Below are 55,973 nucleotides of genomic sequence, written 5' to 3'. Positions count from 1 at the left end.
TCTGTTCTATACCCAGCCGGTGGGGGATTGCGGCAGTCGCGGCACCGGACTTGGCCTCGCCATTTCCCGCGCTATGATAGAGGCTCACGGTGGTCGCATCTGGGCATTTGCCGGCCCCAACGGCAACGGCACCTGCATGCGTATCTCCCTGCCACTCTCCCTCAACTCACCTGAGGTATGATGCATACATTTCGGGTTTCTGACCCTTCAACACTCGCCTCTGGAGGTTAGATGGCTCATATCCTGGTCATAGATGATGAAGCGGCCATTCGCCGCTTTCTGCGGATCAGCCTGGTCGCCGAGGGGCACCAGGTGAGCGAGGCGGTGGGCGTCAACGAAGGGCTGGCGCAGTACCGCCACCTCAACCCCGATCTGGTGATCCTGGATCTCGGCCTGCCGGACGGGGACGGCATCCAGATCTTGCAGGCCATCCGCGAGCACCACCCCAACCCGGTGCTGGTGCTGTCGGCACGGGATTCGGAGCAGGAGAAGGTGCGGCTGCTGGATGCCGGGGCCAACGACTACATGAGCAAGCCGTTCGGCATCGGCGAGATGATGGCCCGCATCCGGGTGCTGCTGCGCCAGCGCGCCGGGGTCAGCAGCGGCGAATGCCGCCACTTTCCCCAATGCGGCCTGAGCCTGGATACCGGCAGTCACAAGGTCACCATGGGAGATGAGGAGATCCCCCTCTCCCGCAAGGAGTTCGCCCTGCTGCAGGCCCTGGTGTGTCACCCCGGCAAGCTGGTGCTGCAGACCCAGCTGCTCAACGACATCTGGGGGCCAAGCCACAAAGAGGATACCCACTACCTGCGCATCGTCATCGCCAGCCTGCGCAAGAAGCTGGGAGACAATCCCCAGAACCCCAGCCTGATCGAGACCGAATCCGGCATCGGCTACCGCTTCATCGGCAGTTGAAACAGTCACAGGCAGCCTACCCCGTTCGAAACACCATACCCGGTATCGGCAACTGACGTTTCACGTGGAACGACGCCCGCTGCAAATCAGCGCCAACAGACCGCAACCACAGAGCAACAGGCCGAGATCCTGCAATCCGGCCGCCACCGCCAATCCCAGACTGAGCAGCAGGTAGTAGCCGAGCCCGAACAGGGCGCCAGCACTGCCTGCCACCTCGCGATAGGCCAGCAGCGCCTGACTCAGCACATTGGGGATCGCCACCCCATAGGCCACCACTATCCCCATCATGGGCAGCAGGAACCAGAGCGAGGCCTGACTCGCCCAGACCAGCAGCCCGGCAACCAGTGCCAGACTGCAGGCCAGCCTGATCAGGGATGACGGCTGCCACCCCCTCCCCAGCAGATGCTTGTTGAACAGGCTGCCGAGCAGGGTCGCCAGCGCCAGCAAGATCCCCGAGTAACCAAACTCGCCGGTGCTCAATCCCAGCCCGGCAAACAGGAAAGGCGCCAGGCTGTAGTAGCCAAACAGCATGGTGTTGAACAGGGCGACCAGCAGGGCACTGCGCCAGAGCCCACCATCTTTCACCATCCGGCACGCCAGCGGCCAAAGCGCAACCCGCTGAGTCATGGCCGGACGGGTTTCCGGCAGCCACCGACCGGCCACCAGCAGCAACACTGCCGCCAGCACCAGCAGACCGCTGAAGACCCCGAGATAGCCAAGCCGCTCGGCCAGCAAGCCGCCGCTCACCAACCCCAGCACGGGGCTGAGGGAGAGCGCCATGCCCATCACCGAAAACACCCGCGCCAGATCGCTGCCCTGATAGCTGTCGCGCAGCATGGTCTGGGTCACCACGGATCCCACGGCGGCGCCGAAGGCCGAGATGACCCGGGCCAGCAGCAACACCTCGAACTCATTGGCCAACAACGCCAGCAGGGTGCCGATGCCATAGGTGAGCAGACCTGCCAGCATGGCGGGACGCCGCCCGATCAGATCGCAGAGCCTGCCCCAGCAGACCACACCCACCGCAAACGCCAGAAAATAGACCGACAGGGTCTGGGATGCCTGCCCCTCGCTCACCCGGAACTGGGTGGCGATCTGGGTCAGCACCGGGCTGTAGATGGTCTCCACTATCTGGGGAAACATCATCAATCCCACCACCAGCCAGCGCGGTGGCAACTTGTTGTTCATGACACACCTCCTTCACAAGAGGTCGTCATTCTAGAGAGATGCCGATTGTCTGATTACAATAAGCAGGACTATATACATCAAGAATCGGACACATGGCCTTTATTCTTCCCGATCACCCTTTCGACCCCGACCAGCTGGCGGGCAGCGTGATCGGCATCGCCTCCGCGCTCGGCTGGCACGACTCCGGCCTGCATCGGCATCAGCGCCACCAGCTGCTGTTCGCCCAATCAGGCTGCATGACCATGGAGCTGGCAGACAGGGTCTGCCTGCTCCCGCCGACGCGAGCGGCCTGGCTGCCGGCGGGCACGCCCCACAGGGTCCTGATGCGCGGTGTGGTGGCCTATCGGTCCCTCTACTTCACCCCGCACCCCGAGTTGCCGACCAGCATGGCGGTGCTGGCCGTCAATCCCCTGTTGCACGCCCTGATCGAACGGATGGCGCTCTGGCCGTGGGACCAGCCGCAAGAGGAGCAGCAGCGGACGCTGGCACTGTTCATGGAGGAGTTGGGGCAGGCACCCCGAGAGTCCTGGCAGCTGCCGTTGCCGTCAGACCCGCGTCTGGCGACCTGGCTGCAGGAGATAAAGCGGGGCGACACCCTGCCCCCTCGGCTCAACCGGCTGGCCGAGGAGGTGGGTGCCAGTGACAAGACCATAGGCCGCATCTTCATGAGAGAGACCGGCATGAACTACCAGGCCTGGCGCCAGCAGTGGCGACTGCTGCGAACCATGGAGTTGCTGGCCGAAGGCGAACCCATCAGCCGGATTGCCGCTTCTCTGGAGTTTTCCAGCGACAGCGCCTTCATCAGCTTCTTCAAACAGCACTCGGGGCAGACGCCCCTGCGTCACCTCAACTCTCGGGGTGAGTCGTCACGGCGGGGCTGACCTCCACCACCAGGGTATCCAGTGCCAATGGCTGGAGGTTGTGGATGGCATCCAGTACCACCTCCCGGGATGCCTGCTGCTGCTGGGCAAGCATCTCCTGCGCCAGCTTGGCGCTATCCAGCTCGGGCCTGGGGTTGTCGTTGGCCATGGCGTTCAGGCTCAGGCTCAGGCTCAGGCTGCTCAGTATCAGGGTCGCGATCAGGGTCTTCATCTGGCTTGCTCCGGTGTGGTTGAGATGACCAGAGAGTTATTCCAATAGTCGTGCCAACTATATAAACATTTGATTTTGTTTAAATAAAATCAAAACAGATACCATTTGAGGCATCCCTTCCCATCTTGTTGGTTATTTTGAAACCCATTAGTGGTTATTTTTACCACATCCATTTTCCTGGGCCCGTTCCACGTGGAACGTCCCATGATTTTGATCGACACCCGCTTTTAAACTGAGCTATGGTGCTAGCTCCCCCGTAACTGAATCTGGATCTGTCACCGAATGGAATTCTCCTTGTTCGGCGAGAAGTTCACTCGCCACGCCGGTATTACCCAACTCATGGATGACCTCAATCAGGGGCTGCTCAATCCGGACGCCATCATGCTGGGAGGCGGCAATCCGGCCCCCATCCCCGCCATGCTGGAACGCTTTCAGACCGAGGCCAAGCAGCTGCTCGACAATGGCGAGCTGATCAAGGCCATGGCCAACTACGATGGCCCGCAAGGCAAGGACAGGTTCACCAAGGCGCTGGCCGCCCTGCTCAAGAGAGAGCTGGGCTGGGACATCTCGGCCCGCAACATAGCCCTGACCAACGGCAGCCAGAATGCCTTCTTCTATCTGTTCAACCTGCTGGCCGGCGAGTTCGCCGATGGCCGCAAGAAGAAGGTGCTCTTCCCCCTGGCCCCCGAATACATCGGCTATGCGGACTCGGCCCTGGCGGAGGATCACTTCGTCGCCTACAAGCCCACCATAGAGAAGCTGGCCGACGGCCAGTTCAAATACCATGTGGATTTCGAGAGCCTGGAGGTGGGTGACGACATAGGGGTGATCTGCGTCTCCCGCCCGACCAACCCCACAGGCAACGTGCTGACCGATGAAGAGATAGAGCATCTGGATCAGATCGCCCGCGACAAGGGGATCCCGCTGCTGCTCGACAACGCCTACGGCGTGCCCTTCCCCGGCATCATCTTCAGCGAGGCCAAGCCGTTCTGGAATACCAACACCATACTCTGCATGAGTCTCTCCAAGCTGGGCCTGCCGGGCACCCGCTGCGGCATCGTCATCGCAGACGAGAAGATCATCCAGGCCATCACCAACCTGAGCGGCATCATCAACCTGGCACCGGGCAGCCTGGGGCCCGCCATCACCATCCCCATGATAGAGAGCGGCGAGATCATCGCCCTGAGCGAGCAGGTGGTGAAACCCTTCTACAAGCAGAAGGCCGACTTCGCGGTCCAGCTACTGCGAGAAGCCATTCCCGATCCGCGCTTCCACATCCACAAGCCGGAAGGCGCCCTCTTCCTCTGGCTCTGGTTCGAAGGCCTGCCGATCCACTGCCAGGCGCTCTACGAGCGGCTGAAGGCGAAGAACCTGCTGATAGTGCCGGGTCACTACTTCTTCCCCGGCATCGACGACCCCGAGTGGCGCCACAGTCAGGAGTGCATCCGCCTCAACTACTCCCAGAGCGAGGAGCTGGTGCGGCGCGGCATCGCCATACTGGCGGACGAGATCAACGCCATTTACCGCGGCAGCTGACTCGCCTGCGGATAAAAGAAAGGCCTGCGATCGCAGGCCTTTCTCGTCTCTGGTGTCAGGCTCCCCGGCTTAACTCGGCAGCGCCAGCTGATCGGGTTTGCCGATGGGGATGGCGCGGGGCTTGAGTGCCTCCGGCAATTCGCGGGCGAGATCTATGGTCAGCAGACCATGCTCCAGTCTGGCCCCCTTCACCTCCACGTGCTGGCTCAGCTTGAAGGCGAGCTCGAAGTCACGCTCGGCAATCCCCTGATGGAGGAACTGACGCTCACCGGCCGCAGCGGCCTTGCGCCCCTTCACCTTGAGGGTGCCGTTTTCGGTCTCCAGCTCCAGCTCGTCGCGCTCGAAGCCAGCCACGGCAACCGTGATGCGGTAGCCGTCATGCTCCCGCTTTTCGATGTTGTAAGGGGGATAGGCCGCCGCCTTCTGGTCGAACAGGCCTTCCAGCTCGCGGGCCATCCGCTCGAAGCCGACGGCATTGGAAGAGAGGTGAGAAAAATCGAGGTTACGCATAATCCTATCCTTCTAGTAAGCAACAGGTTTGACTCTCCACAGGCCCGTCATCGGCACCCGGGAAGCAGGTAAAAACACTGAGAGTTCAGGCTGTCAGCCGTTGATCTCGATCTTGCGGGGCTTCATCGCCTCGGGCACTTCACGGGCCAGATCGATGTGCAGCAGACCATTCTTGAGATCGGCCCCCTTCACCCGCACATAGTCGGCCAGCTGGAAGCGACGCTCGAAGCCGCGCTCGGCTATGCCCTGATAGAGATAGTGGCGCTCGGAGTCAGCCTGCTTGTTGCCCTTCACCGTCAGCAGGTTTTCCTGGAAGCTCAGCTCCAGCTCTTCCTGGGTAAAGCCCGCCACCGCCATGCTGATGCGGTAGTCGTTGTCACCCAGCTGCTCGATGTTGTAGGGGGGATAACCGGCATTGCCATTGCTGGCCGCAGATTCGATGAGATTGGCCAGACGATCGAAACCAATGGCAGAACGATAGAGCGGAGAAAAGTCGATAGAACGCATAGTATTACCCTCTTGTGAGCGATAACGGATTGTTTGCCCTCCATATGGACGGGCGCCTGGTCGAAACCTCTGTCGAGCGTTCCGGCCTTGTTACCTATATAGGGGCTCACTTTTTCCTTTCAAGGGAAAAAATGAAAAGAAATTTTTGGTCGCCTGTCAGCGTCGAAAATGGCCCGATTGATATGATATTCGGCCCGCGGGCCACTCACTCCCCGATCCCCTCCGCGCCATACTGGTTGCGTCCCCCCACCAGAGACCGGAGCACACCATGCAAGTTACCCAGGTTCGCAATGCCACCCTGCTCATCCACTACGCCGGCACCCGCTTCCTGATCGATCCCATGCTGTCTGCCAAGGGCAGCCTCCCGGGGTTTGAGGGAACGGCCAACAACCAGCTGCGCAATCCGCTGGTCGAACTGCCCCTGCCCATGGTGGAGATCCTCGATGTGGATGCTGTGATAGTGACCCATGATCACCTCGACCACTGGGACCCTGCCGCTCAGCAGCAGATCCCCAAGCACCTCCCGCTGTTTGTGCAGCATCAGAAAGATGCCGACACCATAAGCGCCAGCGGCTTCAGGGATGTGCGCCTGCTGAGCGAGCAGGTCGAGTTTGCCGGGATCCGGTTGCAACAGACCGAGGGGCAACACGGCAACGATCAGGTCATGGCGGTGTTGGGCGAGCGGCTGGGTGAGGTATCCGGGGTGGTCTTCTCCCACCCCGCAGAGAAGACCCTCTATCTGGCGGGTGACACCGTCTGGAACGCCCAGGTTGAACAAGCGCTGCAACAGCACCAGCCCGAGGTCGTCATCCTCAACTGTGGCGATGCCCAGGTGCCGGGGCTGGGTTCCATCATCATGGGCAAGGAGGATGTCGCCGCCGTCTATCAGGCAGCGCCACAGGCCACCCTGATTGCCAGCCACATGGAGGCGGTCAATCATGCCCTGCTGACAAGGCGCGAGCTGCGCGACTACCTCGGCAAACAGGGGATGGCAACGCGGGTGCTGGTGCCCGAGGATGGCGAGTCCATCGTCCTCTGATCGAGCGGGCCATGTGACCACATGGCCCTTCGGCTTTCTGTTGCCGCCCCTTATCATGGGGATCCGAGTGCAAAGGAGTCTGCTACTATGCCCAATCCCATCGTCGTCGCCGTCATCACCTTCGATCACTTCAGCCCCTTTCACTGCGCCGTGCCCTGCCTCATCTTCGGCGACACCATGATGCCTGGCGCCTCCCTGTTCGAACTCAGGCTCTGCACCGGCGACACCACCCGCCAGCCCGGTTCCGCCCAGGGCTTTCGCATCGACGCCAGCCACGGGCTGGAGGGATTGATCGGGGCGGACATCGTCATCATCCCCTTCTGGCGCGATCCGGCCGAGCGACCGGCCCAGCCACTGCTCGATGCCCTGGTTGCCGCCCGAAGCAGGGGTGCCCAGATAGTGGGGCTCTGTCTGGGCACCTATGTGCTGGCCTATGCCGGTCTGCTGGAGGGACGCAGGGCCTCGACCCACTGGGAGTTCGAGCAGGACTTCATGGGCCGCTTTCCCGCCGTGCGGCTCGATACCAATGCCCTCTACGTGGACGATGAGGGCCTGATCACCTCGGCAGGCACCGCCGCCGGGCTGGACTGCTGCCTCTACCTGGTGCGCGAACACCATGGCAGCCGGATCGCCAACAAGCTGGCCAGGCGGCTGGTGGTGCCGCCCCATAGAGAGGGGGGCCAGGCCCAGTTCATCGAGCAGCCGGTGCCCTCCTCCACCCGGGACGCCAGGATCAACCAGCTGTTCGATCACCTGCGCATGCACCTGGCCGAGCCTCACAACCTGGACGCACTGGCAGAGCACTGCCTGATGAGCCGGCGCACCTTCACCCGTCGCTTCCAGCAGGCGACCGGCCTCTCCGTCGGGGAGTGGCTGCTGGCCGAGCGTCTCAGGCGCAGTCAGGAGTTGCTGGAGACGAGCGGCCACTCCATGGATCGCATCGCCGAGCTGGTGGGGCTGAAGACGGCCGCCATACTGCGCCAGCATTTTCGCGCCCGTTTCGGTGTCTCTCCGAGTGAATGGCGCCGCTCTTTTCGTGGCAACAAGGTCTGACACCAGCCCCGTCCTGACTCTTCCTCTCATGTTTCACGTGGAACGCGCCACTTTCCTCTCGCACAGAAAACAAAAAGCCGCTCACAAGGAGCGGCTTTTTACTGTCTGACTGCGTCGATCAGACGTCGAGGTTGGCGACCCGCAGGGCGTTGGTCTCGATAAAGTCACGACGGGGTTCGACCGCATCACCCATCAGGGTGGAGAAGAGCTGGTCGGCGCCGACGGCGTCGTCTATGGTGACGCGCAGCATGCGACGGGCTTCCGGATCCATGGTGGTTTCCCACAGCTGATCCGGGTTCATCTCACCCAGCCCTTTATAGCGCTGGATGTAGATGCCACGCTTGCCTTCGCCCATCAGCCAGTCGACCGCTTCCACGAAGTTGGCCACAGGTTTGACCTTCTCGCCACGCTTGATGAAACCACCTTCCTCGATCAGGTTGGCAATCTCCTTGCCCAGGGAGACCAGCTGACGGTACTCACCGGACTGCAGGAAGTCGTAGCTGAGCGGGTATTCGCGATCGACACCGTGCTGACGTACCACGGCGTGCGGCACGAACAAACTGCGCTCTTCGTCACGACGTACCTGGATCTGGTACTGGATGCCGTGGTTGCTCTCGTTGAGCACGGCTTCCATCCCCTGGCACCAGGCCAGCAGATCGCTCTCGCTGGCCAGCAGGGTTTCGTTCAACTCAGGCTGATAGATCAGCTGGGTCAGCACGGCATCCGGGGCGCGGCGGGACATACGGGTGATCAGGTGAGAGACGGCACGGTGCTGGTTGACCAGACGCTCCAGCGCCTCGCCACCGATAGCCGGGGCAGACTCGTTGACGTGCAGGGTAGCACCGTCCAGCGCCATGGAGGTCTGATACTGCAGCAGTGCATCTTCGTCTTTCAGATACTGCTCCTGCTTGCCCTTCTTGACCTTGTAGAGCGGCGGCTGGGCGATGAAGACGTAGCCACGCTCGATGATCTCCGGCATCTGACGGTAGAAGAAGGTCAGCAGCAGGGTACGGATGTGCGCACCATCGACGTCCGCATCCGTCATGATGATGATGTTGTGGTAGCGCAGCTTGTCCGGGTTGTACTCGTCGCGGCCTATGCCGCAGCCCAGCGCCGTGATCAGGGTACCCACCTCTTGCGAGGAGATCATCTTGTCGAAACGGGCCTTCTCCACGTTCAGGATCTTGCCCTTGAGCGGCAGTATGGCCTGGTTCTTGCGGTTGCGACCCTGCTTGGCGGAGCCGCCAGCAGAGTCCCCTTCCACTATGTAGAGTTCGGAGAGGGCCGGGTCTTTCTCCTGACAGTCCGCCAGCTTGCCGGGCAGACCGGCGATGTCCAGGGCGCCCTTGCGGCGAGTCAGTTCGCGGGCCTTGCGGGCCGCTTCACGGGCACGGGCCGCATCGATGATCTTGTTGACCACAATCTTGGCGTCGCCCGGGTTTTCCAGCAGGAAGTCCGCCAGCTTCTCGCCCATCGCCTGTTCAACGGCAGTCTTCACTTCAGAAGAGACCAGCTTGTCCTTGGTCTGGGAGGAGAACTTGGGATCCGGCACCTTGACGGAGATGACCGCAATCAGACCTTCACGGACGTCGTCGCCACTGGCGGCAGACTTGGCCTTCTTGCTGTAGTCCTCTTTGTCCATGTAGGAGTTGAGGGTACGGGTCAGCGCGGTACGGAAGCCCACCAGGTGGGTGCCCCCATCCCGCTGCGGGATGTTGTTGGTGAAGCAGTAGACCCCTTCCTGATAGGCGTCGTTCCACTGCATCGCCACTTCGACGCCGATGCCATCCTGCTCGGTGGTGAAGTGGAACACCTTGGGATGGATCGGGGTCTTGTTCTGGTTCAGGTATTCGACGAAGGCCTTGATGCCGCCCTCGTAACAGAAGTGAGCCTCGCGGCCATCCCGCTCGTCCATCAGGCGGATGGAGACACCGGAGTTCAGGAAAGAGAGCTCACGCAGACGCTTGGCCAGGATCTCGTAGTGATACAGGGTATCGGTAAAGATGGTCGGGCTCGGCCAGAAGCGCACTTCGGTACCTGTGCCGGTGCTGTCGCCAATCTGCTTGAGCGGCGCCTGCGGCTCACCCAGGTGATAGGTCTGCTCGTAGACGTGGCCGTTGCGACGTATGGTCAGCAGCAGCTTGTCAGAGAGGGCGTTCACAACCGAGACACCCACGCCGTGCAGGCCGCCGGATACCTTGTAGGAGTTGTCATCGAATTTGCCGCCGGCGTGCAGCACCGTCATGATGACTTCGGCGGCGGAGCGGCCCTCCTCCTCGTGCATGTCGACCGGAATACCCCGGCCGTTGTCACGGACGGAGACGGAACCGTCGGAATGGATCTTGACCTGAATATCGGAGCAGTAGCCAGCCAGAGCCTCGTCAATGGAGTTATCGACGACCTCGAACACCATGTGGTGCAGGCCCGAGCCATCATCCGTATCGCCGATATACATCCCCGGGCGCTTGCGGACCGCATCCAGGCCCTTCAGCACCTTGATATTCGAGGAGTCGTAAGTATTTTCACTCATAGCTTACTCTCTGCCTTCTCTAACGTTTCGGAGATCTTGCCTTGTTCCACGTGGAACAGCTTGCAGTCACTCGCATCCATCATGTCTGCGAGCTGACCGATATCGATGGCGGTGATAAACACCTGGGACGCGCACTGCTTCAGCCTTGCGGCCAGCAGGCGACGTTTGTCGACATCCAGTTCAGAGGCAAAATCGTCAATTAAAAAAATACAGCCACGGCTGCTATGTTGATTCAAATAGAGCCCTTGAGCCAGTCGCATGGCACAGACCAGCAACTTCAACTGACCCCTGGACAAAATATCCTGAGCGGGCACCCCGTTCGCCTTGAGCCGCACATCCGCCTTCTGCGGACCGACCCCAGTGTACCCCAGCGAACGATCCCGCTCGAACCCCGCCTCCAGCAAGTCGCCGAGGGGAGTCTCTCTCTCCCAGCCCCGATAGAAACCGAGGCTGATGTCGAATTCCGGCAGAAAATCCGCCGTCATCTCCTTGATCAGGGGGGTAATGGCCTGACAATAACTGGCGCGAAACTCCGCCAGCTCACCCCCTAGCCGCACCAGCTCCTGATCCCAGAACGCCAGCTGGCGATATTGGCTGCTCTGGCGCAGCAGCGCATTGCGCTGTTTCAGCAGACGCCGCACCCGCCCCCACAGGGAGAAGAAGGTCGGCTCCTGATGAAAGACACCCCAGTCCAGCCAGGCCCGGCGAGCCTGAGGCCCGCCGGTCAGCAGGTTGAAACCATCGGGGTGGATCAACTGCACCGGCAACAGCTCGGCCAGATCGGCCAATCGCTGGGCCTGGGCCCCGGCGATCTTGAGCTGGGTCTCGCCCCCCTTGTCCTTGGCAAGCCCGATGGGCACCTGACGCCCTTCCAGCTCGCACTGGGCAAACAGGGTAAACGCCCTCTCCCCCTGGCGGATGACCCGCCCGGTCAGGTGAGTACGAAAAGAACGACCGAGACCGAGGTAATGGATGGCTTCCAGCACGCTGGTCTTGCCGCTGCCATTGCACCCGACCAGGATATTGAGGCCGGGGGACAGCGCGAGACTGGCGTGCTGGATGTTGCGAAAGTCGCTGAGCTGGAGTTTGACCAGGGACACGACTAGATCCGCATCGGCATCACCACATACTGGGCATCTTGGCTGTCAAAATCCTCAATAATGGCACTGCTGATGGAATCGCTCAGGCTGATCCGGATTTGGTCACATTTTAACGTATTCAGCACGTCCAGCACATAGGAGACGTTGAAGCCGATCTCCATCTCGCCAGCGGCATATTGTACGTCAAGCAGCTCCTCGGCTTCTTCCTGTTCCGGGTTGTTGGCGGTGATGCGCAGCAGGTTTTCCTGCAGATTGAGACGCACCCCACGGAATTTCTCGTTGGAGAGGATGGCGGCGCGGGCGAAGGCCTGGCGCAGATCCTCACGACCGGCGATCAGGGCCTTGTCGCTCCCACGGGGAATGACGCGACGCCAGTCCGGGAAGCGGCCATCCACCAGCTTGGAGGTGAAGATGAAGCCATCCAGGGCGGCGCGCAGGTTGCTGCGACCGACCTGCAACCGCACCGGCTTGTCTTCTGCCTCCAGGAGGCGCACCAGCTCCAGCACGCCCTTGCGGGGCAGGATGACCTGATGATCGGGCAGCGATTCCCCGACCACTGCGCGGCGGCAGGTGGCCAGGCGGTGACCGTCGGTGGCGACGGTGCGCAGGCCATGGCCCTCGCTCTCGAACAGCATGCCGTTCAGGTAGTAACGCACATCCTGGCTGGCCATGGAGAACTGGGTCGCATCGATCAGCTTCTTCAGCTCAAGCTGGCTGATGTCGAACTCGAGCACGGATTCCCAGTCCTCGATGTTCGGGTACTCGGTCGCCGGCAGGGTCGAGAGATTGAAGCGGGAACGACCGGAGCGGATGATGAGGCGCTCCCCTTCGGTGTTGAGACGGATATCCGCCCCTTCCGGCAGGCCGCGGCAGATATCCAGCAACTTGCGCGCCGGCACTGTGGTGCGCCCATCCTGGCTGTCGCTGCTGAGATAGACCTGGCCTATCATCTCCACCTCGAGATCTGTCCCGGTCAGCGACAGCAGGCCATTGCTGACATCGAGCAGGACGTTGCCGAGGATGGGCAGGGTCGGCCGGCCACCCAGGGCACCGGACACCAGTTGCAGAGGACGTAACAGGGCCTCACGGCTAATTTCGAGCTGCATCTGTGCTCTCCGTTGTGATTAGGAGGAAAATTTTCGGATCAGGTTGGAATATTCAAGCCCCATCTGTCCACTCCGTTCCGTTATCAGGAAGAAAGGGTACGGATCAGGTTGGAATAGTCTTCCTTGATGTCGTGACTCTCCTCCTTCAGCTGCTCGATCTTGCGGCAGGCATGAAGAACGGTGGTGTGGTCACGGCCACCAAAGGCATCCCCTATCTCCGGCAAACTGTGGTTGGTCAGCTCCTTGGCCAGGGCCATCGCCAGCTGACGCGGGCGGGCAACGGAGCGGGAGCGACGCTTGGACAGCAGATCCGCCAGCTTGATCTTGTAGTACTCCGCCACCGTCTTCTGGATGTTGTCGATGGTGACCAGCTTCTCCTGCAAGGCCAGCAGGTCGCGCAGCGCCTCGCGCACGAAGTCGATGTTGATGGCACGGCCGGTGAAGTTGGCGTTGGCGATCACCCGGTTGAGGGCGCCTTCCAGTTCACGGACGTTGGAGCGCAGACGCTTGGCGATGAAGAAGGCCACTTCGTCCGGCAGATGGATCTGGTTCTCGTCCGCCTTGCGCATCAGGATGGCGACGCGGGTCTCCAGCTCGGGCGGTTCGATCGCCACCGTCAGACCCCAGCCGAAGCGGGACTTGAGGCGATCCTCGACACCGTTGATCTCCTTCGGATAACGATCCGAGGTCAGGATGATCTGCTGGTTGCCTTCGAGCAGGGCGTTGAAGGTGTGGAAGAACTCCTCCTGGGAGCGCTCCTTGTTGGCGAAGAACTGGATGTCATCGATGAGCAGGGCATCGACGCTACGGTAATAACGCTTGAACTCTTCAATGGCGTTATTCTGCAGCGCCTTCACCATGTCCTGCACGAACCGTTCGGAGTGCATGTAGATGACTTTGGCGTCTTTCTTGCGTTCCTTGATGGCGTTGCCAACGGCATGCAGCAGGTGGGTCTTGCCCAGACCGGTGCCGCCATAGAGGAACAGCGGGTTGTAGGCGCCACCCGGATTGTCGGCCACCTGACGGGCCGCCGCACGGGCCAACTGGTTGGACTTACCCTCGACGAAATTCTCGAAGGTGTAGTTCACGTTGGTGTTGCTCTTGTGGTTCGGTTCGGGCTTGGCTTCCGCCTTGCTTTCCCAGCTCTTGTGAGAGTTATTCACAGGATCGACACCGCGCGCCGGCGCTCTGGCGACCGCGACGGGATGGGGACGATTACCGATGTCAAAACGCAGGGTGGGAGCATCGGCTCCGCACAGCTCGTTGATGATGCCATTGACCCGGAGCAGGTACTTGTCGCGTACCCAGTCCAGAACGAAGCGATTCGGTGCATACAGGGTCAGAGTATTGTCACTCAACTCCGCTTGAAGCGGCCGGATCCACATGCTGAATTCTGCCGAGGGCAACTCATCTTGCAGCCGGTTAAGGCACTGCTGCCATAGCGAAGCAGTCACTCTAGACTCCCGTCAATTGATTAAGTAAAGACCGGCTATTCTACGTTTTTAGTGGCTGGATCTCCAGTTGCCGCCGCACGGATCCAGCAAATAAGATCCTTGACTTTCAAGGATCCAACGCCCCAGGATCTGATTTCATCCCCAAAGTTACCCACAGCCACCGACCGGTGATGTGGACAGAATGAGAGCCTGCTGCTGCGGTTATTTTATATAACCAAATATCATTTATTCTTTATATTTTATTCCAATAACATCAGCGCCAACCCGTGATTACAACTAAAAATACAGAACTACAGAGAGAGGAATCCCCATGAAGACCACCATCAAGCTGATTTCCGGCGCCGCCATTCTGCTGGCCAGCCTGTCCGGCCAGGCCATCGCCCAGGAAACCATCAAGGTCGGCATGTCCGGCAAGTATTTCCCGTTCACCTTCGTCAAGCAGGACAAGCTGCAGGGCTTCGAGGTGGACATGTGGAACCAGATCGGTGAGCGCACCGGTTACAAGGTCGAGTTCGTCACCGCCAGCTTCTCCGGCCTGTTCGGCATGCTGGAAACCGGTCGCGTCGATACCATCTCCAACCAGATCACCATCACCGACGAGCGCAAGGCCAAGTACGCCTTCTCCCAGCCCTACGTCTATGACGGCGCCCAGATAGTGGTGCGCAAGGGCAACAACACCATCCACGGTCTCAAGGATCTGGAAGGCAAGACAGTTGCGGTGAACCTGGGCTCCAACTTCGAAGAGCTGCTGCGCAAGAACGACCCGAACAAGAAGATCGACATCCGTACCTATGACTCCAGCTTCGAGCAGGACGTCGCCCTGGGTCGCATTGATGCCTTCGTGATGGACCGCGTCTCCACCGCCCAGCTGATCAAGGAATCCAAGCTGCCGCTGCAACAGGCAGGCGCACCGTTCGAGACGATCGAGAACGCCCTGCCCTTCCTGAAGACCCCGGAAAAACAGGCCGTGCTGAAGAAGGTCGACGAGGCGCTGACCGCCATGCGTAAAGACGGCTCCCTGACCAAAATCTCGGAAAAATGGTTCGCAGCGGACATCACCAGCAAATAAATGATGGAATTTGATCTCGAGTACACGCTAGGGCTGTTTCCCATCCTGCTCAAATACCTGGGCACCACGATGGAAATGGCCCTGTGGGGATTCGTATTGGCACTCGTACTGTCGCTGGCCCTGGCGATAGTACGGGTCTTTCGCGTTCCCGCAATTCACTGGCTGGCGATGCTGTATATCTCGTTCTTCCGGGGGACTCCCCTGCTCGTCCAGCTGTTCCTGCTCTACTACGGGCTGCCGCAACTGTTCCCTGTCTTCGTGGGGATGGATGCCTTTACCGCCGCCATCATAGGGCTGACCCTGCACTTCGCCGCCTACATGGCCGAATCGATCCGGGCCGCCATTCTCGGCATCCACAAGAGCCAGATGGAAGCTGCCCTCAGCATCGGCATGAGTCGATATCAGGCGATGCGGCGGATCATACTGCCGCAGGCGGCCCGCATCGCGACGCCGTCCCTGATGAACTACTTCATCGACATGATCAAGAGCACCTCCCTGGCGTTTACCCTGGGGGTGGCCGAGATCATGGGCAAGGCACAGATGGAGGCCTCCTCCTCCTTCAAGTTCTTCGAGAGCTTCATGGCGGTGGCCCTGGTCTACTGGGTGGTGGTCATCTTCTTCACCCGCTTGCAGCACCTGCTGGAAGTACGCCTCAATCGAGCTTACTAAGAGGATGCCAGCGATGATGAGCACGCCATTACCCACTTGCGGCACAGGCTGGAAGTACCTCTCAACAGCCGCGCCCATTGAAGGAGACCTGTCATGATCAAGTTAACGGGTCTTTCCAAGGCCTATGACGGCAATCAGGTATTGAACGGCATCGATCTGGAGGTGAAGAAGGGTGACATTGTCGTCATCATCGGTCCCTCCGGCACCGGCAAGTCGACCCTGCTGCGCTGTCTCAACCTGCTGGAGACCCCGGATGCAGGCACCCTTGCCATCGATGATCTGCAGCTGGATCTGGCCCGTGCCAGCGAGCAGCAGGCCATCGAGCTGCGCAAGCGCGCCTCCTTCGTGTTCCAGAACTACGCCCTGTTTGCCAACAAGACGGCGCTGGACAACATAGCCGAGGGGCTGATCACCGTCTGGAAACAGCCGAAGGCGGAGGCCCGTGCCACCGCCCTTGGCATCCTCAAGGACATAGGCCTCGCCGACAAGCAGGATGCCTACCCGGCGTCCCTCTCCGGTGGCCAGCAGCAGCGGGTCGGCATAGGCCGCGCCATGGCGGCTCACTCCAAGGTCATCCTGTTTGACGAGCCCACCTCGGCCCTGGATCCGGAATGGGTCGACGAGGTGCTGGGGCTGATGAAGGAGCTCGCCCGCCAGCACCAGACCATGGTGGTGGTGACCCACGAGATCGAGTTTGCCCGTGATGTCGCCGACCGGGTGATCTTCATGGAGGGGGGCCGGATCGTCGAACAGGGCCCGCCGGATCAGATATTGGTCGATCCGCAGGATCCCCGTACCCGGGAGTTCCTGCGCAAAGTCCTTAAATAGCTCTCTCTTTGGCGGCCTGGCCGCCTTTTTTCTTGGTGGATCCTTGTTTAACCCGGGGTTGCCAGTATAATTCGGGGCCCTTGATCCTCTGGATCCTGCCAGCTTCTCCTGCTTATTGTTGAGCCAGAAGAAGATGAGAGGGAACGGCGGATTGACGAGAAGCCGAACTCTGTTTAGAATTCGGCCTCTTTTGCTAGTCGTCACACGCTATAGCTGGCGCGTCGGCTAAGTGTGACAATCAAAACTGTACAGAAATACGGAATCGAATCATGAAACGTACTTTTCAACCATCCAACCTGAAGCGCAAGCGCTCTCACGGTTTCCGCGCTCGCATGGCTACTGCCAACGGCCGCAAAGTTCTGGCCGCTCGTCGTGCCAAGGGTCGTGCCCGCCTGGTAGTCTAATGCCTACCCAGCACACCTTCTCTCGGGAGTTACGTCTGTTAACTCCCGAACACTTCAAACGCGTTTTCGCCGAGCCTGTCCGGGCCGCTTCTCCGCAAATTACGCTTCTTGCTTGCCCCAATTCCCTCGAACACCCCCGTCTTGGCCTAGCTGTGCCCAAAAAAGCACTCAAGCGTGCCGTCTGGCGTAACCGTGTCAAACGAGTGGTACGGGAGAGCTTCCGTCTCAATCAGGCCAATCTGCCCGCTATCGACATCGTCGTCATAGCCAAGGGTGGCGTAAAGGAGATGGATAACGAAGAGCTGTTCAAGTTACTGGAAAAGCTATGGCGCACTCTGTCACGCCGTTGCAATGGGTAGCTATCAAACTGATACGCCTGTATCAGCTAATCATTAGTCCCCTGCTCGGGCCGCGCTGCCGTTTCACCCCGACTTGTTCCCAATTTGCGATAGAAGCAATCCGACTTCACGGTTTCATAAAAGGCGTTTGGTTAGCCAGCAAACGTCTATTAAAATGCCATCCCTTATCCGAGGGTGGTTATGACCCGGTTCCGCAACCAAAGCGAAGAAACTGAAGACTATGGAATCACAACGCAATTTACTCCTGATCGGTTTGCTGTTCGTGAGCTTCTTGCTCTGGCAACAGTGGGAGTCCGACAAGGCTCCGAAGCCGGCCCCGACTACCGTGGCCCAAACCGAACATTTCGTACCTGAAGCCGGTCAGACCGGTGATATTCCTCAGGTTTCCGAGCAAGCCAACGCCACTACCGCACGCAAGCTGATCACCGTCTCCTCCGACGTGCTCAAGCTGACCCTGGATACCCAGGGCGGTGACATCGTCTCTGCCGAACTGCTGGCCCACAAGCTGGAAGAAGGCAAGGAACAGCCGTTCACCCTGCTGACCAGCCAGCCTGCGCACCTCTATGTTGCCCAGAGTGGTCTGGTGGGTCGCAATGGTCCTGACAGCCAGCCCCAGGGTCGTCCCACCTACGAAGCCGCCCAGACCAGCTACCAGCTGGCCGACGGTCAGGATCAAGTCGTCGTGCCGATGACCTGGACCGACAGCAAGGGCGTTGTCTTCACCAAGGAGTTCGTGCTCAAGCGCGGTGACTACGCCATCGGCGTCGATTACAAGATCGACAACAAGTCTGCCGAGCCGGTTCAGGTGCAGTTCTACGGTCAGCTGAAACAGACCGTGACCACGCCGAAGGACCAGGAAGGCCATGCCATGGTGGCCAGCGCCTACCGTGGTGGTGCCTTCTCCAGCGAAGATACCCGCTACAAGAAGTACACCTTCGACGAGATGAAGGATGCCGACCTGAACAAGACCACCAAGGGTGGTTGGGTCGCCATGCTGCAACACTACTTCGTCTCCGCCTGGGCACCGAACGCCGAGGACACCAACAGCTTCTACAGCCGCGTGATCCCGGGTAAAGACCAGGCCATCATCGGCTACAAGGCGCCGCTGGTTGACGTGGCTGCCGGTCAGCAGGCCGAAGTAAGCGGCAAGCTGTGGGTCGGTCCCAAGCTGCAGGACCAGATGGCCAAGGTGGCAAACCACCTGGACCTGACCGTCGACTACGGCTGGCTCTGGTTCATCGCCCAGCCGCTTCACTGGCTGCTGACCGTGTTCCACGGTTTCGTCCAGAACTGGGGCCTGGCCATCATCATGCTGACCCTGCTGGTACGCGGCATCATGTTCCCGCTGACCAAGGCCCAGTACACCTCCATGGCCAAGATGCGCATGCTGCAACCCAAGCTGGCTGCGCTCAAGGAACGCTTCGGTGACGATCGCCAGAAGATGTCCCAGGGCATGATGGAGCTGTACAAGAAGGAGAAGGTCAACCCGCTCGGTGGCTGTCTGCCGATCCTGGTGCAGATGCCCATCTTCATCGCCCTCTACTGGGCACTGATGGAGTCTGTCGAGCTGCGTCACGCGCCGTTCGCCCTGTGGATCACCGACCTGTCGGTGAAGGACCCCTTCTTCGTGCTGCCGATCCTCATGGGTGCCTCCATGTGGTATCTGCAGAAGATGAGCCCGACCACCATCACGGACCCGATGCAGCAGAAGGTGATGCAGTTCATGCCGATCATCTTCACCTTCATGTTCCTCTGGTTCCCGGCAGGTCTGACCCTGTACTGGCTGGTGAGCAACGTCATCTCCATCATCCAGCAGACCATCATCTATCGTCAGCTGGAGAAGAAAGGTCTGCACTCACGCACTTGATGCGCAGCCCATCTTCCCTGATGACAAAAGAGGCGGCCTTCGGGCCGCCTTTTTTATTACAATGTCCCCCAATTACCGAACAGACGAGTCAAGCAAGATGACAACAGATACGATCGTGGCCCAGGCCACCGCCCCCGGCCGGGGTGGCGTCGGCATAGTCCGCGTCTCAGGCCCCGCCGCCGAACGAGTCGCCGAAATCGTGCTCGGTCGGCAGCCCAGGGTGCGCTATGCCGAATATCTGCCGTTCAATGACGAGCAGGGCCAGCCTCTGGATCAGGGCATAGCCCTGCTGTTCAAGGCCCCCAACAGCTTCACCGGCGAGGATGTGCTGGAGCTGCAGGGCCACGGCGGTCCCGTCATCCTGGACATGCTGATACGCCGCATCCTGCAAATCGAGGGCATCCGCCCCGCCCGTCCCGGCGAGTTCAGCGAGCGCGCCTTCCTCAACGACAAGCTGGATCTGGCCCAGGCCGAGGCCATCGCCGATCTGATCGAGGCCTCCAGCGAACAGGCCGCCCGCAGCGCCATGCACTCCCTGCAGGGGCAGTTCTCCGGCAAGATCCAGCAACTGGTGGAGAGTCTCACCCGATTGAGGATCTATGTGGAGGCCGCCATCGACTTCCCGGACGAGGAGATCGACTTCCTCTCAGACGGCAAGGTGGCGGGGGATCTTTACGCCATCATGGCAGAGCTCGATGACGTGCGCGGCGAGGCCAAGCAGGGGGCCCTGCTGCGGGAAGGGATGAAGGTGGTGATCGCCGGCCGTCCCAACGCCGGCAAGTCCAGCCTGCTCAACGCCCTGGCGGGCCGTGAATCCGCCATCGTCACCGAAATCGCCGGCACCACCCGCGACGTGCTGCGCGAGCACATCCACCTGGACGGCATGCCGCTGCACATCATCGACACCGCCGGCCTGCGCGATACCCAGGACAAGGTGGAGCAGATCGGCATCGAGCGTGCCTGGGCCGAAATAGAACAGGCCGATCGGGTGCTCTTCATGGTGGATGGCACCACCACGGATGCGGTCGACCCGCGGGAGATCTGGCCGGAATTTGTTGATCGGTTGCCAAAAAAGATCGGCCTCACCGTGGTGCGCAACAAGGCCGACCTGACCGGCGAGGATCTGGAACCTAGCCAGGAGCTGGGCCACGCCGTCTACCGCATCTCAGCCAAGACCGAGCTGGGGCTGCCCGCCCTGCGCGAGCACCTGAAGGCCTGCATGGGCTTCCAGGGCAACACCGAGGGGGGCTTCATGGCCCGCCGCCGCCATCTGGATGCCCTGGAGCGCGCCGCCGAGCGGCTGCTGGTGGCCAAAGAGCAGCTGGAAGTGTTCGTGGCTGGCGAGCTGGTGGCCGAAGAGCTGCGCCTGGCGCAGGAGTCCCTCTCCGAGATCACCGGCGAATTCAGCTCGGACGATCTGCTGGGCCGCATCTTCTCCAGCTTCTGCATCGGCAAGTAAACCTGCACGGCAGGCAATGAAAAGCCCGGGATGATCCCGGGCTTTTTTTTTTGTGCATTTTTCATCCGCAAACCTAGAGGCGGCGCAGGCACCACATGAAGTAAGCGCCCCCTAACAGGGTGGAGACCAGCCCGACCGGCACCTCCTGCGGGAACAGGATCTGCTGGCCGACCCAGTCCGCCAACACCATCAGCAGGGCCCCACATCCCGCCGCACCGAGCAGGTGCCAACGGGCCCGCACCAGCCCCATCAGCTTGGCCATGTGGGGGGCCAGCAAACCGGCGAAGGAGAGCGGGCCTATGACCATGGTCGCACTGGCGGTGAGCACTGCCACCAGCAGCAGTATGATGAGCTGGGCGCGGTTGAGGCGAATGCCGAGCGCCGTCGCCACCGCCGGCCCCATGGGCATCAGATCGAGCCAGCGGCTCACCAGCAGGCAGGCCGCCAGCATCAGCAGCGCCAGCCCCGTCAGGCCATAGGCCACCGGCAGGGTGACGTAATAGGTGGAGCCGGACATCCAGGAGAGCAGCTGCTGCACCCGCAGATCGCCGTTGGCCAGGGCGATGGCCTGCAGCGGCTCGAACAGTGCCGTGATGGCGATGCCGGAGAGCAGGATCCGCTCAGGCTGGAAGCCGTGCTTGCGGTTGACCAGCACCAGCAGCAGCAGGCAGCCAAAGGCACCGAGCAGGCCCCCCAGCAGCATCATGGGCAACGGCAAAGCGGGCAGCAGCAAGGCCGTCGCTATCACCCCCATAAAGGTGCCGCCGCTCACCCCCAGCAGCTCCGGGCTCGCCATGGGGTTGTTGCTGACCCGCTGCAACAGGGTGCCCGCCAGAGCCAGCAGCACACCGGCAGCACCGGCAGCCAGGGTACGCGGCAGGCGCCACTCCAGCTGGGCCTGCCACCTGAGCCAGCTCGGCCAGCTCCAGCCGTGCACCCCCTGCCCGACCAGCAGGGACGCAACCACCGCCAATAGCAGCCCCATCAACAGCAGGCCGATTAGGCGAGCGGGCGCCCCATGGCGTGCCACCGTCAGGCCGCTGGCGGCCTTGGGGGCGCCTGACTTGAAGGCAAGCCGAGGGATCAGCCAGAGCAGCAGAGGGGCACCCAGCAGCGCCGTCATGGCCCCGGTCGGGATCAGCACAGGCCAGAAGCGGCTCAGGGATTGCAGCAGCAGATCCGTTGCCGCCAGCAGCAAGGCGCCCAGTATGGGGGCCCACAGCAGGCGCTGGCCGAGCTGCCTCACCCCCAGCAGTCGCACCATGGCCGGCGCCGCCAGCCCGATGAAACCTATCAGCCCCACCACGCTCACCACGCAGGCGGTGACGAAGACCGCCAGACCGAGGCCGGCAAAGCGCAGCTGCTTGAGGGAGACCCCCAGGCTGCGGGCGCTGGCATCATCCAGCTCCAGCACACCCAGCGGGCGCACCAGCACAGCGGCCAGGACGCCGGCCAGCAGCAGGCGTGGCAGCAAGTAGCTCACGCCGCTCCAGCTGTTCTGGGCCAGGGAACCGCTGCCCCACACCAGCAGGCCCTTGAGCTCCTCCTGGAAGAAGAGCAGCAGCCCCATGCTGATGGCCGCCAGATAGAGGTTGATCACCAGCCCGGCGAATACGATGACCACAGGGTTGAGCTGGCGACGCCAGGCCAGGGCAAACACCAGCCCCATGGCGAGGCTCCCCCCCGCCATGGCGATCCACTCGCGCCCGATCAGCAGCCAGGAGGGGGCGAACAGGGTCACGATCATCAACGCCAGCTGGGCGCCGGAGGCCACCCCCAGAGTGGTGGGGGACGCGAGGGGATTACGCAGTACCTGCTGCATCAGGGTGCCGGCCAGCCCGAGGGCGGCACCGGCCAGCAGGCAGACCACCAGCCGCGGCAGCCAGCTGAAGTGAATGACCGCCTGGCGGGCATCGTCCAGCCTGGGGGAGAAGAGCGCCTGCCACCAGAGGGAGCCCGGCAACTGGCGCGCCAGCTCACCACAGGCCAGCACCAGGGTCAGGGCCAGCAGGCAGAGGCCCGGGCGCAGCAAGGGAGAGGAGACGAAACGATTCATTGGGCTTCCCCCTTGAGGGCCACGCCGCCCTGAGGCTGCAGGGCCTCACCGAGCAGGGTGGCGAAACGACGGGCGGCCAGCATGCCGCCGAAACTCCAGGTCGCGGGCAGATGCAGCACGGGCGTGTTCTGTACCAGCGGCAGGTGCTGCCAGAGCCCGGGTTCCTGCAGTTTTTCACTCACCCCCACGGGAATGGGATCCACCACCACCAGCCTGGCCTCGGGAATGGCCAAGAACTGCTCGAGACTGACCACCGAGAAGCCCCAGGCATTGGTCTCCCCCTGCCAGGCATTGCGCAGGCCGAGCCGCTCCATCACCGCCTCGAACAGGCTGTGGCGGCCAAACACCCGTACATGGCGCTCGTCGATGAACTGCACCACCAGCAAGGGGGGCAGATCGGCGGGCAGCGTCTCCTTCATCTGCGCCAGATCCCGCTCCAGCGCGGCGAGCTGGCGCTCGGCCTCGGCGGTTCTGTTCACCAGCGCGGCTATGGTCAGGGTCGCCTCGCGCAGCCGCGGCCACAGCTCGGTATCGGGTTCATAGAGGGCGATGGACTGCACCGGCGCGATGCGGGACAGGGTCGGCGCCAGGGGGGCCGCCAGCGGGGAGATGAGGATGAGATCGGGTTTGAGCTCAGCCAGCAGTTCCCGGTTGGGCTGGGCCCGCAGGCCGATGTCGATCACCCCGGCGGGGAGCCTGGGTTCGCCGACCCAGGCGCGATAGGAGTTCACATCCCCCATGGCCAGCGGGGTCACGCCGAGGGCCAGCAGGGTTTCGGCTATGGTCCAGTCCACGGTGGCGATGCGCGGAACAGTGCCATCGGCAGCAGGGGCTGAGGGCGGTGTCTCGGCCTGCGTCGCCAGCGGCAGCAGCAGGCTGACGAGGCAGGGGGCCATCTTCAATAAAAGGTTCAAGAGCTCCCCCGGTCAGACGATGGCGATGGCGTGGTCATGAGCCGGGTGGCGAATGACCTCCATCGGGATGCCATAGATGGCATGCAGGGTCTCGCTTGTCATGATGCGTGAAGGCTCACCGTGGGTCAGCAGACGACCGCCGTGCAGCGCCACCAGCCGATCGCAGAAGCGGGACGCCATGTTGATGTCGTGAATGACGATGATGACCCCGAGGTTGAGCTGGCGACTCAACTGTTTGACGAGGGTGAGCACCTCCACCTGATGAGCCACGTCCAGGGCAGCCAGCGGCTCGTCCAGCAGGATGAAGCGGCTCTCCTGGGCCAGCAGCATGGCCAGCCAGACCCGGCCCCGCTCGCCGCCGGAGAGGGTATCCACCAGCCTGTCGGCAAACCCCTCGGTATGGGTCAGTGCTATGGCCTTGTCGACCTGGCGGTGATCGGCCTCCCCCATGCGGCCCAGCAGACCGCGCCAGGGATAGCGCCCCATCTCCACCAGCTCCCGGCCGAGCAGGTTCTCGGCGCTCGGCAGATGCTGGGGCAGATAGGCCACCTGACGGGCGAAGTCCCGGTTGCCCCACTCCTGCAGCGGCTTGTCATCGAACAGTATCTCCCCATCGCTCAGGGGCTGCTGGCGTGCCAGCAGCTTGAGCAGGGTGGATTTGCCCGAGCCGTTGTGGCCGATGAGGCCGTAGACCTGACCCTGCTCGAAACGCAGGCTGGTGGGTTGCAGCAGGGTGCGGTCGTTGACCGCGAAGCTGGCTGCTTTCATCTCAAACATGATCTGCTCCCGTGCCGGCTCTGTGCTCGACGCTCGGGTCGGTGAGCGCCATGGCTCGGCGAGCGTTCACCATTAAACCGGCAGATTTCCTCTCAAACATGATTCATTCCTGTACTGAAAGGGGTTGGCGCTCGCCTCCCCCTTGCGGCCGGTATCAGACCGGCACCTCGCTATCGAGATGGGCGACCGCATCCCGGCTCACCTGCTCGCGCCGCTCGCCGGTCAGCTCGGTGAGCTGGCCCTGACGCATCTCCAGCAGGCGATCCGCCAGGGAGAAGTAGAGATCGTCGTGGCTGATGGCGATCACCGTCTTGCCCATCTCCTTGAGGCGCGGCAACAGCACCTGATAGAAGATGCGGCGGAACTGGGGATCCTGATCCGCCGCCCACTCGTCAAACAGCATCACCTCGCGCTGCTCCGCCAGTGCCAGCAGCAGGGCGACCCGCTTGCGCTGCCCCTGGGAGAGATCGATGTTGGCGATGAAGCCCTCCTCGATGGCCAGCTTGCTGCCCATCTGCAGCCGCTCCAGCCACTCGGCCACCAGGGCCTCTTTCGGCTCAGGCCCCAGCAGGTGCTGGAACAGGTGGTAGTCGGTGAAGATGGCGGAAAAGAGCGCCAAGTAGGCGTTGCGATCGGCAATGGGCTCACCATCCAGCAGGATCCGGCCAGAGACCGGCTGATAGAGCCCGGTCAGCAGCATGGCCAGGGTCGACTTGCCGGAGCCGTTGCCGCCAATGATAAAGATCTGCTCCCCCCGCTCAATGGTCAGATTGATGGGGCCCACGGCGAAGCCGCCCTCCCCCTGATAGTGAAAGCTCACCTGCTCCAGCTCGATGCGTTGCCAGGCACTGGGGGCCGGCGGCAGCGGGAACCTGGGCTCCGGCTCGGCCAGATTCAGGGTCGCTATCTTGTCAAACGCCACCTGGGCCGAGATCAGGGTCGGCAGGGCGCCTATCCCTTGCAACAAGGGGGTGCGCAGGAACAGCAGGGTCAGGGCGAAGGTGGCGGCCACATTGGTGTTGGCCCAGCCGAGGCCATTGGCCAGGAAGAAGACCAGGCCTATGGCCCCCAGCATCATGATGTTCGACCAGTTCACCGCGCTCAGGTGATAGGTATCGGCACGGATGATCTCCCGGCGGTAGTCCCGGGCGTTCTGCTCATAGAGCTGGTGGTAGACGAAGTGGGCCCGCTCGCGGTTGAGCGCCAGCTCCTTGCTGCCCGCGATGATGGACTGGTAGTTCTGGTAGAGCCGGTCTTCGGCCTGACGCATCCGGGCCAGGTGGCGATAGACCCGGTTCACCAGCAGCCAGCCCACCACCATGGTCACTGTGACCCAGAGGGCGGTGACACCGAGCAGGGCGGGAGAGAGCAAGCCGAGGTAGATGATGGAACCCAGGGTGAGCACCAGCCCCTGCACCAGCTCCGGCAGGCGCACGAAGGCGATGGTGATCTGGCCGATGTCGCTGGAGAGGGAGGCCAGCAGCGGCCCCTGCCCTATCTGGCGAATGCGGGCGACGTCGGTGTCCAGCAGTTGCTTGAGCAGGCGGCCGCGCAACCGGTAGACGAAATGATGACCGAGGGTGGTCAGGGCCAGCTGAGAGCCGAGCGTGATCACCAGCAGCAAAAAGATAAGGCCGACAAGTTGACCCAGGATCGGCAACGGATCGCCGACTGACTCGATAAGATATTGATTGATAAAGGCAATGACACCTATCCCGCTGACAGCGCTGAGCAGGCTGAGCAGGGTAATGGCGATGAAGGGCCAACGGTATTGGCGGTAAACCAGTGACAAGAGTTCCATGACAGGCCTGTGTACAAAAAGAAGGAGGGCGGGAGCTTGAGGCTCCCGCCCGGCCTGTATCTTACCAGCGGTAGTTGACGGAGCCGACTATGCTGCGCGGCTCACCGTAGTAGCAGTAGTAGTCACAGCTCGCTACATAGGTGTCGTTCAGCAGGTTGTTGACGTTGACCTGGGCACGCCAGTTCTTGGCGAAGTCATACCCGATCATCGCATCCCACACCGTCTGGGCCGGCACCTGGGCCGAACCGTAGATGGGGGTGTAGTCCGCATTCACGGCACCTATGCCGACGCTGGAGCCGATATAACGCACCCCGGTGCCCACTTCCAGCCCGGAGACCGGACCCTGCTGCACCTTGTAGTTGCCCCAGAAGGAGGCCTGGTGACGCGGGATCAGGCTGGCCTGGCGATCACCGTTGCCGGTGTCGTTGGTCTTGGCATCGGTGTAGGTATAAGCAGCGGTCAGGCGCAGCGCCTCTGTGGCCTGCACGCTCCCTTCCAGTTCGATCCCCTGGGAGGTCACTTCACCGGCCTGGGTCTGCTGGCCGGAGCCGGTAGAGACCAGCGAGTTGGTCTGTTCCAGATCGAACAGCGCCAGGTTGATGTAGCCATCGAGGAAGCTGGGGGCGTACTTGATGCCGGTCTCATACAGCTTGCCTTCCAGCGGCTTGTAGGAGTTCTTGGTGTTCGGGTCTATGCCAGGCAGCACTTCGAACGACTCCGCATAGGCGAAGTACGGGGAGAGGCCGTTGTCGGCCAGGTACATCAGGCTGCCGGAGAGCGAGAGGTTGTCGTCATACTGCTTCTCGTTCTTGCTGGTGGCTTCGCTGATGTTGTGGGTCTCCACATAGTCGAAGCGGCCACCTGCGGTCAGCAACCAGCGATCGTCCCAGCGGATCTGATGCTGGGCGTAGAGGCCGCTCTGACCCTTGGTGTTCTTCTGATAGGTGGCGGTGGACTCGTCAAAGCCAGGGAAGCCGCTGTAATCCGGGTTCATGGTGTCGATGGACCCCATTCCGTAGTTGTCGGCCTCGACCCCTTCGTTCACGTGACGCTGAAGATCTATCCCCATCAACAGGGTCTGCTCGGTGCGATCCGTGTTCCAGTAACCCACCAGTTGGTTGTCCATGGTGGCACTCTTGGTGTCGCCGTCACGGTAGACCAGGCCGCGGTAGGCGGTGGTGCCTTCATAGGTCGGGAAGATATAGGTCTGGCGCAGCAGCAGATCGTTGTAGTTGAAGCGGACGTTCTGCTTGAACTCCCAGGTCTGGTTGAACTGGTGGGCCAGCTCGTAACCGGTGGAGATCTGGGTGTTGCGGTTGCGATCGTAATCCGGCTGACTCAGGTTGGTAGCGGGATCGATCTGGCCGCCCTCGGTATTGAGGGTGCCATAGACGGGGAAGAAGCCGTTGGTGGGCACTCCTTCATCGTGCAGGAAGCTGGCCAGCAGGGTGAGGCTGGTACGATCCGAGATGTCCAGGGTCACGCTCGGCGCCAGGTAGGCGCGCTCGTTGTAGGTGCCATCCAGCACGCCGTCGCGCTCTTTATAGAGCGCAACCATGCGATAGCGGCTGTCGTCGGTCAGATCGTCGGAGAAATCGACCCCGACCTGGCGCAGATCCCGGTTGCCCAGTTGCAGATTGACCAGGCCTTGCGGGGTCGCGGTGGGGCGCTTGCTGATGGAGTTGATCACGCCGCCGGGAGGCGCCTCGCCGTAGAGGATGGAGGCCGGGCCCTTGAGCAGCTCCACGCTTTCCAGACCAAATGGCTCCGGTGTCCAGACATAGTAGCCGGTGCCGAACAGGCGGTTGCCATCGAGGTATTGAGCGGCATCGAAGCCACGCACCTTGAACCAGTCGGTGTTGTTGTCCGAGCCATAGAAACCGGTGAGCACGCCGGAGCGGTAGCGCACGGACTCGTCGAGCTGTTGCACGGCGTGCTGATCCAGCTCTTCACGGTTGACCACGGAGACGGCGCGGGGGGTCTCGGCCATGGGCACCTCGACCTTCATGGCGGTGCCGGTGACCACCATGGTTTCAGCCGCCTTGGGCAGCTCTTTATCCACCGGTTCCGCGGCCAGCACCGGCAGGCTCGCCAGCAGGCAGGAAAGCGGCAACAGCTGGGCCCCCTTCTTTCGCATCACTGCATCTTGGGTATTTTTTTGCGCAATCATATAAGTGTCTCAAATATCAATGAGTTATAAATTGGTTTCTTATTATGGGTGCCCAATGCGGCCGGTCTGCCCGACTCCTTAGGCGAATAAATCGGCACAATGCTACTACAGGAGCCATGATCGAATCGATTCAATAATTGCTAATCATTTGCATCTCTATTGTTACCTGTTGTATCAACGGGTGCCTTTTCCGGCAGAAAGACTCATTCAGGAGGGTGATCAAGAGAAGGGAACACAGAGGAAGATGAAAAAAGATGGCGAGAGCGGCCTCTGCCATAAAAATCGTGAAGGATCCTTATCCCCAAGCTTTATCCATATTTATCCACATCCTTTGGCGGTAGAATCCCGGCTCTCCGTTTCTTTCGATGAGATCAGGATCCATTCCATGGCCAAACTCAATCTTGTCGTCGGCTCCATGCTGGGCGCCGCCGAATATGTCGCAGATCATGTCGCCAGCCTGCTGGAACAGGCGGGCCACCAAACCCGGATCCACAACCCGGCCAGCCTGGCCGAGGTGCTGGCGGAGCCGGATGCGATCCTGCTGGTGATCACTTCCACCCACGGTGCCGGCGATGTGCCCGACAATCTTCAGCCCTTCGCCAAGGATCTTGCCGACCAGCATCCGGATCTCAACGCCTTGAAATATGGGGTGATCGGGCTTGGGGACCGCAGTTATGACACCTTCTGCCAGGGTGGCAAGACGCTGGATCGACTGCTGGCCGAGTGTGGCGCCAGCCGGATCGGGGATCGTCTGGAGATAGACGTGACCCAGCACGAGATCCCGGAAGATGCCGCCGAAGCCTGGATCCAGGACTGGATGCAGATGATCGCCTGATCAGGGCCTGGGAGATCCGGTAAAAACACCTTGATCTCCCCGCTTATCCCCAAATTCCTATCCACCAGGTTATTAACAGATAGATCCGGGAGAGTTGTTCTACAGGGTTACCCACAACGCCCAGGGGTAATGTGCATAACTACAGTGTTAAGCTCTGTAAAACCTATAGTTATCCATGTATGAGATCTAATCCAGTTCTGGTCTGTGTATAAAACCACTGGTTATCCCCCCGTTCACGGCCCTGGGATCCAAGCTTTTCCACAAGCTGGGATCGTCTTTAAACGGATGATCTTTATGATCAAAAAGGGCTTATCAACAGAAACCCCGGATCCTAATAAAAGATCCAGTAAAAGATCGATCTAAAGATCCTTAAGATCTACTAACGGATCCTGCATCCATACTGATCCTGAAGTAGACGTTCCCCTCAAGAGGCGAAACGGATAGAATGATCCGCCCTTCAGCCCAGGCAAATAAAGATCTTCAGGCGTGCAGATCAAGGTGATCCCCAATGCAATACCATGAACAATTTGATGTGATCGTCGTCGGTGGCGGTCATGCAGGAACCGAAGCAGCAACGGCGGCCGCCCGTATGGGCCTGAATACCCTGTTGCTGACCCATAACATCGATACGCTGGGACACATGTCCTGTAATCCGGCGATCGGCGGGATCGGCAAGGGACACCTGGTCAAGGAAGTGGATGCCCTGGGCGGGATCATGGCGCAGGCCATCGATCTTGGCGGGATCCAGTTCCGCACCCTCAACTCCTCCAAAGGGCCCGCGGTGCGTGCCACCCGTGCCCAGGCGGATCGCCTGCTCTACAAGGCCGTGGTGCGCCAGACCCTGGAAAATTACCCGAACCTGAAGATCTTCCAGCAAGCCTGCGACGATCTCGTCATGGACGGGGATCGCGTCGCCGGCGTGGTCACCCAGAGCGGGATCCGCATCAGCGGCAAGACGGTGGTGCTCACGGTCGGGACCTTCCTGAACGGTTTGATCCACATCGGGATGGAAAACTACAAGGGCGGCCGCGCCGGGGATCCACCCTCGATCGCCCTGGCCCAGCGTCTGCGTGAGCTGCCCCTGCGCATCGATCGGCTCAAGACTGGCACGCCGCCACGCATCGATGCCCGTACCGTCGATCTCTCCGTGATGCAGCAGCAGCACGGTGACGATCCTCGTCCCGTCTTCTCGTTCATCGGCAACGCCAGCCAGCACCCGCGTCAGGTGCCCTGCTACGTTACCCACACCAACGAGAAGACCCACGAGGTGATCCGCAACAACCTGGATCGCAGCCCCATGTACGCCGGGGTGATCGAGGGGATAGGCCCTCGTTACTGCCCGTCGATCGAGGACAAGATCACCCGTTTCGCCGACAAGACGGCGCACCAGATCTTCGTCGAGCCGGAAGGCCTGACCACCCACGAACTCTACCCGAACGGGATCTCCACCAGCCTGCCGTTCGACGTGCAGGTGCAGATCGTCCGTTCGATCCGTGGCTTCGAGAATGCCCACATCACCCGCCCCGGCTACGCCATCGAATACGACTTCTTCGATCCGCGGGATCTCAAGGCCAACATGGAGAGCAAGTGCATTCCAAACCTCTTCTTCGCCGGCCAGATCAACGGCACCACAGGCTATGAAGAGGCCGCCGCCCAGGGGCTGATGGCCGGTCTGAACGCCGGTCTGCGCGCCCAGGGCAAGGATGCCTGGCATCCGCGCCGGGATCAGGCCTACATGGGCGTGATGATGGACGATCTCTCCACCCTGGGTACTCGCGAGCCCTACCGCATGTTCACCAGCCGCGCCGAATACCGTCTGCTGCTGCGGGAAGACAACGCCGATCTGCGCCTGACCGCAATTGGTCGCGAGCTGGGCCTGGTGGATGACCATCGCTGGAGCCTGTTCAACACCAAGATGGAGCAGGTGGAGCAGGAGCGTCAGCGCATGCGTTCGACCTGGATCCACCCGCAACACCCGTCACTGGAGGCAGTCAACGCCCTGGTGAACACGCCCCTGACCCGGGAGCAGAGCCTGGAAGAGCTGTTGCGTCGCCCCGAGGTGACCTACGATGCCCTGATGGCCATCGAAGGGGTCGGCCCGGCGCTGGAAGACGCGGCCGCGGCGGATCAGGTGGAGATCCAGATCAAGTACGCCGGCTACATCGAGCGCCAGCACGACGAGGTGGAGAAGCAGCTGCGCAACGAGAACACCCTGTTGCCGCTGGACATGAACTACCGCGACGTGAACGGTCTCTCCAACGAGGTGATCGCCAAGCTGAACGATGCCAAGCCGCAGACCATAGGTCAGGCCTCCCGCATCTCCGGCATCACCCCGGCGGCCATCTCCATCCTGCTGGTTCACCTGAAGAAACACGGCCTGCTGCGTAAAACCGCCTGAGGAATCCCATGCTGGAAAGATTGAACGGCCTGCTCATGCAGGCCGGTATTGTTATCACCGACACCCAAAAGACCCAGTTGGTGCAGTTGGTTGAGTTGCTGCACAAGTGGAACAAGGCTTACAATCTCACCTCGGTGCGGGATCCGGACGCCATGCTGGTCAAGCACATCCTCGACAGCCTGGTGGTGAGTCCTCACCTGCACGGTGAGCGTTTCATCGATGTGGGCACAGGCCCGGGTCTGCCCGGTCTGCCGCTGGCCATCATCAATCCGGACAAGCAGTTCGTGCTGCTCGACAGCCTGGGCAAGCGGATCAACTTCATCCGCCAGGTGATCCAGGAGCTGGGGCTGACCAATGTGACGCCGGTCAAATCCCGGGTGGAGGAGTATCAACCCGAGGTGGGCTTCGATGGCGTTCTCAGCCGGGCCTTCGCCTCCCTGGAGGACATGTTGAACTGGTGTCACCATCTGCCGTCACCCGAGGGCAGCTTCCTGGCACTCAAGGGACAATACCCCGAGCAGGAACTGGCACAGTTGCCTGCCAGCATTCGTCTGGTTGCCACCCATCAGTTGGTGGTGCCCGAACTGGAAGGTGAGCGTCATCTGCTGGAGTTTAAAGCCATCCAGCCCGAATAGGGCCGCCGTATTCATTTAGGGGATAGTGTGGGAAAAGTCATTGCCATAGCCAACCAGAAGGGTGGAGTGGGTAAAACCACCACCTGTGTGAATCTGGCCGCCTCCATGGCCGCCACCCGGCGCAAGGTGCTGGTGATCGATCTGGATCCGCAGGGCAATGCCACCATGGGCAGTGGCGTCGACAAGTACGAAGTCGAACGCACCGCCTATGAACTGCTGATCGAAGACACCCCCATCAAGGAGGTGATCATCCCCGAGACCTCGGGTGGTTATCACCTCATCGCCGCCAATGCCGACGTGACGGCGGCGGAAATCCGTCTGATGGAGTTCTTCGCCCGCGAGATCCGCCTGCGCAACGCCCTGGCCTCGGTACGGGACAAGTACGACTACGTCTTCATCGACTGCCCGCCTTCTCTCAACATGCTGACCGTCAACGCCATGGCCGCCGCCGACTCCGTGCTGGTGCCCATGCAGTGCGAGTATTACGCGCTGGAAGGGCTCACCGCCCTGGTGGATACCATCAGCAAGCTGGCGGCCGTGGTCAACCCGGAGCTGAAGATCGAAGGGGTGCTGCGCACCATGTTCGATCACCGCAACCGGCTGGCCAATGATGTGTCCGATCAGCTGAAACAGCATTTCGGGGACAAGGTCTATCGCACCATCATCCCCCGCAACGTTAGACTGGCGGAGGCGCCGAGCTTCGGTGCCCCGGCCATGCACTATGACAAATCATCGGTGGGGGCCAAGGCCTATCTGGCCCTGGCTGGCGAGATCCTGCGTCGTCAGGAGCAGGAGTCTCAGCCGATCACCGCAGACCGAGAGAGCATATGACGCCGAAGAAACGTGGGCTGGGCAAGGGGTTGGATGCCCTGCTCAGCACCAGCACGGCCGCCCGCCAGAAACAGGTGATGAGCGACCAGCGTACCGAACAGGCCATGGCCCCCACCAACCAGGGCGAGTTGCGCAAGCTGCCGCTGGAGTGGCTGCAGTCCGGCAAGTACCAGCCGCGCAAGGACATGTCTCAGGATGCGCTGGAAGACCTGGCCAACTCGATACGGGCGCAAGGCGTGATTCAGCCGATAGTGGTACGCTCCATCGGCGAGAATCGCTTCGAGATCATCGCCGGTGAACGGCGCTGGCGCGCGTCCCAGCTGGCCAGGCTCGAGGTGGTGCCCTGCATCGTCAAGGACGTGCCCGACGAGGCGGCGGTGGCCATAGCGTTGATTGAGAATATCCAGCGCGAGGATCTCAACGCCATCGAAGAGGCGGTGGCCCTGCAGCGACTGCTGACCGAGTTCGAGCTGACCCACCAGCAGGTGGCCGAGGCGGTGGGCAAGTCCCGCACCACGGTCACCAACCTGCTGCGCCTGAACCAGCTCAACGAGGACGTGAAGCGGTTCGTCGAGCACGGGGATCTCGACATGGGCCATGCCCGTGCCCTGCTTGCCCTGAGCGGCCCGGCCCAGTCAGAGCTGGCCAAGCTGGTCGCCCAGAAGGGGCTGACGGTGCGAGATACCGAGAAACTGGTGCAAAAAACGCTGGAACCGGTAAAAACCAAGGTCGAGCCAGTCCGCGATCCACAGTTTGGTTACCTCGAGCGCCAGATTTCAGAAAAAATTGGCAATCAGGTACAGCTTCAGCCAGGCAAGAAGGATAGCGGCAAGTTAGTAATAAGTTACGATAACTTAGCGGATTTGGACCGGGTATTGGGCTATTTTGGTCTGTCAGAATCGTGATTTTTACGCTTTTTGTAGTAATAAAACATCCATTCCTTTCGATATGAACATAACCTTAATTTCGCGCGGAAAGCCGCAAAAATTAAGGATTTTTGCCATGTTGCAATAGCCGTCTTCACGGGTATAATTTGACCGGCTTTTCGAGCTGTGAACCTGGGGTCTTCGGATCCCGATTTTTTACAGTTCTGTAATGTTCAGGGGTAGGTTGGTGAAACAGAAAGTAGCCTTGGAAGGTTTGACGCTAGCCTTGGCTATGCTCGTTTGTCAGCTCATCCTGATCCTGGCGATCGGTTCCGTCTGGTTTTATCAGAGCGGGGCGCTTGCCGGACGTTCTTCCCTCTTCGGGGGGGGAATGTACTGGGTTCCTCAAGCCCTGTTCACGCTCTGGGTTCTGCGCCGCAAGGTGACGAAAGAGAGCGTGGGCCTGGTTTTGCGGGACTTTTATGGTGGGGCAGGGATTAAGCTCATTACTACAACAGGACTTTTCGCCCTGATGTTTGGCTCCGGGATCGAGGTCGACACCGTCTCGTTCTTCGCCACTTATATCCTCGCCCTCGTTGTACAGTGGATAGTTTCATTCACGCTTAACAACCACTATTAGGAAAACTCATGTCTGCAACCGGAGAAGTCCTGACTCCTCAGGGATATATCTCCCACCACCTGACCCACCTGCAAGTCGGGTCCGGGTTCTGGACGGTGAATATCGACTCAATGATATTTTCCGTCTTGCTAGGCGCCCTGTTTATCTGGTCGTTCCGCCGTGTAGCCGTCAAGGCCACCAGCGGTGTGCCCGGTAAACTGCAGTGCTTTGTGGAGATGCTGGTCGAGTTTGTGAATGGTAACGTCAAAGACATCTTCCATGGTCGGAACCCGGTCATCGCACCGCTGGGACTGACAGTGTTTGTCTGGATCTTCCTGATGAACTTCATGGATCTGATCCCCGTTGACTTTATCCCTCACGCTGCACAGTTGATGGGTGTTCCCTATCTGCGTGTGGTTCCCTCTGCTGACGTTAACATCACCATGTCCATGGCTTTGGGCGTGTTCTTCTTGATCCTGTACTACAGCATCAAGGTCAAGGGTATCAGCGGATTCGTGAAGGAGCTGACGCTTCAGCCTTTCAACCATCCCGCTGCCATCCCGGTTAACTTCATCCTTGAAACCGTCACGTTGATTTCCAAGCCTGTTTCATTGGGTCTGCGACTGTTCGGCAACATGTATGCTGGCGAACTGATCTTTATCCTGATTGCGGGTTTGTTACCCTGGTGGTCACAGTGGATCCTGTCCGTGCCTTGGGCAATTTTCCACATCCTGATCATCACTTTGCAGGCGTTTATCTTCATGGTTCTGACCATCGTCTATCTGTCGATGGCGCAAGAAGACCATGGTTGATGCAACTCAAATAATCCTTTTTATACAATCAATTACATCTAAATAAATGGAGATCCTCATGGAAAACTTGAACATGGACCTGCTGTACATCGCTGCTGCAATGATGATGGGTCTGGCGGCTATCGGCGCCTCCATCGGTATCGGTATCCTGGGTGGCAAGTTCCTGGAAGGTGCTGCTCGTCAACCGGACCTGATCCCTGTTCTGCGTACCCAGTTCTTCATCGTCATGGGTCTGGTGGATGCGATCCCGATGATCGCCGTTGGTCTGGGTCTGTATGTGATGTTTGCGGTTGCCTAAGTCGTCACGACTCACGCAGAACCCATTAACTAACTTAAGAGGACATCGGCTGTGAATATCAACGCCACCCTCCTCGGCCAAGCAGTTGCTTTTTTCATCTTCGTAGTGTTTTGCATGAAGTACGTATGGCCGCCGCTGATCGCTGCCATCGAAGCCCGTCAGAAAGAAATTGCTGATGGTCTCTCTTCTGCCGAACGTGCCAAGAAAGATCTGGATTTGGCCAAGGCCAACGCCACCGATCAGCTGAAAGAAGCCAAGCTTCAGGCTGCTGAAATCATCGATCAGGCCAACAAACGCAAGGCCCAGATCATTGATGAAGCCGCTGTCGGAGCTCAAGCAGAGCGGGAAAAAATCCTGGCTCAGGGCCGTGCAGAGATCGAAGCTGAACGTCATCGTGCCAAAGAAGAACTGCGCAAGCAGGTTGCTGCTCTTGCCATCGCGGGTGCAGAGAAGATCCTGGCACGCCAAATCGACCAGGCTGCCAACAGCGACATCGTCGACAAACTGGTAGCAGAACTGTAACGGGAACGGGGCTATGTCTGAACTGACTACAATCGCTCGCCCCTACGCCAAGGCTGCTTTCGAGTTTGCCGTTGAGCACAAGGCGGTTGACCAATGGCTGGAGATGCTCGGTTTCGCCGCACAAGTGGCAGAGAACGAGACCATCCATGACCTGGTAAACGGCTCCGTGGCCGCCGAAGAACTGGCAAATCTGTTTGTCGGTGTCTGCGGTGAGCAGCTCAACGAGCATGGTCAGAACCTGATCCGGGTGATGGCTGAGAATGGTCGCTTGGGTGTGCTGCCGGCTGTCGTTGCTGAATATGTCGCGCTCAAGGCTGAACTGGACAAAGAAGTTCAGGCTGACGTGATTTCGGCGATCGAACTGACCGACCAGCAGAAGGCCGCTATTCAGGCTTCTCTGGAACAACGTCTCGCGCGCAAAGTGAAGCTGAATTGCAGCACAGATGCGTCCTTGATGGCCGGGGTGCTCATCAAGGCCGGTGATCTGGTTATCGACGGCACGGTCCGCGGTAAGCTGGATCGCATGGCCGACGCGCTGCAATCTTGATTGGGGTATTAGAGCATGCAACTGAATTCCACTGAAATCGCCGAGCTGATCAAGCAGCGCATTGCGCAGTTTGATGTCAAAAGCGAAGCGCGTAACGAAGGTACCATCGTCTCTGTGAGTGACGGTATCATTCGTATCCACGGTCTGGCCGATGCCATGCAGGGTGAAATGATCGAGCTGCCGGGTAACCGCTTCGCTCTGGCATTGAACCTGGAGCGTGACTCCGTTGGTGCCGTTGTCATGGGGCCCTATGCCAACCTGGCTGAAGGGATGAAAGTAAAGGGTACCGGCCGTATTCTGGAAGTGCCGGTCGGTCGTGGTCTGTTGGGCCGGGTGGTCAACACCCTGGGTCAGCCGATCGACGGTAAGGGTCCGGTAGACAACGACGGCTACTCGCCGATCGAAGTCATTGCCCCGGGCGTTATCGAGCGTAAGTCTGTTGACCAGCCAGTCCAGACCGGTCTGAAAGCCATCGATGCCATGATCCCCATCGGTCGTGGCCAGCGTGAGCTGATCATCGGTGACCGTCAGGTTGGTAAGACCGCCATCGCGATCGACACCATCATCAACCAGAAAGACTCCGGCATTAAGTGCGTCTACGTTGCGATTGGCCAGAAGGCCTCCACCATCGCCAACGTGGTGCGCAAGCTGGAAGAGCACGGCGCCCTGGCCAACACCATAGTGGTCGTCGCCTCAGCCTCCGAAGCTGCTGCCCTGCAGTACCTGGCTCCCTATGCCGGTTGCTCCATGGGTGAGTACTTCCGTGACCGCGGTGAAGACGCGCTGATCATCTATGATGACCTGTCCAAGCAGGCCGTAGCCTATCGCCAGATCTCCCTGCTGCTGCGCCGTCCGCCAGGACGTGAAGCTTACCCGGGCGACGTCTTCTATCTGCACTCCCGTCTGCTGGAGCGTGCTTCCCGCGTCAACGTCGAGTACGTCGAGAAGTTCACCAAGGGTGCCGTGACTGGCCAGACCGGTTCTCTGACCGCGCTGCCGATCATCGAAACCCAGGCTGGCGACGTGTCTGCGTTCGTTCCGACCAACGTGATCTCCATCACCGATGGCCAGATCTTCCTGACCACTCAGCTGTTCAACTCCGGTATTCGTCCGGCGGTTGACCCGGGTATCTCCGTATCCCGTGTGGGCGGTGCCGCTCAGACCAAGATCGTCAAGAAGCTGTCCGGTGGTATCCGTACCGCGCTGGCCCAGTATCGTGAGCTGGCGGCTTTCGCCCAGTTCTCTTCCGATCTGGACGATGCGACTCGCAAGCAGCTGGATCATGGTCAGAAAGTGACCGAGCTGATGAAGCAGAAGCAGTACTCTCCGATGAGCGTGGCTCACCAGTCTCTGGTGCTGTTCGCCGCCGAGAAGGGCTACCTCGCCGATGTCGAACTGAGCAAGATCGTCGACTTCGAAGCCGCTCTGCTCTCTTACGCCAATACCCAGCATGCCGAGCTGATGGCTGAAATCAATGCCAAGGCCGACTACAACGACGCGATCGTTGGCAAGCTGACTGCGTTGCTGGATAGCTTCAAGGCAACCCAGACCTGGTAAGCGTGTGTGGCAGCGCAAGCTGCCACCTGATGGAGAGAAGAGATGGCCGGCGCAAAAGAGATACGTAACAAGATCGGGAGTGTGAAGAACACTCAGAAGATCACCAGCGCTATGGAAATGGTGGCAGCCAGCAAGATGCGCCGTGCGCAGGAACGCATGTCTGCCAGCCGTCCGTACGCTGAAACCATGCGCAAGGTGATCGGCCATATCGCTCAGGGGAACTTGGAATACAAGCACCCCTACCTCATCGAACGTGAGGTCAAGCGAGTGGGTTACATCGTCGTCTCCACCGACCGTGGCCTGTGTGGCGGCCTGAACATCAACCTGTTCAAAGCTGCCCTCAACGATATGAAGCAATGGAGCGCGAAAGGTGCCAAGGTTGACCTGGCACTGATCGGTAGCAAGGCCTCCAACTTCTTTGAACGGCACGGCGCCAAGGTGAAAGCCCATGTCTCCGGACTGGGTGACAACCCGAGCGTCAATGACCTGATTGGTTCAGTCAAGGTCATGCTGAAGGCTTACGACAACGGTGAGATTGACAGGCTGTATCTGGTGTACAACAAGTTCGTCAACACCATGGTTCAGCAACCAAAAGTCGATCAACTGCTGCCTTTGCCCGTAACAGAAGACAGCAAGCTCGCCAAGAAACACCACTGGGATTACCTCTATGAGCCGGATCCCAAGCAGCTGCTGGATACCCTGCTGATTCGCTACGTCGAATCCCAGGTGTACCAGGGCGTGGTAGAAAACTTGGCAAGTGAACAGGCAGCCCGAATGGTTGCCATGCAAGCCGCGACTGACAACGCCGGCAACCTGATTAACGATCTGCAACTGGTGTACAACAAGGCCCGTCAGGCCAGTATTACCCAGGAACTGACAGAGATCGTATCCGGTGCTGCTGCGGTGTAAGGCAAGGGTTATCAAAGGTTTAGAGGATTTGACATGAGTAACGGTTTCATCGTCCAAATCATCGGCGCTGTAGTGGACATCGAGTTCCCGCAGAATGCCGTGCCCCAGGTGTACGATGCACTGAAAGTCATCAGCGAAGGCCAAGGCCAGGGTCTGGTACTGGAAGTTCAGCAACAGATCGGCGGCGGCGTCGTTCGTTGCATCACCATGGGTTCCTCCGACGGTCTGCGTCGTGGGTTGGAAGTAGTTAACAGCGGCAAGGCCATCCAGGTACCGGTCGGTACCTCGACCCTGGGTCGTATCATGAACGTACTGGGCGAGCCCATCGACGAGAAGGGTCCGATCGGCGAAGAAGAGCGTTGGTCCATCCACCGCGAAGCCCCCAGCTACGAAGATCAGTCCAACAGCGCCGAGCTGCTGGAGACCGGCATCAAGGTTATCGACCTGGTTTGTCCGTTCGCCAAGGGTGGTAAGGTCGGTCTGTTCGGTGGTGCCGGTGTAGGCAAGACCGTCAACATGATGGAGCTGATCCGTAACATCGCGATCGAACACAGTGGTTACTCTGTATTCGCCGGTGTGGGTGAGCGTACCCGTGAGGGTAACGACTTCTACCACGAGATGATGGAGTCCAACGTACTGGACAAAGTATCCCTGGTATACGGTCAGATGAACGAGCCGCCCGGAAACCGTCTGCGCGTGGCGCTGACCGGTCTGACCATGGCCGAGAAGTTCCGTGACGAGGGTCGTGACGTGCTGTTCTTCGTGGACAACATCTACCGTTACACCCTGGCCGGTACCGAGGTATCCGCACTGCTGGGCCGTATGCCGTCCGCAGTAGGTTACCAGCCGACCCTGGCCGAGGAGATGGGTGTTCTGCAAGAACGTATCACCTCCACCAAGACCGGTTCCATCACCTCAGTCCAGGCCGTTTACGTGCCTGCGGATGACTTGACCGACCCGTCTCCGGCGACCACCTTCGCCCACCTGGATGCGACCATAGTTCTGTCCCGTCAAATCGCGGCACTGGGTATCTACCCGGCCGTTGACCCGCTGGACTCCACCTCCCGTCAGCTGGATCCGCTGGTGGTTGGCAAGGATCACTATGAGACCGCTCGTGGTGTGCAGATCGTGCTGCAGCGCTACAAGGAGCTGAAGGACATCATCGCCATCCTGGGTATGGATGAACTGTCAGAAGAAGACAAACTGACCGTATCCCGTGCCCGTAAGATCGAGCGTTTCCTGTCCCAGCCGTTCTTCGTGGCCGAAGTATTTACCGGTTCTTCCGGCAAGTACGTGCCGCTGAAAGAGACCATTCGCGGTTTCCAGGGCATCCTGAAAGGCGAGTATGACGATCTGCCCGAGCAGGCGTTCTACATGGTTGGCGGTATCGACGAAGTCGTCGAGAAAGCCAAGAAACTGTAAGCCTCGATAGGAGGGCCCATGGCTGAGATGATCTCATTTCACCTGGATGTAGTGAGCGCCGAAGGGAAACTGTTTTCCGGTCGCGTGCAATCTGCCCAGGTAACAGGCTCCGAGGGTGAGCTGGGTCTCCGCCACGGTCATGCTCCGTTGCTGACTGCCATCAAGCCGGGCCTGGTCCGCTTGATCAAGCAAAATGGTAGCGAAGAGGTGCTGTACATCTCCGGCGGCATGCTGGAAGTACAACCCGAAGCCGTGACCGTGCTGGCCGATACTGCCATTCGTGCCGATGACCTGGATGAGGCGAAAGCCCAGGAAGCCAAGCGTCGTGCCGAAGAGCGGATCAGCAGCTCCCATGGTGATATCGACTATGCTCAGGCGTCTGCCGAGCTGGCCAAAGCAATGGCCCAGCTGCGGGTTATCGATATCGTCAAAAAGAATTACCGCTAATCACGGTGATGCAAAAAGCGACCTTCGGGTCGCTTTTTTTTTGCCCGTTGGATAGACTCCGCCGAGCATTTCCTCATGTTTCAAAGGCTGGCTATGTCTCTCAACGTCGTGATCCTGGCTGCGGGTAAAGGTACTCGCATGCGTTCCGTTCTGCCCAAGGTGCTGCACCCCGTCGCCAACAAACCCATGGTGTCCCATGTGATCGACACCGCCCGCCAGATAGGTGCCGAGCAACTGCACCTGGTCTATGGCCACGGCGCCGAGCTGCTCAAGGAGCGGATCGCCGCCCCGGATCTCAACTGGGTGTTGCAGGCGCAGCAGCTGGGCACCGGCCATGCGGTCGCCCAGGCGATCCCGTTCTGGCAGGATGAGGATGACGTGCTGGTGCTCTACGGCGACACCCCGTTGATCCAGCCCGAGACCCTGCAACGGCTGCTGGCCGCCAAGGCCGATGACGGCATGGCGCTGCTGACCGTGGTGCTGGACAACCCCACCGGCTACGGTCGCATAGTGCGGGAAAACGGCCAGGTGGTCGGTATCGTCGAGCAGAAGGATGCCAGTGCCGAACAGCTCGCCATCCGCGAGGTGAATACCGGTGTGCTGGTGGCCAATGGCGCCCAGCTGAGCGGCTGGCTGTCGCGCCTGGACAACAAGAACGCCCAGGGGGAGTTCTATCTGACCGACGTGATCGCCATGGCCCATGGGGATGGCTGCCCCATCGCCGCCGTCCATCCGGACAGCGCCATGGAGGTGGAAGGGGCCAACAACCGGGTCCAGCTGGCTGCCCTCGAGCGCAGTTATCAGCAGATGCAGGCCGAGAAGCTGATGATCGCCGGGGTCACCCTGATCGATCCGGCCCGCTTCGATCTGCGCGGCACCCTGGAGATCGGGGAGGAGGTGGTGATCGACGTCAACGTCATCATCGAGGGCAAGGTCAAGCTCGGCAACCATGTGCGCATAGGTGCCGGTGCCGTGTTGAAGGATTGCGAGATTGGCGATCACAGCGAGGTGAAACCCTACTCCGTCATCGAGGGTGCCCTGGTGGCGGATCAATGTTCGGTCGGTCCCTTCGCCCGTCTGCGCCCGGGTGCCGTGCTGGAGCAGGATGCCCATGTCGGCAACTTCGTCGAGATGAAGAAATCCCGGCTCGGGGTCGGCTCCAAGTGTGGTCACCTGACCTATCTGGGGGATGCGGACATCGGCGCCAAGGTGAATATCGGTGCCGGCACCATCACCTGCAATTACGATGGGGTGAACAAGTTCCAGACCATCATAGAGGATGACGTCTTCGTCGGCTCCGATACCCAGCTGGTGGCGCCGGTGCGCATCGGCAAGGGGGCGACCCTGGGGGCTGGTTCCACCATCACCAAGGATGTGGCCGAGCACGAGCTGGTGATCACCCGGGTGCCCCAGCGCCACATCAAGAACTGGGCCCGCCCGGTCAAGAAGAAGTGATGCCCGATCAATGAAATGAAACCGGCGCCCTGAGGGCGCCGGTTTTGTTTTCAGCTCTCCTGGTCCGGGGCTGGAGAAGGGGGCGGGTTGCCCATCACTCCATACCAGTCCAGCTTGCGGGTCAGCACCATGATGAGCGCCAGGATGGCGAACAGCAGCAGGGCGCCGAGCAGCAGGGCTATCTCCTCGGCTTGCAGCAGCCCGAACAGGATGGCGTAGACCAGCCCGAGCAGGGCCGAGAAGCCGAGTCCCTGACGCGGCCCCCCCAGCACATGGCTGAGGTAGAAGCCGTTGAGCGACACACTGGCGAGGCTGGCAATCAGATAAGCCCAGCCAAAGCCGAGGTGCTCGGTCAGCGCCAACAGCACCAGATAGAAGATGGCCAGCCCCATGCCCACCAGGGCGTACTGGATCGGGTGTACCCGCAGCCCCCTGAGCAGCTCGAACATGAAGAAGCTGAGGAAGGTGAGGCCGATGAACAGCAGGGCGTACTTGGCGGCCCGCTCGTTCAGCTGGTAGTGATCCACCGGCTGCACCAGGCTGACGCTGAAGGTCGGCAACTCGCTCCCCGCCCCCTTCATCATGCGGGTGAAGCGCCGCTCCATGTCGGTGGCAAACCAGCTGGTCTGCCAGCTGGCGTCGAACCCTTGATCGTTCAGGGTGCGGTTGCCGGGCAGAAAATCGCCGATGAAGTTGGGATGGGGCCAGTTGCCACTCAGGTTGAACCTGCTGTCCTGGCCGATCGGCACCACCTCGAGTGCATTCATGCCCTGCAGGTTCAGCTCGATGTGAAAGCGGCCATCTTCCCCGGGCAGGCGCTCGAGCGGAGCATGGATGCCGGCCAGGCCGTCACCCAGCAAGGCACCGGGGGCGAACGGAATGCGCCGCTCCCCCAGCTGCAGCTCGGGCACGCTGCTGATGCCGCGAGCATCGGACAGCACCAGGCTGAGGTAGGGCTTGCCCGGGATCAGGGCGGGATCCGCGGCGTCGAAGCTCAGGTCCGGGTTGCCGGCCACCAGCACCTTGTCGGCCAGGCTGGCCGGCAAGCGGCCGGAGAGGGAGAGCCGGCTGTGATAGACCTGGGCCTGATAGATGCCGAGCTTGCGCGGGGTGACTTCCATGCTGGCCCGCACATCCAGCCTGTCCGGCAGCAGGTAGCGATAGACCCGCTCCTCGCGCACGAAGCGCTTGCCATCCTGCTCGACGGTGACGGCCCGGGTATAGGGTTGCACCAGCACAGGCCCCAGCAAGCGCTGCGGACCGCTGCTGCTGGCCATGATGCTGTGAATGGCCTGGCTGCGGTAGGCCTGGCGTTCCCGGTTCAGCTCCATGATGGAGTGAACCGGGATCATCAGCAGCAGGCTGAGCAACAGCAGCAGCGTTATCTTGTGGGTGAATATCTGTTTGACCATGACGCCTCTCCTTGTTGATGGGGTCGACTGTGCCCTGGTCGGGTGAAGCGGGGATGGGGCCCTGTGAAGTGGGAGTGAAGGGGGATAAAAAAACCGGCGCCAGGCGCCGGTTGGGGATCAGAGTTTCTTCAGCTCTGCTGGCAAGGCGGCAAACACCTCTTCCTTTGCCCTGAGGGACGCGAACTGCTTGCCGGGTTTTTGTACCACTGTGTGCACGAAGATGAGCTTCTTGTCCTGCTTGCTGGCCCAGCCGACGAACCAGCCGATCTGCTGATCCCGGTTGAGGCTGCCATCCAGCAGCTTGGGATAGCCCATGCCGGTCTTGCCGTGGATCTGCCAGCCATCGATGTCGGGTTGACGCAGCAGAGTGCTGGTGCGGCGCACCGCCTCGGCGGAGACCGGCAGCTTGCCGCTCACCAGCTTGCCGAGGAAGCGGGCCTGCTCCTGGGGGCTGATGGCGAGGCTGGAGCTGAGCCAGGCCTGGGTCAGACCGTCGTGCTTGCCTGGGTTGCCCGACAGCTCCCGGTTGCCGTAGTCGAAGCGGTCGACGTACTGCTGGAAGCGCGTCTCTCCCAGCCACTCGGTGAGGCGCTGGGAGTACCAGATCACCGAGAACTTCATCCAGTTGCTCGGGGTGGTGGTCTGCTTCCATTCCGGCAGGAAATCAGGGTCGCCGGCTTTGAATGGCAGGGCGGGCAGTTGTTCATCCACCAGGAAGCCGCTCTCATAGCCCATCAGCGCCAGCGGGATCTTGAAGGTGGAGGCGGGCGTCAGCTGGCTGGCGCAGTCACCCTGGGCGCTGAGGGGTTTGCCGCTGCCATCGGCGAACAGCAGACAGCCTGTGGTGGCGCTGGCGGGCAAGGCACAGAAGAGGCCGGCGGCAAGCAGGCCGGACAACAGAATGCGGGACATGAACATCTCCTTGATTCATCAGAACGCGGGTAGACGGGTCCGGGCGGGACCCTATCCTAGGAGGCGCAGCTTAGCCCGGCTCTGTGTGTTCAGTGTGAAGTTCCCTAGCCGGCAGGTAGCCAGAGTTCGGCCAGCACCCCGCCTTCCGGCTGGTTGCCCAGGGTCAGCCGGCCACCGTGCTGGCGCGCCACCTCGGCGGCAAAGCTGAGCCCGAGGCCGCTGCTCTTGCCCTTGTCGGGTCTGGGCAGGGAGTAGAAGCGCTCGAAGATCCGCGGCAGTGCATAGTCCGGGATGCCGGGCCCCTGATCCCGTACCCGGAAGCAGTAGCCCCCCTCCTCCATGGCGCCACTCAGCCGGATGTGACCCCCGGCGGGTGAGAAGTCGAGGGCGTTGTCCAGCAGGTTGCCCAGCGCCTGCTCCACCAGCAGGGGATCCCACTTCTGCCTGGGGGCGTCGGTGAGCTCTGCCGCCAGGGCCACCTGACGACGGGCTGCGACTATCTGGCGGGCATCCAGAGCCCGCCTGCCTAGCGTGGCGGGGGCTGTGGCCTGTCTGTCCAGCCCCTGCCCCGATTCGAGGCGTGCGAGCTGCAGCATGCGCTCGATCAGTTGCTGCATGCGGGCCGTCTCCAGGTTGATGTTGCCGATAAAGCGCCGCGCCACCTCGGGGGGCGGCGCCTCGGCGAGGATCTCCCCAGCCCCGCGAATGGCGGCCAGCGGGCTTTTGAGCTCGTGGGTCAGGCTGTGCACATAGGCTTCGATGTAGGATTTGCCGTCCAGCTGGCGGCGCATGGTCTCGAGGGAGTGGCCGAGCCGGTCCAGCTCCGGGCTGTGGAGCCTCGGCAGGCTGGCGGGCTGACCCTGGCTGACCGCATCGGCATAGTGCACCAGCTTGCCGATGGCGCGGGTGAGCCACCACACCAGCAGGGCGCCGATCAGCAGCGAGATGAACAGCAGCAGGGCCGCCCCCTGCAACAGCTGGTGCTCGCTGCGCTCTATCATGGGCAGCAGGGTGCGGTTGGGCTTGGCGACGGTGAGGGAACCCAGGATCTCGTCCCCCTCGCGCAGGGGGGCAGCCACGTGCATCACAGAGCTGGCGGGATCGTCGGGATCGCTGCGGGTGCTGCGGGCGCCATACTCCCCGCGCAGGGTGCGGTAGACGTCGTTCCAGCGGGAATAGTCCTTGCCCAGATCCACTCCGTCCGAGTCATAGACCACCTTGCCTTTAGCGTCGACCACATAGATGCGGTACTCCGCCTGCTGCTTGAGGTGACCGTCGATCAGGGCGTTGATGGGGCTCTGGTTGAGGCGGGCGAAGGCGCTGGCCAGCCGGCCATCCGCCATCTTCCCCTCCTGCAGATCGTCCAGGGCCAGGGGGGCCAGCAGCTGGGCCATATCCACCAGGGTATCCTCGGTGGCGCTGCGCACCCCGGGTTTGATCTCCTCGACGAAGATCTCCAGCACGAACCAGGCGGCCAGGGCGAAGATCAGCACCAGGCCGCACAGCAGTTGCAATCCGATTCTCATCTCATCCCCCGGCCGGTGCCCGGCACCCCTGAGTTCATGCCAGCTCCAGGCTGTAGCCCAGCCCGCGGTGGGTCAGGATCAGATTGGCCTCGGAGTCCCGCTCCCGCAGCTTGGCGCGCAGGGTCTTGATGTGGGTGTCGACGGTGCGATCCAGGCTCTCTTCGGCCCCGCTCCACACCAGGTCCATCAGCTGCTGGCGGGAGTAGACCCGGCCCGGCGCCTGCATGAGCGTCTTGAGCAGCAGATATTCGTAGCGGGTGAGGGTCAGGGGCTGACCGTGGAAGCAGATGCGGGCCCGCTCCTCGTCCAGTGCCAGCAGGGCGCTGGGCTGGGGAGCGCTCGGCTGGCTGCGGCGCAGTATCACCCTCACCCTGGCGCACACCTCCCGCGGCGAGAAGGGTTTGGCCACGTAGTCGTCGGCCCCTATCTCCAGCCCGATCAACCTGTCTATCTCCTCGCTGCGGGCGGTGAGAAACATCAGGGGAGTGTCGGTCAGGGCCCGCACCTGCTTGCACAGCTCGAAGCCGCTGATGTCAGGCAACCCCACATCCAGGATCAGAAAATCCGGGTGCGACTGTTCCAGTCGCGCCAGCAACGGCTGGCCGAGGGGGAACCACTCCACCTCGAAACCGTCGGTCTGCAGGGCATAGATCAGGGTGTCGGCAATGCTGGCCTCATCTTCCACCAGCCAGATGACTCGTTTTTGCATGGCGTCCTCGTCACAAATCGGCCTGACCATTCTGGCATCGAACCAAATCGGATCCTATTTGCCGTTTGATTTTTCCCAAAAAGGTATTAATATTTCGCCATCCTTTCGAATCGAAACTTTAAGATGACCAAACGCAACACTCAACAGCGCCGTCACACCATAGTGACCCTGGTGCAGGAACAGGGCGAAGTCAGCGTCGATGCCCTGGCCAAGCACTTCTCCACCTCGGAAGTGACCATCCGCAAGGATCTGGCAGTGCTGGAGACCGGCGGTCTGCTGCTGCGCCGTTACGGTGGTGCCGTGCCTCTGCCGAGCGAGATGGTGGTGGACAGCAACCCGGATCAAGTTTCGAAACGAAAGCTGGCCATCGCCCGTGCCGCCGCCGAGCGCATCCGCGATCACAACCGCGTCATCATCGACAGCGGCAGCACCACCAGCGCCATGATCCCCATGCTGGGCAGCAAGCGCGGCCTCATCGTGATGACCAACTCCCTCAACGTGGCCGGTGCCCTGCGCGAGCTGGAGAACGAGCCCACCTTGCTGATGACCGGCGGCACCTGGGATCCCCACTCCGAATCCTTCCAGGGACAGGTGGCGGAGCAGGTGTTGCGTTCCTATGACTTCGACCAGCTGTTCATCGGCGCCGACGGCATAGACCCGGAGCGGGGCACCACCACCTTCAACGAGCTGGTGGGCCTCTCCCGGGTAATGGCCGAGGTGTCCCGCGAGGTCATCGTCATGGTGGAGTCGGAGAAGATAGGCCGCAAGATCCCCAATCTCGAGCTGCCCTGGTCCAGCATCCATACCCTGGTGACCGACGAGGGGCTGGACGACGAGGCCAGAGCACAGATCCAGGCCAGGGGGATAGCACTGATCTGCGCCCCCGTGGCGGTTTGACCCAAACATCTATTATCCAATCGAATTAACGTCTTACATTTCAAGGAGAAGTCTATGTGTGGCATCGTCGGGGCAGTGGCCCAACGTGATGTGGCTGAAATCCTGGTAGAAGGCCTGCGCCGTCTGGAATACCGCGGCTATGACTCCGCCGGTGTGGCCGTGTTCAGCGCCAACCAGCCGCTGCAGCGGGTGCGTCGCCTCGGCAAGGTGGCCGAGCTGGCCAAGGCACTGGAGGAGCAGTCCGTCCATGGCGGTACCGGCATAGCCCACACCCGCTGGGCGACCCACGGCGAGCCGTCCGAGCGCAATGCCCACCCCCATGTCTCCGAGCATATCGTCGTGGTGCACAACGGCATCATAGAGAACCACGAAGAGCTGCGCAGCCAGCTGCAGGGCATGGGCTACGAGTTCACCTCGGACACCGACACCGAGGTGATCGCCCACCTGGTCCACCACGAGCTGAAATCCGCCCCCAGCCTGCTGGCGGCCATGCAGGTCACGGTGAAGCAGTTGCGCGGTGCCTACGGCACAGTGGTGATGGACAGCCGTGACGACAGCCGCGTGGTGGTGGCCCGCTCCGGCTCGCCCCTGGTGATTGGTCGCGGCATCGGCGAGAACTTCATCGCCTCCGATCAGATGGCCCTGCTGCCGGTGACCCGCCGTTTCATCTTCCTGGAAGAGGGTGACGTGGCCGAGGTGACCCGCCGCGACGTGCACATCTTCGACACCGACGGCAATGCCGTGGTGCGCGAGGAGCTGGAGTCCGAGCTCTCCCACGACGCCGGTGACAAGGGCGAGTACCGCCACTACATGCTCAAGGAGATCTACGAGCAGCCCAAGGCCATCACCAACACCCTGGAAGGCCGTCTGGGCACGGATCACGTGGTGGTCGAGTCCTTCGGCAATGGCGCCCGTGCCATCTTCGACAAGGTGGAGCACGTCCAGATCGTCGCCTGCGGCACCTCCTACAACTCCGGCATGGTGGCCCGCTACTGGTTCGAGGAAATCGCCGGCGTCTCCTGCGACGTGGAGATCGCCTCCGAGTTCCGCTATCGCAAGTCCGTGGTGCGCCCCAACAGCCTGCTGGTGACCCTCTCCCAGAGCGGCGAGACCGCCGACACCCTGGCCGCCCTGCGCCTGGCCAAGGAGTCCGGCTACATGAGCTCGCTCGCCATCTGCAACGTGCCGGGCTCCTCCCTGGTGCGCGAATCCGACCTGGCCTTTATGACCCGGGCCGGTGCCGAGATCGGCGTCGCCTCCACCAAGGCCTTCACCACCCAGCTGGCCGGCCTGCTGATGCTGGTGGCCTCGGTCGGTCACTGCCGTGGCAACCTGAGCGCCGAGGCCGAGGCCGAACTGGTCAAGGCGCTGCAGGCCCTGCCGCTGCGCATCAAGGAGAGCCTGGCGCTGGCCAAGCAGATCGAAACCCTGGCCGAAGAGTTTGCCGACAAGCATCACAGCCTCTTCCTCGGCCGTGGCAGCCAGTACCCCATCGCCATGGAGGGGGCGCTCAAGCTGAAAGAGATCTCCTACATCCACGCCGAGGCCTATGCCGCCGGTGAGCTCAAGCACGGCCCGCTGGCGCTGATCGATGCCGAGATGCCCATCATAGTCGTGGCGCCGAACAACGATCTGCTGGAGAAGCTGAAGTCCAACGTGGAAGAGGTGCGCGCCCGTGGCGGTATCCTCTATGTGTTCGCCGATGCGGACGCCGGCTTCAAGAGCGACGAGACCATGCGGGTGATGAGCCTGAATCACGTGGAAGAGATGATTGCCCCCATCGTCTATACGGTGCCGTTGCAGCTGCTCTCCTACCACGTCGCCCTCATCAAGGGCACCGACGTGGATCAGCCGCGCAACTTGGCGAAATCCGTGACCGTGGAATAAGTCGTTGTCAGACATGAAAAAAGAGCCGCTGTTGCGGCTCTTTTTGTTTGGCTGGCGGGGTTGCCGTTATGACAGCCGCAGGTTGGTGATGGTCACATCGTCCAGCGAGGGCACTATGATGCCGCTGGAGATGCTCTTGGCGATCGCCTGGTTGCGGTTCTTCGAATCCGTCTTGTTGGTGACCTGATTGAGGTGGAAGTTCACGGTACGCTCGCTGATGCCGAGTATGGTGGCTATCTCCCAGGAGGTCTTGCCCTCGCTGGCCCAGAACAGGCACTCCTTCTCCCGATCCGACAGCTCGGCCAGATGCTTCATCAGGTCCGGCCTGCTCTTTATCAGCTGCAGCGCCGCGTTGAAGATGTAGCTGGCACAAAATGAGAGCATGGGAACGTTTTCAAACATCAGGTCAGAGTTGGACCTTTCCTTGCTGATGAAGGAGAGGATGCCGTGTTCCCCCTGAGGGGTGTGCAGCGGGAAGGAGACACCGTTTCTCACGCCAAAGTCGGCGGCGAGGTTCATCACTTCCCGGCTGGCGCTGGGCAGCCAGGGGGAGTCGCAGTCGAGCTTGTTCCAGAAGATGGGCTGGGTCTGCTTCAGGCCCAGGAAGACCACAGGATCCTGGGTCAGGTAGTGCCGCTCCGTGTAGGCATCAAACCAGCTGGTCGGGCAGTTATTGAACAAGGCCACGTGTGATTTCTGCATGCTGATGGGGAAAATGATCAGCAACCTGAAGTAATCAAATCCCATCTGATGGCTGAAGCGCTCCAGTTGTTGCTGGATGTCGCTGGTTTTCTTGGCCTTGGTGAACCGATCTATGTGTTCCCAGATCGCATCGTTAAACATGTAAGTCTCCTTTTTCGACCACTTATCATCCTGATCGAAAAGACATTTTTTAGTTATTTAAAATGGTGTTGTGACTACCAACGCCAGTTGTTCCCGTGCTTGTCTAAAAAGTATCCTGTTTTTTCAGCCACAGGCCAAGAAAATCATCTGATTGCCACTGACCCCACTCTTTGAGACAATGAGAATAGTTATCATTGTTAAGATTGTGTACCATGAAAAAGATCTGGGGTCTGGCCTTGTTGCCATTGGCCGTTCATTTCGTCGCCTCGGCAGACGATCTGGTCGCGCCCGCACTGAAAAACAGCATCGCGGATGGGAAAGCCTCCCAGCAACGCGTAGAAAAGGCGGCCGATGCCGCCGTTGCCGCCCGGCTGGAGCTGCAAAATGCCCAGCTGCAACTGCGGGATCTGGAAGCCTACAACCGCTACATGCAGTCTCTGGTGGCCGATCAGCAGAATGAGCTGGGCAAGCTGACTCAACAGCTGGAAGCGGTTCAGGAGACCCGTCAGGGCCTGATCCCGCTGATGTTGCAGATGCAGGCGGATCTGGAGCAGCTGGTGCAGGATGACATTCCCCTGCGCAAGGAGGACCGTCTGGCGCGGGTCGAGCAGCTGAAGGTGACCCTGGCCCGGGCGGACGTGAGCGAGGCGGAGAAGTTCCGCCAGCTGCTGCAGGCCTACCAGATCGAAGCCGAATACGGCAGCCGGATGGATGCCTATCCCGCCCAGCTGGCGTTGGATGGTGCCGAGCGCCGGGTCGATGTGCTGGCGCTCGGTCGCGTCTCCCTGCTGGCCATGACAGCCGATCGCACCCAGGGCTGGCGCTGGTCCGCCGAGAGCAAGACCTGGCTGCCGCTGGATAGCGAGTGGCTCACCCCCCTTGCCGATGCGCTGGACATGGCGGCCGACAAGAAAGTCCCGCAACTGTTGCATGTGCCCCTGTCTGTCGCGCGTAGCCAGGAGGCTCAGTCATGAAATGGTTCCCCCTTCTGATCACCCTCTCCCTCTGCTCCCAGCTGGCCCTTGCCAATGAAGAGTGGCAGCAGCAGGAACAGGCCCGCGAGCAACAGGCACAGCAGGATCTGGCGTCTGTCTCCACCGAATTGCACAGTGCCCGCGCCAGGCTGGCCGAGGCTCAGCGCCTGAGCAAGGAGCTGGCCAGCCAGTTTGCCAGCAATGAAAAGCAGCTGGTCGAGCTCAACACCCGCTGGGAGCAAGCCTCCGGCGACATGAACGAGATCTTCGCGGTGACCCGCCAGGGGGCCAGCGATGCGGTCAAGTTGCTGGGTGACTCCTCGGTGCAGGGCCAGTATCCGGATCGTCTGACTGCCTTGAAGGCCATGGCCCAGGACAAGCAGGTGCCGGATCGCGCTGCCCTCGCCCTGCTGCCCGCCACCTTGCTGCAGGAGATCCGCGAGTCGGGTCGGGTTGTCCAGTTCGATGGCAAGGTGCTCAATGCCCAGGGCGCGGCCAGTGAGCAGGCGCTGACCCGGGTCGGCAGCTTCGCGCTGTTTGGCAGCGAAGGCTTCCTGCAACCGAGCGGCGAAGGGCTGAGTCCGGTACTGGGACTGCCCGGCGGCTTGCTGTCCGAGCTGACCGCCTATCAGGGCAAGGAAGGCGAGGCGTTGCCGCTGGATCCCTCCCACGGCGTCCTGCTCGAGATGCAGGCCCAGGCACCGACCTTCTGGCAGCAAGTCCAGCAAGGGGGCCAGGTAGGCGCCATCATAGTGCTGCTGGCCGCCATCGGCCTCGGCATTGCCGCCGTGCGGCTCTGGACCCTCTCCCGCGAATTGACCCTGGTGCGTCGCCAGCTCAAGAGCGGCGAATACCACGCCGACAACGCCCTCGGTCGGGTGCTGACGGTGGCAGACAAGCACCCGGAGCTGAGCATGGAGACCCTCGAACTGAGGCTGGACGAGGCCATACTGCAGGAGACGCCCCGGATGGAGCGTGGCATCGGCATGGTCAAGGTGATCGCGGCCATTGCCCCCATGCTGGGGCTGCTCGGCACCGTCACCGGCATGATAGGCACCTTTCAGGCCATCACCCAGTTCGGCACCGGCGATCCCAAGATCATGGCGGGCGGCATCTCCATGGCGCTGATCACCACGGTACAGGGGCTGGTGGCCGCTATTCCGCTGATCCTGGCCCACAGCCTGCTGCAATCCCGTTTCACCGAGCTCTCCAACGTGCTGGAGCAGCAGGTCGCCGGCATTCTGGCCGAGCGTGCCGAGAATAACGGGGACGGGATGGAGCGGGTGGCATGATGGTCGACATCTGGCAACAGTTGCAGAGCTTCATGGGCCGTGGCGGCCCCGTGCTCTGGGTCATCCTGGCCCTGCTGGTGCTGATGTGGATTCTGATGATCGAGCGGTTGCTTTACCTCAACCTGGGTTTCGGTCCGCTGCAGCGGCAGCTGTTCGGCCGCTGGCAGGGGCGCAGCGAGCGCCACAGCTGGCACGCCAAGGCGATCCGCAGCCGCTGGCTGGCCGAGGCCGAACTCGAGCTCAACCGCCATCTCATCTTCATCCGCACCCTGGTGGTGCTCTGCCCCATGCTGGGTCTGCTCGGCACTGTGACCGGCATGATAGGCGTATTCGATGCGTTGGCCGCCGCCAACCGCTTTAACCCGGAGAGCATGGCGGGCGGGATCTCCCGCGCCACCATCCCCACCATGGCAGGCATGGTGGTGGCGCTCTCCGGCGTGTTGTTACTCAGTCGTCTCGAGAGCCAGGCCAAGCGTGCGCTGGCCAAGACCCGGGATGGCCTGCGAGAAGAGAAGGTAATGCAATGAGACGGCAATCCAAACGCCAGCGTGATGAAGTACAGATCGACATGACCCCCATGCTGGATATCGTGTTCATCATGCTGATCTTCTTCATCGTGACCACCTCCTTCGTACGGGAAGCCGGGCTAGAAGTGCACAGGCCCCAGGCGAGCCAGGCCAAGGCGCAGAAGTCCTCCAGCATCATGCTGGCGATCGGCGCCCAGGGGCAGATCTTCCTCGACCGCAAACAGGTGGATGTGGAGCGGGTGCAGGCCAGTCTGGCCCGTCTGCTGTCTGAGCAGCCCGACGCCAGCTTGGTGATCCAGGCCGATGAGAGGGTGCCCCATGGCAAGGTAGTGCGGGTGATGGATGAGGCCAAGGCGGCAGGCATCGCCAATATCGCCGTGGCGGTGGCGCCGAAATGAAGTTCAAGCTGATGAGCCTGGGGCTGGGGATTGCCCTCAGCCTGGGGATCCTGCTGTTCATGGCCACGCTGGTGGAACCCCCCCGGGGAGAGAAGGCCTCGTCCGAGCAGAAAGCCATCGTCATCAACATGCAGACCGAGGTGAACGAGGTGCAGGTGCGCGAGCGTCCGGTACCCCAGGAGCCGGAACCCTTGCCGGAGCCTCCCGCCGCCCTGGCATCCACGCCAATGCCCATGCCGGCGGCGGCGCCGCTGCCCTCGGTGCAGCCCAGCCTGGATCTGGTATCCAGCCTGAGTGCGGTGCAGGTATCTGCCCCAGGGGTCGCAACCAGCCCCACCCCGGTGGCGAGCGGCAGCTTCCATGGTCAGTCCCAAGGCGCGGGCATAGGGGTCGGCGACATGCTGACCCCCTTGCAGCGGGTCGAACCCGTCTACCCCTATCGGGCCCAGCAGGCCGGCATAGAAGGCTCGGTGACCCTGCGCTTTAGCGTCGATGCCGAGGGGCGGGTACAGGATGTGGAAGTGATCGATGCCAAACCCAAGCGGCAGTTCGAGCGGGCGGCGATTCAGGCCGTCAGCAAGTGGCGCTACCAGCCAAGACCGGGAGCCACCGACAAGCTGGTGCAAACCATCAATCTCAAATTCAAATTGGAGTCGTAACCATGTTGCGGATCTGGATCTGTCTGCTGGCCCTGGTCAGCCAAGCCTGTCTGGCCATGGAAGTGAGCCCTCATTTCTCCCGTCAGCTGGAGCCCGTGATGAAGCTCTATCAGTCGGGTCAGTGGCAACAGGCCCAGAACAAGGCGATCGGGCTCAAGCCTGGCTCCGATGCCGAGCGCGCCTGGCTGGCCCAGTTGCAGGCCTCACTGGCGGCCAACCTGCAGCAGACCGCACAGGCGAGTCGCTACGTGGAACAGGCGTTGGCCTATAAAGAGTGGCCCGAGCAGCAGCAGCTCCAGTTGCTGCGTCTGCGTGGGGATATCCAGGCCCAGCAATCCAACTGGTCAGGCGCCATCGCCAGTTACAAGGCGGCACTGGCACTCAAGTCCGACGATGCCTTGCGTCTGCGCCTGGCCGGCCTCTATTACCACAACAAGCAATATGGCGAGGCGGTCAGCCAGAGCGAGCAGTTGCTGAAGAAAGGCTGGCACAAGCAGACGGCGATCATTCGCCTCTCCGCCCTCACTGCCCTGCAACGTTATGGTGTGGCGGCGGATCAGGCGGAAGAGCTGATCCGCCACGAACCGAAAGAGAGCAAGTGGTGGCAACAGGCGGTATCCCTCAACCTCTCCGCCAAGCGCGGGGACCAGGCGCTGGCGCTGTTACAGACCGCCATCGATAGAAAACTGATGGACGACACTGCCGCCCGCAACCAGCTGATCCGGCTCTATGCCTGGCAGGGGCTGCCCTATCGCGGCGCCCGTCTGCTGGAAGCGGCCATGGCCAAGGGACAGATGAAGGGGAGTGCCGAGAACCAGCAACTGCTGGCCCAGTTGTGGGAAGGTGCCCGCGAGTGGCCCAAGGCGGTAGATAGCTGGCAACTGCTCGCCAAACAGCATGCCCAGCCCAAGGCGGCCATGCGCGTCGCCGAGCTGTTGCTGCAACAAGGCAAGACAGAAGCCGCCATGACCCAGCTGGTGGCCATGAAGTCAGCCAAGGGTGAGCAGGGCAATAGAGCTAAGGCACTGCTGGTGCAGGCACATCTTAATAAGGAGCAGTATGCCCAGGCGCTGGAGCTGGCTCGCGAGCTGCAACAGCAGGACAACTGGCAACAGAAGGCGACCAGCTGGGTCAACTACATCCAGGCCCAGACCGATGGAGTGAACAAAAAAGCGGCATGAAACGGAGCTAAAACTCGCATTTCATGAGGTTCAGCCTGCTTTTTCAGCAAACGAACGCATTTTTACAAAAAGCCCTTGTCATCCCGGCGCGGCTCCCTATAATGCGCCCCTACCAGCACGGCGGAACACGCCAAACTGATGAGCCAGCTTCCTAGCGAAGTGGGCGCCGAAAGAAAAGCGAAAACAACCGCTTGACTTTC

Annotated in this window: 55 protein-coding genes (1 of these 55 running past the window's edge); 37 read left to right on the top strand and 18 right to left on the bottom strand. The window is 61.1% G+C overall.

Translation table 11 applies throughout. From position 1 onward, the window contains the following. Window positions 1-181: the final stretch of a DUF4118 domain-containing protein gene (locus AC1IN8_RS17985; RefSeq protein WP_479759966.1), read on the top strand. Its footprint begins 2,408 nt before the window's first position; only the last 181 of its 2,589 coding nucleotides appear in the window; its start codon lies beyond the left edge, outside the window; the stop codon is at window positions 179-181. Between the two features lie 50 nt (window positions 182-231). Then, window positions 232-915: a response regulator gene (locus AC1IN8_RS17980; protein ID WP_139437109.1), complete on the top strand. Its 684-nt coding sequence runs from the start codon at window positions 232-234 to the stop codon at window positions 913-915. 60 nt (window positions 916-975) lie between these two features. On the opposite strand, the gene AC1IN8_RS17975 is transcribed toward AC1IN8_RS17980, so the two are convergent. Next, window positions 976-2,103, bottom strand: a complete 1,128-nt coding sequence (locus tag AC1IN8_RS17975; RefSeq protein ID WP_479759964.1) for a multidrug effflux MFS transporter — start codon at window positions 2,101-2,103, stop codon at window positions 976-978. Between the two features lie 92 nt (window positions 2,104-2,195). Between AC1IN8_RS17975 and AC1IN8_RS17970 the strand changes: the two genes are divergently transcribed. Further along, the gene (locus tag AC1IN8_RS17970) at window positions 2,196-2,984 is read left to right on the top strand and encodes an AraC family transcriptional regulator (RefSeq protein WP_479759962.1); all 789 of its coding nucleotides are present in this window, start codon (window positions 2,196-2,198) and stop codon (window positions 2,982-2,984) included. On the opposite strand, the gene AC1IN8_RS17965 is transcribed toward AC1IN8_RS17970, so the two are convergent. Continuing rightward, window positions 2,950-3,195: a hypothetical protein gene (locus AC1IN8_RS17965; RefSeq protein ID WP_479759961.1), complete on the bottom strand. Its 246-nt coding sequence runs from the start codon at window positions 3,193-3,195 to the stop codon at window positions 2,950-2,952. The genes AC1IN8_RS17970 and AC1IN8_RS17965 overlap by 35 nt on opposite strands. A gap of 282 nt (window positions 3,196-3,477) precedes the next feature. On the opposite strand from AC1IN8_RS17965, the gene AC1IN8_RS17960 reads away from it, so the two are divergent. After that, complete coding sequence (locus tag AC1IN8_RS17960) at window positions 3,478-4,731, top strand: valine--pyruvate transaminase (RefSeq protein ID WP_479759959.1); 1,254 nt, start codon at window positions 3,478-3,480, stop codon at window positions 4,729-4,731. 69 nt (window positions 4,732-4,800) lie between these two features. On the opposite strand, the gene AC1IN8_RS17955 is transcribed toward AC1IN8_RS17960, so the two are convergent. After that, the gene (locus AC1IN8_RS17955; protein WP_043132728.1) at window positions 4,801-5,241 is read right to left on the bottom strand and encodes an Hsp20 family protein; all 441 of its coding nucleotides are present in this window, start codon (window positions 5,239-5,241) and stop codon (window positions 4,801-4,803) included. Window positions 5,242-5,334: 93 nt separating this feature from the next. Then, window positions 5,335-5,748 carry an Hsp20 family protein gene (locus tag AC1IN8_RS17950; RefSeq protein ID WP_042000332.1) on the bottom strand — a complete coding sequence of 138 codons (414 nt, stop codon included), beginning with the start codon at window positions 5,746-5,748 and terminating at the stop codon, window positions 5,335-5,337. Between the two features lie 268 nt (window positions 5,749-6,016). Here AC1IN8_RS17950 and AC1IN8_RS17945 point away from each other — a divergent pair, with 268 nt between their 5' ends. Together AC1IN8_RS17945 and AC1IN8_RS17940 are read left to right on the top strand one after the other, a co-directional pair. Next, entirely contained in the window at window positions 6,017-6,787 is a 771-nt protein-coding gene (locus AC1IN8_RS17945; protein WP_479759956.1) for an MBL fold metallo-hydrolase, read from the top strand. A gap of 87 nt (window positions 6,788-6,874) precedes the next feature. Continuing rightward, window positions 6,875-7,840 (top strand): GlxA family transcriptional regulator, encoded by a 966-nt coding sequence (locus AC1IN8_RS17940; RefSeq protein ID WP_479759954.1) that lies wholly within the window; start codon window positions 6,875-6,877, stop codon window positions 7,838-7,840. A gap of 118 nt (window positions 7,841-7,958) precedes the next feature. Here the strand turns inward: AC1IN8_RS17940 and gyrB are convergent, their stop codons facing one another. The 4 genes from gyrB to dnaA form a co-directional block, all read right to left on the bottom strand. Then, window positions 7,959-10,370 (bottom strand): DNA topoisomerase (ATP-hydrolyzing) subunit B, encoded by a 2,412-nt coding sequence (gene gyrB / locus AC1IN8_RS17935; protein WP_139437127.1) that lies wholly within the window; start codon window positions 10,368-10,370, stop codon window positions 7,959-7,961. Then, on the bottom strand, window positions 10,367-11,470 hold the full coding sequence (gene recF / locus AC1IN8_RS17930; protein ID WP_479759952.1) for a DNA replication/repair protein RecF: 1,104 nt from the start codon (window positions 11,468-11,470) through the stop codon (window positions 10,367-10,369). The genes gyrB and recF overlap by 4 nt, the downstream gene beginning before the upstream one ends. A 2-nt stretch (window positions 11,471-11,472) precedes the next feature. Further along, window positions 11,473-12,576 carry a DNA polymerase III subunit beta gene (dnaN, locus tag AC1IN8_RS17925; protein WP_479759950.1) on the bottom strand — a complete coding sequence of 368 codons (1,104 nt, stop codon included), beginning with the start codon at window positions 12,574-12,576 and terminating at the stop codon, window positions 11,473-11,475. An 83-nt stretch (window positions 12,577-12,659) separates the two neighbouring features. Beyond that, window positions 12,660-14,030 carry a chromosomal replication initiator protein DnaA gene (dnaA, locus tag AC1IN8_RS17920; RefSeq protein WP_025325183.1) on the bottom strand — a complete coding sequence of 457 codons (1,371 nt, stop codon included), beginning with the start codon at window positions 14,028-14,030 and terminating at the stop codon, window positions 12,660-12,662. 310 nt (window positions 14,031-14,340) lie between these two features. Between dnaA and AC1IN8_RS17915 the strand changes: the two genes are divergently transcribed. The 8 genes from AC1IN8_RS17915 (at window position 14,341) to mnmE (ending at window position 20,685) form a co-directional block, all read left to right on the top strand. After that, window positions 14,341-15,099: an amino acid ABC transporter substrate-binding protein gene (locus AC1IN8_RS17915; protein WP_479759947.1), complete on the top strand. Its 759-nt coding sequence runs from the start codon at window positions 14,341-14,343 to the stop codon at window positions 15,097-15,099. After that, window positions 15,100-15,768 (top strand): amino acid ABC transporter permease, encoded by a 669-nt coding sequence (locus AC1IN8_RS17910; protein WP_139437129.1) that lies wholly within the window; start codon window positions 15,100-15,102, stop codon window positions 15,766-15,768. 93 nt (window positions 15,769-15,861) lie between these two features. After that, window positions 15,862-16,596: an amino acid ABC transporter ATP-binding protein gene (locus AC1IN8_RS17905; protein WP_139437132.1), complete on the top strand. Its 735-nt coding sequence runs from the start codon at window positions 15,862-15,864 to the stop codon at window positions 16,594-16,596. Window positions 16,597-16,865: 269 nt separating this feature from the next. Beyond that, window positions 16,866-17,000: a 50S ribosomal protein L34 gene (gene rpmH, locus AC1IN8_RS17900; RefSeq protein ID WP_005307156.1), complete on the top strand. Its 135-nt coding sequence runs from the start codon at window positions 16,866-16,868 to the stop codon at window positions 16,998-17,000. Beyond that, window positions 17,000-17,359, top strand: a complete 360-nt coding sequence (gene rnpA, locus AC1IN8_RS17895; RefSeq protein WP_025328882.1) for a ribonuclease P protein component — start codon at window positions 17,000-17,002, stop codon at window positions 17,357-17,359. The genes rpmH and rnpA overlap by 1 nt, the downstream gene beginning before the upstream one ends. After that, window positions 17,326-17,574, top strand: a complete 249-nt coding sequence (yidD, locus tag AC1IN8_RS17890; protein WP_010672280.1) for a membrane protein insertion efficiency factor YidD — start codon at window positions 17,326-17,328, stop codon at window positions 17,572-17,574. Before rnpA ends, yidD begins: the two co-directional genes overlap by 34 nt. 5 nt (window positions 17,575-17,579) lie before the next feature. Continuing rightward, window positions 17,580-19,226, top strand: coding sequence for a membrane protein insertase YidC (gene yidC / locus AC1IN8_RS17885; RefSeq protein ID WP_139437134.1), 1,647 nt, complete (start codon window positions 17,580-17,582; stop codon window positions 19,224-19,226). Between the two features lie 97 nt (window positions 19,227-19,323). Then, window positions 19,324-20,685 (top strand): tRNA uridine-5-carboxymethylaminomethyl(34) synthesis GTPase MnmE, encoded by a 1,362-nt coding sequence (mnmE, locus tag AC1IN8_RS17880; RefSeq protein WP_479759944.1) that lies wholly within the window; start codon window positions 19,324-19,326, stop codon window positions 20,683-20,685. Window positions 20,686-20,758: 73 nt separating this feature from the next. Here mnmE and fhuB read toward each other — a convergent pair whose 3' ends face one another. The 5 genes from fhuB to AC1IN8_RS17855 form a co-directional block, all read right to left on the bottom strand. Continuing rightward, window positions 20,759-22,741 carry a Fe(3+)-hydroxamate ABC transporter permease FhuB gene (gene fhuB, locus AC1IN8_RS17875; RefSeq protein ID WP_479759942.1) on the bottom strand — a complete coding sequence of 661 codons (1,983 nt, stop codon included), beginning with the start codon at window positions 22,739-22,741 and terminating at the stop codon, window positions 20,759-20,761. Beyond that, entirely contained in the window at window positions 22,738-23,637 is a 900-nt protein-coding gene (locus AC1IN8_RS17870) for an ABC transporter substrate-binding protein (protein WP_479760013.1), read from the bottom strand. The genes fhuB and AC1IN8_RS17870 overlap by 4 nt, the downstream gene beginning before the upstream one ends. 30 nt (window positions 23,638-23,667) lie before the next feature. Next, entirely contained in the window at window positions 23,668-24,432 is a 765-nt protein-coding gene (locus AC1IN8_RS17865; RefSeq protein WP_479759940.1) for an ATP-binding cassette domain-containing protein, read from the bottom strand. A 154-nt stretch (window positions 24,433-24,586) separates the two neighbouring features. Next, window positions 24,587-26,233, bottom strand: a complete 1,647-nt coding sequence (locus AC1IN8_RS17860; RefSeq protein WP_171272941.1) for a multidrug ABC transporter permease/ATP-binding protein — start codon at window positions 26,231-26,233, stop codon at window positions 24,587-24,589. A gap of 61 nt (window positions 26,234-26,294) precedes the next feature. Continuing rightward, a complete protein-coding gene (locus AC1IN8_RS17855; protein WP_202047999.1) occupies window positions 26,295-28,403 on the bottom strand; it encodes a TonB-dependent siderophore receptor in 2,109 nt (702 codons plus the stop codon). A 385-nt stretch (window positions 28,404-28,788) separates the two neighbouring features. Between AC1IN8_RS17855 and mioC the strand changes: the two genes are divergently transcribed. The 15 genes from mioC (at window position 28,789) to glmU (ending at window position 42,556) form a co-directional block, all read left to right on the top strand. Beyond that, window positions 28,789-29,238, top strand: coding sequence for an FMN-binding protein MioC (gene mioC, locus AC1IN8_RS17850; RefSeq protein WP_404837460.1), 450 nt, complete (start codon window positions 28,789-28,791; stop codon window positions 29,236-29,238). Between the two features lie 508 nt (window positions 29,239-29,746). Further along, window positions 29,747-31,636 (top strand): tRNA uridine-5-carboxymethylaminomethyl(34) synthesis enzyme MnmG, encoded by a 1,890-nt coding sequence (gene mnmG / locus AC1IN8_RS17845; protein ID WP_139437145.1) that lies wholly within the window; start codon window positions 29,747-29,749, stop codon window positions 31,634-31,636. An 8-nt stretch (window positions 31,637-31,644) separates the two neighbouring features. Next, window positions 31,645-32,271 (top strand): 16S rRNA (guanine(527)-N(7))-methyltransferase RsmG, encoded by a 627-nt coding sequence (gene rsmG / locus AC1IN8_RS17840; RefSeq protein WP_106887825.1) that lies wholly within the window; start codon window positions 31,645-31,647, stop codon window positions 32,269-32,271. A 27-nt stretch (window positions 32,272-32,298) separates the two neighbouring features. Next, entirely contained in the window at window positions 32,299-33,102 is an 804-nt protein-coding gene (locus AC1IN8_RS17835; protein ID WP_202048001.1) for a ParA family protein, read from the top strand. Then, complete coding sequence (locus AC1IN8_RS17830) at window positions 33,099-34,007, top strand: ParB/RepB/Spo0J family partition protein (protein ID WP_479759936.1); 909 nt, start codon at window positions 33,099-33,101, stop codon at window positions 34,005-34,007. Before AC1IN8_RS17835 ends, AC1IN8_RS17830 begins: the two co-directional genes overlap by 4 nt. Before the next feature lie 190 nt (window positions 34,008-34,197). Then, the gene (locus AC1IN8_RS17825; protein ID WP_162519234.1) at window positions 34,198-34,608 is read left to right on the top strand and encodes an ATP synthase subunit I; all 411 of its coding nucleotides are present in this window, start codon (window positions 34,198-34,200) and stop codon (window positions 34,606-34,608) included. Between the two features lie 8 nt (window positions 34,609-34,616). Further along, window positions 34,617-35,399 carry a F0F1 ATP synthase subunit A gene (atpB, locus tag AC1IN8_RS17820; protein ID WP_025328868.1) on the top strand — a complete coding sequence of 261 codons (783 nt, stop codon included), beginning with the start codon at window positions 34,617-34,619 and terminating at the stop codon, window positions 35,397-35,399. A 58-nt stretch (window positions 35,400-35,457) separates the two neighbouring features. Then, window positions 35,458-35,697: a F0F1 ATP synthase subunit C gene (gene atpE, locus AC1IN8_RS17815; protein ID WP_010672265.1), complete on the top strand. Its 240-nt coding sequence runs from the start codon at window positions 35,458-35,460 to the stop codon at window positions 35,695-35,697. Between the two features lie 51 nt (window positions 35,698-35,748). Next, window positions 35,749-36,219, top strand: a complete 471-nt coding sequence (gene atpF / locus AC1IN8_RS17810; protein ID WP_139437153.1) for a F0F1 ATP synthase subunit B — start codon at window positions 35,749-35,751, stop codon at window positions 36,217-36,219. Between the two features lie 13 nt (window positions 36,220-36,232). Next, the gene (gene atpH / locus AC1IN8_RS17805) at window positions 36,233-36,766 is read left to right on the top strand and encodes a F0F1 ATP synthase subunit delta (protein WP_139437155.1); all 534 of its coding nucleotides are present in this window, start codon (window positions 36,233-36,235) and stop codon (window positions 36,764-36,766) included. A gap of 15 nt (window positions 36,767-36,781) precedes the next feature. After that, a complete protein-coding gene (atpA, locus tag AC1IN8_RS17800; protein ID WP_005326253.1) occupies window positions 36,782-38,323 on the top strand; it encodes a F0F1 ATP synthase subunit alpha in 1,542 nt (513 codons plus the stop codon). A 42-nt stretch (window positions 38,324-38,365) separates the two neighbouring features. Next, entirely contained in the window at window positions 38,366-39,232 is an 867-nt protein-coding gene (gene atpG / locus AC1IN8_RS17795; RefSeq protein WP_041206629.1) for a F0F1 ATP synthase subunit gamma, read from the top strand. A 33-nt stretch (window positions 39,233-39,265) separates the two neighbouring features. Next, window positions 39,266-40,654 (top strand): F0F1 ATP synthase subunit beta, encoded by a 1,389-nt coding sequence (gene atpD / locus AC1IN8_RS17790; protein ID WP_041206630.1) that lies wholly within the window; start codon window positions 39,266-39,268, stop codon window positions 40,652-40,654. 18 nt (window positions 40,655-40,672) lie between these two features. Continuing rightward, on the top strand, window positions 40,673-41,101 hold the full coding sequence (locus tag AC1IN8_RS17785; RefSeq protein WP_025328862.1) for a F0F1 ATP synthase subunit epsilon: 429 nt from the start codon (window positions 40,673-40,675) through the stop codon (window positions 41,099-41,101). Between the two features lie 93 nt (window positions 41,102-41,194). Continuing rightward, window positions 41,195-42,556: a bifunctional UDP-N-acetylglucosamine diphosphorylase/glucosamine-1-phosphate N-acetyltransferase GlmU gene (gene glmU / locus AC1IN8_RS17780; protein WP_247627648.1), complete on the top strand. Its 1,362-nt coding sequence runs from the start codon at window positions 41,195-41,197 to the stop codon at window positions 42,554-42,556. Window positions 42,557-42,606: 50 nt separating this feature from the next. On the opposite strand, the gene creD is transcribed toward glmU, so the two are convergent. The 4 genes from creD to blrA form a co-directional block, all read right to left on the bottom strand. Then, window positions 42,607-43,968, bottom strand: coding sequence for a cell envelope integrity protein CreD (gene creD / locus AC1IN8_RS17775; RefSeq protein WP_479759933.1), 1,362 nt, complete (start codon window positions 43,966-43,968; stop codon window positions 42,607-42,609). A 117-nt stretch (window positions 43,969-44,085) separates the two neighbouring features. Further along, window positions 44,086-44,880: a class D beta-lactamase gene (gene blaOXA, locus AC1IN8_RS17770; RefSeq protein WP_479759931.1), complete on the bottom strand. Its 795-nt coding sequence runs from the start codon at window positions 44,878-44,880 to the stop codon at window positions 44,086-44,088. 104 nt (window positions 44,881-44,984) lie between these two features. Then, window positions 44,985-46,406 carry a beta-lactam sensor histidine kinase BlrB gene (gene blrB, locus AC1IN8_RS17765; RefSeq protein ID WP_479759930.1) on the bottom strand — a complete coding sequence of 474 codons (1,422 nt, stop codon included), beginning with the start codon at window positions 46,404-46,406 and terminating at the stop codon, window positions 44,985-44,987. Window positions 46,407-46,440: 34 nt separating this feature from the next. Further along, complete coding sequence (blrA, locus tag AC1IN8_RS17760; protein WP_247627652.1) at window positions 46,441-47,115, bottom strand: two-component system response regulator CreB; 675 nt, start codon at window positions 47,113-47,115, stop codon at window positions 46,441-46,443. 123 nt (window positions 47,116-47,238) lie between these two features. Here blrA and AC1IN8_RS17755 point away from each other — a divergent pair, with 123 nt between their 5' ends. Both AC1IN8_RS17755 and glmS read left to right on the top strand, forming a co-directional pair. Then, on the top strand, window positions 47,239-48,012 hold the full coding sequence (locus AC1IN8_RS17755; RefSeq protein ID WP_139437167.1) for a DeoR/GlpR family DNA-binding transcription regulator: 774 nt from the start codon (window positions 47,239-47,241) through the stop codon (window positions 48,010-48,012). A gap of 54 nt (window positions 48,013-48,066) precedes the next feature. Then, entirely contained in the window at window positions 48,067-49,899 is a 1,833-nt protein-coding gene (gene glmS, locus AC1IN8_RS17750) for a glutamine--fructose-6-phosphate transaminase (isomerizing) (protein WP_247627654.1), read from the top strand. 66 nt (window positions 49,900-49,965) lie between these two features. Here glmS and AC1IN8_RS17745 read toward each other — a convergent pair whose 3' ends face one another. Then, window positions 49,966-50,742, bottom strand: coding sequence for a LuxR family transcriptional regulator (locus tag AC1IN8_RS17745; protein ID WP_005326226.1), 777 nt, complete (start codon window positions 50,740-50,742; stop codon window positions 49,966-49,968). Window positions 50,743-50,954: 212 nt separating this feature from the next. Between AC1IN8_RS17745 and AC1IN8_RS17740 the strand changes: the two genes are divergently transcribed. The 6 genes from AC1IN8_RS17740 to AC1IN8_RS17715 are packed head-to-tail and all read left to right on the top strand — an operon-like array spanning window position 50,955 to window position 55,773. Then, a complete protein-coding gene (locus AC1IN8_RS17740; RefSeq protein ID WP_205642817.1) occupies window positions 50,955-51,716 on the top strand; it encodes a DUF3450 domain-containing protein in 762 nt (253 codons plus the stop codon). Further along, a complete protein-coding gene (locus AC1IN8_RS17735; protein WP_479759927.1) occupies window positions 51,713-53,008 on the top strand; it encodes a MotA/TolQ/ExbB proton channel family protein in 1,296 nt (431 codons plus the stop codon). Before AC1IN8_RS17740 ends, AC1IN8_RS17735 begins: the two co-directional genes overlap by 4 nt. Then, window positions 53,005-53,535 (top strand): MotA/TolQ/ExbB proton channel family protein, encoded by a 531-nt coding sequence (locus AC1IN8_RS17730; protein ID WP_025328851.1) that lies wholly within the window; start codon window positions 53,005-53,007, stop codon window positions 53,533-53,535. Before AC1IN8_RS17735 ends, AC1IN8_RS17730 begins: the two co-directional genes overlap by 4 nt. Beyond that, entirely contained in the window at window positions 53,532-53,933 is a 402-nt protein-coding gene (locus AC1IN8_RS17725; protein ID WP_025328850.1) for an ExbD/TolR family protein, read from the top strand. Before AC1IN8_RS17730 ends, AC1IN8_RS17725 begins: the two co-directional genes overlap by 4 nt. Next, entirely contained in the window at window positions 53,930-54,592 is a 663-nt protein-coding gene (locus tag AC1IN8_RS17720) for an energy transducer TonB (protein ID WP_025328849.1), read from the top strand. The genes AC1IN8_RS17725 and AC1IN8_RS17720 overlap by 4 nt, the downstream gene beginning before the upstream one ends. 2 nt (window positions 54,593-54,594) lie before the next feature. Continuing rightward, a complete protein-coding gene (locus AC1IN8_RS17715) occupies window positions 54,595-55,773 on the top strand; it encodes a tetratricopeptide repeat protein (RefSeq protein ID WP_205642814.1) in 1,179 nt (392 codons plus the stop codon). The last annotated feature ends 200 nt before the right edge of the window (window positions 55,774-55,973 follow it).

This window comes from Aeromonas sp. 130281 (assembly GCF_056642115.1).
Note: the sequence above shows the minus strand (reverse complement) of the source record. Positions and strands in the feature narration are given on the sequence as shown.

Coding starts and splice junctions, on each gene's coding strand:
- AC1IN8_RS17980 (WP_139437109.1), top strand. CDS start 232: ATGGCTCATATCCTGGTCATAGATGATGAAGCGGCCATTCGCCGCTTT.
- AC1IN8_RS17975 (WP_479759964.1), bottom strand. CDS start 2,103: ATGAACAACAAGTTGCCACCGCGCTGGCTGGTGGTGGGATTGATGATG.
- AC1IN8_RS17970 (WP_479759962.1), top strand. CDS start 2,196: ATGGCCTTTATTCTTCCCGATCACCCTTTCGACCCCGACCAGCTGGCG.
- AC1IN8_RS17965 (WP_479759961.1), bottom strand. CDS start 3,195: ATGAAGACCCTGATCGCGACCCTGATACTGAGCAGCCTGAGCCTGAGC.
- AC1IN8_RS17960 (WP_479759959.1), top strand. CDS start 3,478: ATGGAATTCTCCTTGTTCGGCGAGAAGTTCACTCGCCACGCCGGTATT.
- AC1IN8_RS17955 (WP_043132728.1), bottom strand. CDS start 5,241: ATGCGTAACCTCGATTTTTCTCACCTCTCTTCCAATGCCGTCGGCTTC.
- AC1IN8_RS17950 (WP_042000332.1), bottom strand. CDS start 5,748: ATGCGTTCTATCGACTTTTCTCCGCTCTATCGTTCTGCCATTGGTTTC.
- AC1IN8_RS17945 (WP_479759956.1), top strand. CDS start 6,017: ATGCAAGTTACCCAGGTTCGCAATGCCACCCTGCTCATCCACTACGCC.
- AC1IN8_RS17940 (WP_479759954.1), top strand. CDS start 6,875: ATGCCCAATCCCATCGTCGTCGCCGTCATCACCTTCGATCACTTCAGC.
- gyrB (WP_139437127.1), bottom strand. CDS start 10,370: ATGAGTGAAAATACTTACGACTCCTCGAATATCAAGGTGCTGAAGGGC.
- dnaN (WP_479759950.1), bottom strand. CDS start 12,576: ATGCAGCTCGAAATTAGCCGTGAGGCCCTGTTACGTCCTCTGCAACTG.
- AC1IN8_RS17915 (WP_479759947.1), top strand. CDS start 14,341: ATGAAGACCACCATCAAGCTGATTTCCGGCGCCGCCATTCTGCTGGCC.
- AC1IN8_RS17910 (WP_139437129.1), top strand. CDS start 15,100: ATGATGGAATTTGATCTCGAGTACACGCTAGGGCTGTTTCCCATCCTG.
- AC1IN8_RS17905 (WP_139437132.1), top strand. CDS start 15,862: ATGATCAAGTTAACGGGTCTTTCCAAGGCCTATGACGGCAATCAGGTA.
- rpmH (WP_005307156.1), top strand. CDS start 16,866: ATGAAACGTACTTTTCAACCATCCAACCTGAAGCGCAAGCGCTCTCAC.
- rnpA (WP_025328882.1), top strand. CDS start 17,000: ATGCCTACCCAGCACACCTTCTCTCGGGAGTTACGTCTGTTAACTCCC.
- yidD (WP_010672280.1), top strand. CDS start 17,326: ATGGCGCACTCTGTCACGCCGTTGCAATGGGTAGCTATCAAACTGATA.
- yidC (WP_139437134.1), top strand. CDS start 17,580: ATGGAATCACAACGCAATTTACTCCTGATCGGTTTGCTGTTCGTGAGC.
- mnmE (WP_479759944.1), top strand. CDS start 19,324: ATGACAACAGATACGATCGTGGCCCAGGCCACCGCCCCCGGCCGGGGT.
- fhuB (WP_479759942.1), bottom strand. CDS start 22,741: ATGAATCGTTTCGTCTCCTCTCCCTTGCTGCGCCCGGGCCTCTGCCTG.
- AC1IN8_RS17870 (WP_479760013.1), bottom strand. CDS start 23,637: ATGGCCCCCTGCCTCGTCAGCCTGCTGCTGCCGCTGGCGACGCAGGCC.
- AC1IN8_RS17865 (WP_479759940.1), bottom strand. CDS start 24,432: ATGTTTGAGATGAAAGCAGCCAGCTTCGCGGTCAACGACCGCACCCTG.
- AC1IN8_RS17860 (WP_171272941.1), bottom strand. CDS start 26,233: ATGGAACTCTTGTCACTGGTTTACCGCCAATACCGTTGGCCCTTCATC.
- AC1IN8_RS17855 (WP_202047999.1), bottom strand. CDS start 28,403: ATGATTGCGCAAAAAAATACCCAAGATGCAGTGATGCGAAAGAAGGGG.
- mioC (WP_404837460.1), top strand. CDS start 28,789: ATGGCCAAACTCAATCTTGTCGTCGGCTCCATGCTGGGCGCCGCCGAA.
- mnmG (WP_139437145.1), top strand. CDS start 29,747: ATGCAATACCATGAACAATTTGATGTGATCGTCGTCGGTGGCGGTCAT.
- rsmG (WP_106887825.1), top strand. CDS start 31,645: ATGCTGGAAAGATTGAACGGCCTGCTCATGCAGGCCGGTATTGTTATC.
- AC1IN8_RS17830 (WP_479759936.1), top strand. CDS start 33,099: ATGACGCCGAAGAAACGTGGGCTGGGCAAGGGGTTGGATGCCCTGCTC.
- AC1IN8_RS17825 (WP_162519234.1), top strand. CDS start 34,198: ATGTTCAGGGGTAGGTTGGTGAAACAGAAAGTAGCCTTGGAAGGTTTG.
- atpB (WP_025328868.1), top strand. CDS start 34,617: ATGTCTGCAACCGGAGAAGTCCTGACTCCTCAGGGATATATCTCCCAC.
- atpE (WP_010672265.1), top strand. CDS start 35,458: ATGGAAAACTTGAACATGGACCTGCTGTACATCGCTGCTGCAATGATG.
- atpH (WP_139437155.1), top strand. CDS start 36,233: ATGTCTGAACTGACTACAATCGCTCGCCCCTACGCCAAGGCTGCTTTC.
- atpA (WP_005326253.1), top strand. CDS start 36,782: ATGCAACTGAATTCCACTGAAATCGCCGAGCTGATCAAGCAGCGCATT.
- atpG (WP_041206629.1), top strand. CDS start 38,366: ATGGCCGGCGCAAAAGAGATACGTAACAAGATCGGGAGTGTGAAGAAC.
- atpD (WP_041206630.1), top strand. CDS start 39,266: ATGAGTAACGGTTTCATCGTCCAAATCATCGGCGCTGTAGTGGACATC.
- AC1IN8_RS17785 (WP_025328862.1), top strand. CDS start 40,673: ATGGCTGAGATGATCTCATTTCACCTGGATGTAGTGAGCGCCGAAGGG.
- glmU (WP_247627648.1), top strand. CDS start 41,195: ATGTCTCTCAACGTCGTGATCCTGGCTGCGGGTAAAGGTACTCGCATG.
- creD (WP_479759933.1), bottom strand. CDS start 43,968: ATGGTCAAACAGATATTCACCCACAAGATAACGCTGCTGCTGTTGCTC.
- blaOXA (WP_479759931.1), bottom strand. CDS start 44,880: ATGTCCCGCATTCTGTTGTCCGGCCTGCTTGCCGCCGGCCTCTTCTGT.
- blrB (WP_479759930.1), bottom strand. CDS start 46,406: ATGAGAATCGGATTGCAACTGCTGTGCGGCCTGGTGCTGATCTTCGCC.
- blrA (WP_247627652.1), bottom strand. CDS start 47,115: ATGCAAAAACGAGTCATCTGGCTGGTGGAAGATGAGGCCAGCATTGCC.
- AC1IN8_RS17755 (WP_139437167.1), top strand. CDS start 47,239: ATGACCAAACGCAACACTCAACAGCGCCGTCACACCATAGTGACCCTG.
- glmS (WP_247627654.1), top strand. CDS start 48,067: ATGTGTGGCATCGTCGGGGCAGTGGCCCAACGTGATGTGGCTGAAATC.
- AC1IN8_RS17745 (WP_005326226.1), bottom strand. CDS start 50,742: ATGTTTAACGATGCGATCTGGGAACACATAGATCGGTTCACCAAGGCC.
- AC1IN8_RS17740 (WP_205642817.1), top strand. CDS start 50,955: ATGAAAAAGATCTGGGGTCTGGCCTTGTTGCCATTGGCCGTTCATTTC.
- AC1IN8_RS17735 (WP_479759927.1), top strand. CDS start 51,713: ATGAAATGGTTCCCCCTTCTGATCACCCTCTCCCTCTGCTCCCAGCTG.
- AC1IN8_RS17730 (WP_025328851.1), top strand. CDS start 53,005: ATGATGGTCGACATCTGGCAACAGTTGCAGAGCTTCATGGGCCGTGGC.
- AC1IN8_RS17725 (WP_025328850.1), top strand. CDS start 53,532: ATGAGACGGCAATCCAAACGCCAGCGTGATGAAGTACAGATCGACATG.
- AC1IN8_RS17720 (WP_025328849.1), top strand. CDS start 53,930: ATGAAGTTCAAGCTGATGAGCCTGGGGCTGGGGATTGCCCTCAGCCTG.
- AC1IN8_RS17715 (WP_205642814.1), top strand. CDS start 54,595: ATGTTGCGGATCTGGATCTGTCTGCTGGCCCTGGTCAGCCAAGCCTGT.